This is a genomic window from Rugamonas sp. FW305-51, from assembly GCF_058786935.1.
On record NZ_JBYSZG010000050.1, the window covers coordinates 1 to 42,192 of the forward strand.

Genomic DNA, 42,192 nt, shown 5'->3' on the forward strand with positions numbered 1-42,192 from the left:
GCGCGGGGGCAGGACGGGGGGGCGCGCACGATTGCCGGCGCGCGCTGGCGCCGTTGCGGCGACCGGTGTCATAATCTTGCCTCACGAAAATAAGCGGGCGCCGGCCCGCGCCCCGCTACCGAGAAGAAGTCCGCTTGAGAACACCTAGTCTTTTGCTGCCGCTGGCGGCGTGCGTCCTGCTGTCCTGCCGCGTCCAGGCCGCGCCCGACAGGCCGGCCCCACCCATCGTACCGGCCAGAGGCGCCGTGCCCGCCGCGGCGCCCGGCAGGGCCATGCCGCCGGCCGCCGTTGCGCCGGCGCGCCCGTCCGGCGCGGCGGCGCTCGACCCGGCCGCCATCAACCAGCTGCCCGCCACCGCCACGGTCGGCCCCCGCACCCGGGGCGCCAACGTGCTGCGGGCCCAGGTGCTGCTGGACCGCGCCCATTTCTCGTCCGGCGAGATCGATGGCGTCTACAGCCGCAACCTGCGGCTGGCCATCGCCGGCTACCAGAAGCTGCACCAGCTGAAGGTGACAGGCGCCATCGACGCGGCCACCTGGGCGCTGCTGGCGCAGGACCGGGCGCCCGTGCTGGGCGGCTACACCGTCACGGCGCAGGACGCGGCCGGACCCTACACGGCCGCGCCGGCCAGCATGGCGGCCAAGGCCAGGCTGCCGGCGATGGGCTACGCCAGCGCCGCCGAAGCGCTGGGCGAACGTTTCCATTGCAGCCCCGCGCTGCTCAAGCGGCTCAACCCCGGCAAGCACCTGGACCGCGCGGGTGAACAGGTGGTGGTGCCCAATGTGCTGGCGGGCAGCCCGCTGCCCAAGGCCACGGCCCTGATGGTGGGGCGGGGCGACGGCACCCTCACGCTGCTCGACGCCAGCGGCACGCCGTTTGCCCAGTTCCCGGCCAGTACCGGCAGCGAGCACGATCCGCTGCCCTACGGCCAGTGGAAGGTGACGGCCGTGGTGCGCAACCCCGTCTACCGCTACGACCCCAAGCTGTTCTGGGACGCCAGGCACGACGAGGCCAAGGCCATGATCGCGGCCGGCCCCAACAACCCGGTGGGCGCCGTGTGGATAGAGCTGAGCAAGAAGCACTACGGCATCCACGGCACGCCGGAACCGGGCAAGATCGGCAAGACCCAGTCGCACGGCTGCATCCGCCTGACCAACTGGGATGCGCTGGCCGTGGCGGGCGCGCTGGCGCGCGGGGCCTCGGTGCTGCTGCAGGAATGAGGGCCGGGGCCACGCGGCGCGCCGTCCCGTCGTAAAATGGCGGCTGCACCGCCCGCCGGCCTCACCATCAGAAAGCGCATCACCCATGAATTTTGACCCGATCGACGACGACCACGAAGAATCCCAACATAGTGCGGAGGAGCGCTCGGCCGCCGCCGCCCGCAGCACCTGGGTCAGTGTCGCCATCAACCTGGTGCTGAGCTGCACGCAGGTGGGCGTAGGCCTGTTTGCCCGGTCCCAGGGCCTGGTGGCGGACGGTATCCACTCGCTGTCGGACCTGGTGGCGGACTTCGTGGTGCTGTTCGCCAGCCACCACAGCAAGAAGGACGCGGACGAGGACCATCCCTACGGCCACCAGCGGTTCGAGACGGCCGCCTCGCTGGTCCTGGGCCTGCTGCTGCTGGCCGTGGGCGTGGGCATGTTGTGGTCGGCCGTGGCCAAGCTGCAAAAGCCGGACGCCATCCCCCAGGTGCATGTGGCTGCGCTGTGGGTGGCCGCCGTGGCCCTGGTGGCCAAGGAGACGCTGTTTCGCTACATGCTGGCCGTGGCCACGCGCGTCAAGTCCAGCATGCTGGTGGCCAATGCCTGGCATGCGCGCTCGGATGCGGCGTCGTCGCTGGTGGTGGGCATCGGTATCGCCGGCAACCTGATGGGCTACCCCATCCTGGACCCGATCGCCGCGCTGATCGTCGGCTTCCTGATTTCGAAAATGGGCTGGGAGTTCGGCTGGAACGCGCTGCACGACCTGATGGACCGTGCCGTCGATGAACTGGAAGTGGAGGCGATCCGCCTCACTTTAATGGAAACGCCGGGCGTGAGCGGCGTGCACGACGTGCGCACCCGCAAGATGGGCGACCTGATCGTGGTCGATGCCCACCTGGAAGTCGATGCCCTGCTGACCGTGGAGCAGGGCCACGACATCGCGGTGGCGGCGCGTCAGCGCGTGCTGCAGCGCCACCGCGTGCTCAACCTGATGACCCACGTCGACCCGTGGCGCCGGCCCGATCTCGATCACGTGCCGGCCGCCGAGGCGGCCGGCCACGTCCACTGATCACAGGCCGTACAGGGCCCGGGCGTCGCGCTTGAAGGCCTGCGCCGAGGCGTCGCGGCTGTAGAACATGTGGCCGCCCGGGTAGACCGACAGCCGCACCGGCGTGCTGCCCATCTTCGGCATCTGGTCGATGATCAGGCGCGAGGCGAAGTAGGGGCAGGCCAGGTCGTTATAGCCATGCACGATCAGCACGCCCATGTTGGGATCGTTGGCGATGGCCATGCGCAGGTCGGAAACCGGCTTGTCCTTGCGGGTGGCCGAACGGTCCCACGCGTGGTTCACGTCATACGACAGGGCGTTGTAGCGCGCCTCCGTCTTCCAGCCCACCTCGCGCGTGATGAAGTCCACCATGGCGCTGGTGGTGGGCGCGATCAGCGCGTCCAGGATAGGGTCGCCCGACTTGCGGTCGGCCGATTCCGGGAACGGGTCCCAGGCCGTCACGTTGGCGTCGTAGATGGAGCCGATCTTCTTGTCGGCGCGGTGCACCTCGCGCAGGAAGGTCTGGATGTCGAGCCGGCCGTCGAGGCGGCCCACCAGCTGCGCGTCGACCCCGGTCAGGCCCGACACCTTGCCCACCAGGCGCGCGATGGCGGCCGGATCGGCGCGGCCCGCGAACAGGTCCAGCGCGTACTGCTGGCGCACATACGTTTCCACTTCCTGCATGGCGGCCGGCGTCAGGCGGCGCTGGGTTTCCAGCTGCACGGCGGCCATCGACGGCAGGTTGATCATCCATGGCAGCGGCGACAGGGCCGAGTCGTCGCCGATGGCGGCCGGATCGAGATACGGCGACACCATGATCAGGCCCTTGACGCCCACGCCCAGCTGCGTCTGCAGGTGGTAGGCGATGCGCGGCGCGCGGTAGCCGCCGTAGGATTCGCCCATCACGAACTTGGGCGAGCGCAGGCGGCCGTTCTTGACCAGCCAGTCGTACACCACGCGCGACAGGTATTTGATGTCCGGTTCGGTGGCGTAGAAATCGGCCTTGGTCTTGTCGGCGTCTTCCAGCGAGCGACTGAAGCCCGTGCCCACCGGGTCGATGAACACCAGGTCGCTCATGTCGAGCCAGGTGGCCGCGTTGTCCTTCAGTTCAGACGAATCGGACGGCACGTTGCCGGCGTCGCCGAACTGCACCCGCTTGGGGCCGATGGCGCCCAGGTTCAGGTAGACGGAGGCGGCGCCGGGCCCGCCGTTGAAGGCGAAGGTGACGGGGCGCTTGGCGTCCGCGCCCGGCACCACGTAGGCCGTGTACACCACTTCGGCCGTGACCTTGCCCTTGGCGTCGCGCACCTTGATGGCGCCCACGGTGGCGTCGTAATTGAGTACCTTGCCGTTCAGGGTGATGGATTGATGGACCTTCTTGTCTTCCGACAGGGGCGGCAGCTCGATATCGCTTTTGGCTTCGGCCTTCGCTTCCGGTTTGGCGTCCGCCGCGCTGGCGGCGGTGTGCAATCCCAGGCTCAACAGACCAGTCAGGATAAGACCGGCGAGCATATGGGGACGTGCGGGGGTAGTGGGCATGGACCGTCCTTTGCTGATGAATTGGAAAAATAAAGCGGAGTAAGTCTTGCCTAAAAATGACTGGAGGGCAAGTTTATTCTGGAAAGCCAGCGCGCGGGCGCTGGCCGTGGCGGACTTAGAAGGTGTGGCGTAGGCCCAGGTTATACGCCTTGTCGCCAGTGCCGGCATCGGTATTGTTGGCCACGGTGTAGCCGGCGCCGTTCTTGTTGTCGATGGCGCCGTAGGCCGCGTACAGGTTGGTGCGCTTGGACAGCGGATACAGGTAGCCTATGCCCCACGCATGGGCGTCCTGGTTGAAGTTCGTCCTGTCGTCCTTGCGCATCACCGACGCCAGCAGCGTGCCGGTGCCGAGCGGCGCGGAGAGACCAAGCAGGATCTCGTTGCCGTCGGTGGAGGCGGTCGGGCGTACCCCGCCGAAGGGGTTGTTCGCGTTGCCCAACGGCGCACTGTTGTAGCCCTTGTCGACACCGTAGGCGAAGTACGCCTTCACGACCTTGAAGTCGTAGTTGGCGACCAACAGCTTGTTGATGCCCGCGCTGCGCGTGACCGGCGTGACGCCGGGCGCGGCCGCGACATCCGAGTTCTTGTTGTTGTAGGCGAAGCGTACATTGAGCGGACCGGCCGAGTAGCCGATAGCGGCGCCCATCTGGCGGCCCGCGGTGCTGCTGCCGGCCTGTTCGCCCAAGCTGTAGGCCAGGTCGGCGCTAAAGCCTTGCAGCGCCGGCGCCGAGTAGACGACGGTATTGCTGGTGCGGACGTTGGTGCCCGAATCGGGGAATTGGTTCTTGGACGAGCCGGCATAGCCGGTGCCGAACGGATCGCCCACCTGCGCCAGCGCCTGGTGCCACGGCGTGTACTGGCGGCCCAGCGTCACCGTGCCTGCGCGGCTCTGGAGGCCCACGAACGACTGGCGGTTGAAGATCGTGCCGGCGCTATCGACTTCGCCGGTGTCGATCTTGGTGCCGGTCTCCAGTACGTACAGCGCCGACATGCCGCCGCCCAGGTCTTCGGTGCCGCGAAAGCCGATGCGTGAGGCCGAACCGATGCCGCTGCCGATCTTGGTGACCGCGCCGGCGGCGCCGCCGCTCTCGCGCAGCACGCCTGCGTCGACGATGCCATAAATGGTGACGTTGCTTTGCGCCGCAGCCAGTTGCGCAAAGCCAGCCAGCATAGCGGCTGTGACGAGTTTCTTGTTCATGTGATGCCGTCCTTGTGAGGTGGGGTGTCAGCCCATTGTTGGAATAGGTGTTGTTACTGCCCGGCGTCAGGCTTGCGCCAGTTCGCCGTCACGCACCCGCCACAACTGCAGCGGGTTGTTGTCCTGTAGGGCTTCCGGCAGCAGGTATGCCGGCACGTCCTGGTAGCAAACCGGGCGCAGGAAGCGCTCGATGGCGCCCGTGCCCACCGAGGTGCTGCGGCTGTCCGAGGTCGCGGGGAACGGCCCGCCATGCACCATCGCGTGCGAGACCTCGACACCAGTTGGATAGCCGTTGACGAGGATGCGGCCGGCCTTGCGTTCCAGCGTACGCAGCAAGGTCCGCGCTTCGACCTGGTCATCCTGGTCGAGGAACAGCGTCGCGGTCAGTTGGCCGTCGAGGTGCGCGGCGATCTGGTGCAGCTGGCTGATGTCGGCGCACCGCACGACCAGGGCTGCGGCGCCGAAAATCTCCTGTTCCAGATCGGGATTGGACAGGAAATGGGCGGCATCGGTCATGAACAGTGCCGGCTGGCCGGCGCAGGCGCCGTCGCCGCGCTTGCCGCGCGCCAGCCCGGTCACGCCAGGTATGGCTGCCAGGCGCTCGACGCCTTCATTGAATGCGGCATGGATGCCGCTGGTAAGCATGGTGGCGCCGGTCCTGGCCTGCAAGGCGTCCGCGGCGGCGGCGCAAAAGCTATCGAGCGCGCTGCCTTCAAGGGCGACGACCAGGCCAGGGTTGGTGCAGAATTGGCCGGCGCCCAGGGTCAGCGAGTCGACAAAGCCCGTGGCGATGGCCGCGGCGCGCCGGGAAAAAGCGCCTGGCAGCATGAACATCGGATTGATGCTGCTCATTTCGGCATACACGGGTATCGGCTCGTCGCGCTGCGCGGCGGCGCGCACCAATGCCATGCCGCCCTGGCGCGACCCGGTGAATCCGACGGCCTTGATGGCGGGGTTGGAGACCAGGGCGGTGCCGATCGTGCGGCCATCGCCATGCAGCACGGAGAACACGCCTTCCGGCAGGCCGCAGCTGAACACTGCCGCCTGGATCGCCTTGCCCACCAGCTCAGACGTGCCGGGATGGGCGCCGTGGGCCTTGACGACGACCGGGCAGCCGGCCGCCAGGGCGGATGCGGTATCGCCGCCGCCCACCGAAAACGCCAGCGGGAAGTTACTTGCGCCGAATACGGCCACCGGTCCCAGGGCGATCTTGCGCAGGCGCAGGTCGGAACGGGGAGGGCTGCGTTCCGGCAGCGCCGAGTCGAGCGTGGCGCCCTGCCAGCGGCCGGCGCGCACCACTTGCGCAAACAGGCGCAGCTGGCCGACGGTTCGCCCGCGCTCGCCTTCCAGGCGTGCCTGCGGCAGCCCCGATTCGAGCATGGCCCGTTCGATCAGCGCCGGGCCCAGGTCCAGGATGTTCTGCGCCGCCTGCTCCAGGAAGCGCGCCCGCTGTTCCGGCGTCGTTTCGCGGTATTGGTCGAAGGCGCGCGCGGCCAGCGCGCAAGCCAGTTCCACATCCTGCACTGTCGCGGTGCCGAACGGCGGTTCGATTTCAAGGCCTGTGGCCGGATTGTATGCCCGGAATGAAGAGGCCAGGCCCGGCAGCGCGCGCGCGCCGATCAGCAGTTTGCCGTCGATGAATTGGTTCACGTTGATTCCTTTGACTGCGCTTACTGTGGGCCGAGCGATTTGATCAGCGCATCGAGCTGTTCGCACTCTTGCGCATCGAGATCGGTCAGCGGCGTGCGGACCGGACCTGCGGTGCGGCCGACCAGGGTGGCGCCGGCCTTGACGATGCTGACCGCGTAGCCGGCCTTGCGGTTGCGGATGTCGAGGTAGGGCAGGAAGAAATCGTCGATCAGGCGCTCCGTCGTGGCGAAGTCGTCGGTGCGTACGGCTTCGTAGAACTCGATCGCCGTCCGGGGAATGAAATTGAACACGGCCGACGAATAGACCGGCACGCCGAGCGCCTTGTAGGCCGACGCGTAGACTTCGGCCGTGGGCAGGCCGCCCAGGTAGGTGAAGCGGTCGCCCAGCTTGCGCCGTATGGTTACCATGGTTTCGATGTCGCCCACGCCGTCCTTGAAGCCGATCAGGTTGGGGCAGCGCGCGGCCAGGCGCAGCAGCGACTGCGCGTTCAGCTTGCAGACGTTGCGGTTGTAGATCACCACGCCGATGTCGACCGCATTGCACACAGCGGCGACGTGTTCGACCAGGCCGTCCTGGCTCGCTTCGGTCAGGTAATGGGGCATCAGCAGGATGCCGTGGGCGCCCAGGCGTTGCGCTTCCTGGGCATAGGCGATCGCGGTGCGGGTCGGGCCGCCGGCGCCGGCCAGGATGGGAACCTTGCCGCGGCAGGTTTCCACGGCCACCTTGACCACCCGGGTGTAATCGTCCGGCGTGAGAGAGAAGAACTCGCCGGTGCCGCCGGCGACAAACAGGGCGGTCGCGCCGTACGGCGCCAGCCATTCCAGCCGTTCGGCGTAGGTGCGCGAGACGAAGTCGCCGTTGGCGTCGAAATCAGTGATGGGGAAGGAGAGCAATCCGGACGACAGGATCTGTTTCAGGTCTTGAGCAGTGAACATGGTGGGCACCGATGAAAGGTTGAGAAGGACAACTGGATCAGTTGTTATCAGTCATCGTACAACACAACATGGGCTGTCGCAAGAAATATTCACCGGCCGCGCAAATAAAAACAGCGCCGGGCTCACGCGCGGCGCTGTGGTGACGGGGCGGGCTGGGGCGTCAGGCGCTCGCCTCGAACTGCTCCTGGGCGCGGCGCAACCGTTCGCGGCTGTTGCTCAGGTGGGTGCGCATGGCCGCCCGCGCCGATTCGGGGTCCTGGCGCGCGATGGCGTTGAAGATGTCTTCGTGCTCGTTGATCACCCGTTCCATATAGACAGCCGGATCGTCCTTGCCCAGCTTGGCCGAATTGAGGCGCGCGCGGGGGATGATATTGGTGCCCAGGTGGCTGAGGATGTCGTGGAAATAGCGGTTCGCCGACGCCTGCGCAATCAGCAGGTGGAACTGGACGTCGGAGGCGACGGTGGGCTTGCCTTCGCGCGCGCAGCTTTGGAAGTTGTCGAGCGCCGCCCGCAGCTGCTGCAACTGGCTGTCGGTGCGGCGGCCCGCGGCCAGGCCGGCCGCTTCCGTCTCCAGGCTGATGCGCAGTTCCAGCACGGCCAGCACGTCGCGCATGGTGACGATGGTGTTGGGATCGATGCCCAGCATATCGGCAGGGGCGGGGGCCAGGACGAACGTCCCCACGCCGTGCCGCGTTTCGACCAGGCCGCCGGCTTGCAGGTGGGAAATGGCTTCCCGCACCACCGTCCGGCTGACGCCCAGGATGCGCATGATTTCCGATTCAGTGGGCAGCTTGTCGCCGGGATTGAGGTTGCCGTCCCGGATGCTGTCCGTGATATGGGCGACCACGCCCTGGGCCAGGTTGCGGTGTTTCTTGGGTGGTGCCGAGGGAAAGGGTGTGCTGTTCATGCGTGTGCGCCGGGACGAAAAGTGTGGTGTCGAAAATTCGATTGCTATTTCCAGATGTGCTGATTATACTACGACATCGGTTGTCTGATGACTGATAACTAACTTCGTCTTATGACGTTCTGAACTGCAAAAAGAAAAAACATGGACGCACGCCACGGCGCTCGTCGAAGTTCTTGCGGTGCCATCTGCGCTATCCTAGGAGACAGTATGAAAGCCCAAACACTCACGCAGCCAGGCGGCGGCGCCAAGGCGACCCGCGTCCGCTGGTCCATCCTGGCCGTCTTGTTCCTGGTCACGACGATTAACTATGCCGACCGCGCGACGATCTCCATCGCCGGCCCGGAGCTCAAGAAGCTGCTTGGCCTGTCGCCGGTGGAAATGGGCTTCATCTTTTCCGCCTTCGCCTGGTCGTATGTCCTGGCGCAGCTGCCCGGCGGCTGGCTGCTCGACCGTTTCGGTTCGAAAGTTACTTATTTCTTCAGCATCTTCCTGTGGTCCGTGTTCACCCTGATGATGGGGTGGGTCGGCTTCTTTACCGGTGCCAGTGCCGTGGCCGTGCTGTTCGCCCTGCGGCTGCTGGTGGGCGCGGCCGAGTCCCCCTCGTTTCCCGGCAACAGCCGCATCACGTCGGCCTGGTTTCCCACCGATGAACGGGGCACCGCGGCGGCCATCTTCAATTCCGCCCAATATTTCGCCACCGTCGCCTTTGCACCGCTGATGGGATGGCTGGTCCACAGCCATGGCTGGGAAAGCGTGTTCTACGTGATGGGCGGACTGGGGCTCGTCATGGCGCTGGTCTGGCGCAAGACGATTTATGCGCCCAAGGACCACCCGCGCATCAACGGCGCCGAACTGGCCTATATCGAAGCGGGCGGCGCACTGGTGGACCTGGACGGGGCCGCGCGCGCAGACCGTCCCAAGCTCGACACCGTCGCCATCATCAAGCAGCTGCTGGGCAACCGCATGCTGGTTGGTATCTACATCGGCCAGTACTGCATCACGACCTTGACCTATTTCTTCCTCACCTGGTTCCCCGTGTACCTGGTCACGGAACGTCACATGACGATCCTGAAGGCCGGCTTCGTCGCGGCCCTGCCGGCCATTGCCGGTTTCCTCGGCGGCATCCTGGGCGGTGTGGTGTCGGATCGCATGATCAAGGCCGGCTATTCGCTGTCGGCGGCGCGCAAGACCCCCATCGTGGCCGGCATGCTGCTGGCAATGAGCATGATCGCCTGTAACTACGTGGCGGCCGACTGGGCAGTCGTGGCCTTCATGTCGCTGGCGTTCTTCGGCAAGGGCGTGGGCGCGCTGGGCTGGGCCGTGGTGTCGGACACCTCGCCCAAGGAGGCGGGCGGCCTCAGTGGCGGCCTGTTCAATACCTTCGGCAATACCGCAGGGATTACGACGCCCATCGTGATCGGCTATATCCTGCAGGCCACCGGCTCGTTCGCCGGCGCGCTGGTGTTCGTCGGCGCCAACGCCGCCGTCGCCATCTTCTGCTACCTGGTGATCGTGGGCGACATCAAGCGCGTCGAGTTCACGCAATCTTCCAATGGCGACGAGGCACGGTTGCCTTCCGCCCACCTGAGCGCCACCGGCAAGTAAGGAGTTTTACAATGAATGCACCCGTCACGCTCGCCGCCGCCGGCAAGCCCTTATACATTCGCATGCATGCCAACGACAACGTGGCCATCGTCGTCAACGACGGCGGCCTGCCGGCGGGAACGGAATTTCCGGGCGAGTTCGTCCTGAAAACCCGGGTGCCCCAGGGGCACAAGATCGCGCTGACCGATATCGCCGAAGGTGAAGCGATCCGCCGTTACGACGTGGTGATCGGTTATGCCGCCGCCGCCATCGTCCAGGGCAGCTGGATCGAGGAATCGCTGGTGCGCATGCCGCCGCCGCGCGCCTTGAGCGGCTTGCCCGTTTCCACCCGCATCATGGCGGCGGGCGAACCGCTGCAAGGCTATACCTTCGAAGGTTACCGCAACGCCGATGGCACGGTGGCGACCCGCAACATCCTCGCCATTACCACCACCGTCCAGTGTGTGGCCGGCGTGGTCGAGCATGCGGTCAAACGTATCAAGGCCGAGCTGCTGCCCGATTACCCCAATGTCGACGATGTGGTCGGGCTTGAACATACCTACGGTTGCGGCGTGGCCATCGATGCCCCCAATGCCGACATCCCGATACGCACGCTGCGCAACATCAGCCTCAATCCGAATTTCGGCGGGCAGGCCATGGTCGTCAGCCTGGGCTGCGAAAAGCTGCAGCCGGCCCGCCTGCTGCCGGAAGGCGCGATTCCGATCCAGAACGGGCCCTACATCGTGGTGCTGCAGGACGAGGCGCATGTCGGTTTCGAATCGATGATCAGTTCGATCATGGCCATGGCGCGGGTGCGGCTGGCCGCGCTCAACCAGCGCCGGCGCGTCACCTGCAGCGCGGCGGAACTGATCGTCGGCGTCCAGTGCGGCGGCAGCGATGCCTTCTCCGGCGTGACGGCCAACCCGGCCGTCGGTTACGCGACCGACCTGCTGGTGCGCGCCGGCGCCACCGTGATGTTCTCGGAAACGACCGAGGTGCGCGACGGAATCGACCAGCTCACCGCGCGCGCCGTCAACCCCGATGTCGCCAACGCCATGATCCGCGAAATGGCGTGGTACGACGACTACCTGAAGCAGGGCGGGGTGGACCGCAGTGCCAATACCACGCCCGGCAACAAGAAGGGCGGCCTGGCCAACATCGTGGAAAAGGCCATGGGCTCGATCGTGAAGTCCGGCAGCAGCCCCATTTCGGGCGTGCTGGCGCCGGGCGACAAGGTCCAGCAAAAGGGGCTGATCTATGCGGCCACGCCAGCCAGCGATTTCATTTGCGGCACGTTGCAACTGGCGGCGGGGATGAATCTGCACATCTTTACCACGGGACGCGGCACGCCCTACGGCCTGGCGGCAGTGCCGGTGATCAAGGTCGCCACCCGCTCCGACCTGGCGCGCCGCTGGCATGACCTGATGGATATCGACGCGGGCCGCATCGCAACGGGCGAGGCGACCATCGAACAGCTGGGCTGGGAACTGTTCCGGCTGATGCTGGACGTGGCCAGCGGCAAGGAAACCTGGGCCGAGCACTGGGGACTGCACAACGCGTTGACGCTGTTCAATCCCGCGCCGGTGACCTGATACGTTCAGTCGCGTGTCGTTGTCTGGCGGTCGCCGTCGTCAAAGAATTGATGGCCGACCCGCCAGTCCAGCACCAGCCCGCCGTCTTTTGGGGGCAGACCTAACTGGTCCAGCTGTTGTACAGTCAGTGGCTGTATCCTGGCGCCATCGCGGCGCCTGCTGAAGACTTGATTGCGCCATTGATACACTTCATCCAGCTTTTGCCAGTAGCTGTATGCGTGCCGGTTATCGTTGTAATAGTCGTCGAACTTGTTACGTCCGAGGTAAATGGCATTGGAGCCTTCATACCCCGTTTTACTGGCGGAACGCGGGTCGGGATTCAGAATGTAGGACCAGTCGCCCGGGACGAAATTCTTAGGCATTACGCCGAACTGGGCCGACAACAGCTTCCCCGGCCGCACCTGTTTCCTGGCGTCGAAGTCGGCTTCAAAATTCCAGATGCGACCGGGTTCCACATCCACCAGCGGCTCGCCATCGACCAGCAGTTGCGTTTCGATGAGTTTGAGCATGTTCGGGTCCTTCTTGACGCGGGCATAGTAGTCCAGCACGCCTTGTATCATGACCATTTTGGTGGCGGTATAACAGCCGATCTGGTAGCGCGACTGATTCAGGAACATATCCGCCATGGCCGTATGCAAGGGGACGCCAGGCCTTGGGGTGCCGAGGTGCCAGTATCTGGGGTTCCAGTGCGCCCGCCCGCCATTTGGCCAGCGGAATTCCAGTCGCTCGGCCCAGGCCACGGTGTTCTGGCGGATGCCCACGTGGTCGATGAGCGCTGCAATATGGCAGGACGTTCCGGCAAATTCAGTCAGCCGGCCCCGCTGCAGCATGGCCAGTACGATTTCCTTTTGCGAGACCGTGGCGACAGAGCGCAGGCCGCCATTTTTCTGGGGGAGCAAGACAGTTGCGTCGTGCAGATCAAAAGCGGGCCGTTCGACGAAATCGAGGGTATTGAAGTCATCCTTGGGCGTGGCCAGGGTATAGGTTAGCGTTTCCAGCTTCTTGTTGTGTTGCACCACAAAGAGCGAGGCGGGGATGTCCAATTCGTGGAGATAGGCCCCCATCTCGCTTTCCAGTTGCCGCAGGCGGTCTTCCCGGCAATGGAACTGTATGCCTTCCATGTTTGCGGCAGGTGTGAGGTCGGCGCCGATGGCCGCTCTGGAGACCGATTCAGCGACGGCAAGCCCATACGGCACCGGGGCCAGCAGACAAAATGCCAATGCCAGGATCTGGTGGCGTGGCGTGATCGGAATGGAAAAAGTCATGGGGGACGCGTTTCTGGACGTTGAGGGGGGCACATCCCATTTTACGCACTGTGCCGGCTTGGGCGGATTCTTCTGGACAGGAGCCCATGCGTTGGCGCAGTGCGGCCTCCGGCGGCGGCCGACAGCGGATTGAAAGGTTGGAGCGGTATAGTCGTCATTGCCCCCGGGAACCATGCCCGAGCCGGGCACAAGAATTTAATACGAAGAGACGACAGCAAGCCTATGCATACCTCCCCATCCTGCCATTCCGACGGCTCCGCACCGTCCCAACTTTCCCCATCCCGCGCCTCGCTCGAGGACAGCGCCGGCCAGCCGCGTGGCAACACGCCATGGCATATCTATGCGTGGCGCGTGATGGACATGCGGGTCGGCCTGGTGTCCTTGCCGATCTATCTGCTGCTGTTGGCACTGATCGGGGGCTTCGTCGCGATGGGCAAGCTGCCCACCGACATCTCGGTGTCGATTGCCGTATTGGCCGTGGGCGGCTTCACCTGCGCCGAGTTCGGCAAACGGATTCCGTTGTTGCGCAACATAGGCGCGGCCGCCATTTTCGCCACCTTCGTGCCATCGCTGCTGGTCTACCTGCACGCGATTCCGCCCGTGCTGCTGAAGAACGTGGTGGAATTTACCAAGGTAAGCAATTTCCTGTACCTGTTCATCGCCTCGATCATCGTCGGCAGCATCTTCAGCATGGACCGCACGGTGCTGGTGCAGGGTTTCCTGAAGATCTTCGCGCCGTTGGCGGCCGGCACCGTGGTCGCCGCCGTGGTAGGCACGCTGGTCGGCACCGCACTCGGTCTGGGCTGGCAGCACACACTGTTCTTCATCGTGGTGCCCATCATGGCCGGCGGCGTGGGCGAGGGCGCCATCCCGCTGTCGATTGGTTACGCGGCCATCCTCGGCCAGGCGCAAGGCGACATGTTCGCCCAGGTGCTGCCGCCCGTGATGCTGGGCAGCCTGTGCGCCATCCTGATGGCGGGCACGCTCAATTTTGTCGGCAAGCGCTACCCGCACCTGACCGGCGAGGGACGCCTGCAGCCGGGCGTAGAGAACGAAGCGCGGGTCGTCGAGCTGCCCGCCGGGACGGTGGATGTGGCCCAGGTGGCGTCCGCCGGCCTGACTGCGATCTGCTTGTACATGGTGGGCCTGATGTCGGCCAAGCTGTTCGATTTTCCGGCGCCGGTGGTGATGCTGTTTGTCGCCGTGATGTTCAAGCTGGGGCGGCTGGTATCGCCGCAACTGCAGCAGGCTTCGCTGGTGGTGTATAAATTCTTCTCCACGGCAGTGACCTATCCGCTGCTGTTTGCCATCGGCGCCGCCATGACGCCGTGGGAAAAACTGATCGCCGCCTTCACCCTGGTCAACCTGGCCACCATTGTGGCGACGGTCGCGACCCTGATGGCGACCGGCTTTGTGGTGGCGCGCCGCATGCATATGTATCCGATCGAGGCGGCCATCGTCAATGCCTGCCACAGCGGGCAGGGCGGGACGGGCGACGTGGCCATCCTGACGGCCGCCAACCGCATGCAACTGATGCCGTTCGCGCAGATCGCGACCCGCATCGGCGGCGCCATCGTCGTGACGCTGGCGCTGTTTGCGCTGTCCAGGCTGGCGGGATAGATAAGCCGCAAAGCCGCGCATGGCCCGATTGCCGAATGAGGGCATGCGGCCCGAGAAGATGATATTTCCGATGGTATTGCAGGGCGCCCTATGCGGGAGCATAATTTGATACCACTTTCTGCTACCATTATCTTATGAGGCGCAAGCACCAGCGTACTTTGGAGCAAGTCTTCGCGCGGCCAACATCGGCGAATGTCCGTTGGGCCGATATCGAAGCTTTGTTCATCGAATTGGGTGCAAGTGTCGAGGAGCGCGAAGGTTCGCGTGTGCTGGTCCGCTTGTTCGGTGAACGGCGGGTTTTTCACCGGCCACATCCGGAACCGGCGACGGATAAGGGCGCGCTGGCGTCTGTCCGAAAATGGTGGAGGATCACGGAGTTAAGCCATGAGTATGCAAAATACGATGAGCATTGACGGCCACCTGGCCGTGATTACTTTCGATCCTGAAATTCAAATGTTCCGGGGCGAATTTCTTGGGCTCAATGGAGGGGCAGACTTCTACGCCAAGGATGTGGAAGGATTGCAAAGGGAAGGCCGGATTTCGCTGAAGATTTTTCTCGAAGCATGCGCTGAAGATGGTGTTGAACCGCGCAAGCAATTTTCCGGCAAGTTCTCTCTGCGGGTTGATCCTTCTGTACATGAAGCAGCGGCAATCGCTGCCGCCGCCCATGGAAAGAGCTTGAATCAATGGGCTGAGGACGTGTTGCGGCAAGCGGTTCTGGCGTAGGCGGTGCCAGGGGGGCATACCGGATGGCATGGCCCCCTTCAATCGGGCGTGCAACCCGGTGGCCTAAGGCACGATCATCCGCCGCCCGCAGTCAGGAAAGCCTTGCTGACGGGGATGGTGATGGCCGCCAGCAGCGTCTGCAAGGTGATCAGCGAGGCCATCAGGCGGGCATCGCCGCCCATCTGGCGCGCCATGATATAGGCGTTGGGCGCGGTCGGCAGGGCACAGTAGAAGCAGGCGGCCAGCGCCACCGGCGTGGAGATGGCGAACACCAGGCAGACCTGGGCCGCCACCAGCGGCAGCGCCAGCAGCTTTAACACCGTGGGGAAGGCCAGCGCCACGGGGCGCAGGCCATCGCGGGCAAATACCAGTCCGCTACCGACGCACACCAGGCCCAATGCGAGGGCCGATTTGCCCAGGATATCGAGGGTGTTCATCAGCGGCGTCGGCAGGGCTAGCCCGCTCACGCTGGCGATGGCGCCCGCCATGGTCGACAGGATGATGGGATTGGTGGCCAGCGTCCTGGCGACCTTGGCCGGTTCGACCTTGCCGCCGCTCCACCACGACAGCGCCAGGATGGAGATCACGTTGACGGCCGGCAGGCACAGGGCCAGGGCCAGCATCACCAGCGAGGCCGTTTGCGGCGGAAAGAACAGCGTCGAGACGGCAATGCCGAAATAGCTGTTGGGCCGCATGGCGCCCTGCATGATGGACGAGCGGCTGGCGTCGGGCAGGTCGCGCGCGAAGAGCATGGCCAGCAGTGCCAGGCCGACCACGATCAGGGTCGGCAGCAGCGTGGCCAGCGCCAGCTCGCCCACCAGGCGCCCGTGGAAATCGAGGCGCGCCGTGCCGGCGAACAGCAGGGCGGGGAAGGCGATGTAGTAGGAAAATTTTTCCACCGACGGGAAAAATGCGTCGGGCAGCCAGCGGCATTGGCGGATCGCCACCCCCAGCAGGATGACGAGGAAAACGGGGAGGATGGAAGCGAGCATGTCAGTCTGCCGAAGTGCCGGACGGGCCGATACGGCGCGCGTTGGGCGTGTTGGAAATGCGGATGCGGATCAGATGCCGCGCCGGGTCGGTGTAATCCGCGCGGCCGTGCAGGGTGTGGTGGTTGTCGGCCCAGAGCAGGGTATCGTCCGGCAGTTGGCGCCGAAAGCGCGGGGCGCGCCGTTCCACGATGTCGTTCACCAGTTCCACCGCCTCCACCAGTTCCGGACTGCCCAGGTCGGGACGCAGCGCCAGGCCTTTCATGATGGAATCGTAGCGCCAGCGTATCGCCAGGCCGCCGTCATGGCGGAATACCGGGGCCAGATAGTACTCCGCGTTGCCGTCCTCGGCAGCGTACACGGCCGGCACGCGGAACGGCACTTCGCGCGTCGTCAGCAGGCTGTAGGCGATGCGCCCCTCGCGGTTCTTCTGCAATTCGCGGTAGATATCGTCGACGTCGATCAGCAGCGACTCGCCGCCGTTGCAGCGCGCCGCCGTGACCACGTACAGCATGAACTGCTCTTCGGGCATCGGGTAGAACGATGAATCCGTGTGCATTTCCGCGCCGCCCACCCGTTCGGAGAATGTGGTGAAACGGGCGCCCGGCTGGTCGAGCTCCCTGGCCCGTACGTCCCAGGCCACGCGTCCGGTGCGCTGGTCGGTGGAGGTGGGAAAGCCGCACGTGAGGGCGATGGCATACAGCACCGCGTTGCGATGGGATGCGCTCAAGTGGCCCAGGCCCAGCCCGGTGATGGCCACGCCGCGTGCGTTGGTGCGCGCGATGGCCGCGCCGAGACGGTTCAGCGTCGGGATCGCCAGCAGTTCGCGCTGCAGCAATTCCTCCTGCGGGTGGGGGTAGAAGCCGTTGCCGTTGAAGTCGTCGAAGTGACTTTCGACGGTGTGGATGATGCGCGTCAAATCCTCGCCCCAGGAAAAATTGCGTTTGACGATGGAAATATTGCCGGATTTCTCAATGGCGGAAAGCATGGGGCGATACCTTTCATTGTGTTGGTTGCAAATATATGAGGCCTGGCACCGGTGCCAACTTGCCGGGTCCAGTCATTTTTGTTGCAATGCACCAAAAATGACTTACAGCAAGTAGTTGCATCGTAAACATTTTAATCGTGAATAAAAGCGGGAACAGGGCGGTAAAAACGGCCTAATTCAGTTGTACTGTCTTGCAATGTTTTTCGTCATTGCCGCAAGAAATTTCGGAATAAGGAGCGCTTCTACGTATAACTACCTATAAATTACATAGCCGGCCGTTTTTTGATTTTTTGGCATTGAAAATGGCGCATCGGCAGCCCCGGCGCCGTTGGGCGGCGGCAAACGTGGGCGGTGGACCGTTGTAATTTCCACAGAAAAATGTTTTTCACATTGCATAGGTTGGTATATTGCAGTGCGGTATAAGTTTCTTTGTGGGAATTTGTGATAATCTTGCCGACTTTGACTAAAAAGGAACAACATGAACTGGCTACGTGAATTCAGGCTCGCCACCAAGCTGGCATTGGCGTTTGCCGTGGTGCTGGTGCTGACGGTCGGCGTCGGCATCTTCTCGATCGTGCAACTGGCGACCGTGCGCACCACGGCCGCCGAGTTGTCGTCGCGTTGGATGCCGAGCATGCGCGTAGTGCAGGACCTGAAGTCGCAGATAGCCCGCGTGCGTACCCGCGAGTTCCAGTACATCATCTCCAGCAAACCGGAAGAGATGGACAAGTACGATAAAGTTATCGCCGCCGACCTGGTCGATCTGCGCCGGATGCAGGACGATTTCGAGAAGCTGATCCGCACCCCGGAAGAAAAGGCGCTGTACGACGGCTTCGTGCACATGTGGGCGCGCTACATGGAGGAAGATGGCAAGATCCGCGCGGCGGCCCGCGCCAACGACGATGCGCTGGCCAAGGAATTGATCCGCGGCGAATCGAACAAGCTGATCGTGGCCCTGCGCGGCCAGGTGGACAAATTGGTCAAGCTGTATCAGGAAGGCGGGGAGCGGGAAGCGCAACAGGGCGAGGCCATTTACGCTTCGTCGCGCATCTGGATCATCGCCCTCCTGGCCGCCAGCGCCGCCCTGGGCGCGGTCGGCGCCACGACGCTGACGATGTGGCTGGCCAAGCGCCTCGGTGGCGAGCCGGACTATGCGGCCGCCATCGCCAGCCAGATCGCCGCCGGCGACCTGTCGGTGCCAGTGGCGATCCGGCCGGGCGACAACGACAGTTTGCTGTTTGCCATGAAGCGCATGCGTGACGGCCTGGCCGGCATCGTGGGCGAAGTGCGCCTGGCGACCGATACCATCGCCACCGGCTCCAGCCAGATCGTGGCGGGCAATCTGGATTTATCCTCGCGCACCGAGCAGCAAGCGAGCTCGCTGGAGGAGACGGCCGCCTCGATGGAACAGCTGACATCGGCCGTCAAGCAGAACTCGGACAGCGCGCGCCAGGCCAATGCGCTGGCGCTGGACGCGTCCTCCATCGCGCAGCAGGGCGGCATGGTGGTGTCGCAGGTGATCGATACCATGGGATCGATCAATGACTCGGCGAAGAAAATTGTCGACATCATCGGCGTCATCGACGGCATCGCCTTCCAGACCAATATCCTGGCGCTGAACGCTGCCGTGGAGGCGGCCCGGGCCGGCGAGCAGGGTCGCGGCTTCGCGGTGGTGGCATCCGAAGTGCGCAGCCTGGCGCAGCGTTCGGCATCGGCGGCGAAGGAGATCAAGGAGTTGATCGGCAATTCCGTCGAGCAGGTCGAGCTGGGCACGCGGCTGGTGGGCCAGGCTGGCACCACCATGGAAAACGTGGTGGTCAGTGTGCGCCGCGTGACCGACATCATGAGCGAGATCACGTCGGCCGGCCGCGAGCAAAGCGCGGGCATCGAGCAGGTCAACGAAGCGATGGCCCAGATGGATGCGGTGACTCAGCAGAACGCCTCGCTGGTGGAGGAGGCCACGGCCGCCTCGCAAAGCATGCAGGGCCAGGCCGCCAGCCTGGCGCAGATGGTGAGCGTGTTCAAGCTGGACGACGGCAGGGCGCCGGCGCGCATGGGCGTGCGCGCCGGCCCCGCCTCGGCACCGGCGGCCATCCCTAAACGACTGGCCGCCTGACGCCATCGCTTCCCACGGCGGCATCCGGAGCACCGGGCCGCCGTCCCCATCTTCCTCTCCGTTGCGTTTGCGCGGTTCCATGTCAGGCCGTCGCCTTGCCCTGGTGCGCGACAAACGCCAAACCTTCCTCGAACGAGCGCAAGACCATATCGACATGCGGCTGCACGGCCGTATGGTGCACCGCGAAGTCGTCCGGCGGCGGCCGGGTGGTGACCAGCAGCGCCCGTGGCAGCAGCGCGCGCAGCGCCACCACCGCGCTGGTCCACAGGGCCAGCTCCTCCTCCAGCGGGTAGGGGATGAACACGGTGGAAATCAGGTCGGCCTTGTCGGGCCCATGTTCCTCATGGGGCAGCGGCAGCGATACGCTGCGCGCGTCGATGCCCGTTTCGCGCAGGGCGCGCACCAGCAGTTCGCTCACCAGGTCGTCGCGCTCGGAAGGCAGGCCGGCGCACAGCACGATCGACTGCACCGGCACGTCGAGCGATCCCTGCCAGCGCCCCAGGCGCGCCTCGCGCAGCTGGCGCAGGTGGGCGCCCACGTTGGCGTCGAGCAGCGAGACGCGGTGGCGCCGCCTGGCGGCCGGTGCGGCGACGGCCGGCGCCAGCGTCTCGGCGACGTCGGCGATGGTGCTGCGGATGCGGCCCTGCTGGGCGGCGTCGATCTGGCCGCCGCGCGGTCCTGCAGCGACTCGCTCTCCCACAGGATGAACACCAGCAGCACCAGCACCATGCCCGCTTCGCCGACGGCAGTGCGGGCGACGCCCAGCAGGCGCGCCAGCCTGTCGCCGGAGACGGGATGGGGCGCGACTTCGTCGGCGGCGGGCGCCGGGGCGGCCCGCTCTGCCAGTAAGGGCTGCGGACGCGCGGCGCTTGCGGGCCCCACGTTCAGTTCAGCTTCCAGCCGGGCGAAGGGGCGGCTGGCCAGCGCGCGCAGCGTGTCAGCTTTGTGATGGATGGCGGCCCGGTAGCGCGGCAATTCCAGCGTGACGCTGGCCAGCTGCGATGCCAGGACGGCACCGATGCCGATCATGCAGGCGCCGGCCAGCAGTAGTGCCGCCAGCGTGGCCGGCGCGCGCCCCAGTCCGATGCGCCCGAGACGGCGCACCAGCGGGGCGACGATCAGGCTGAGGATGGTAGCCAGTGCGATCGGCTGCAGTACGTCGCGGCCGTAGTAGAGCAAGGCCAGGCTGCATGTGGCGCAGGTGATCGAGGTGGGTGTCAGGTGGAGGTGAGAGGCGGTTTTGTGCATGAGAGTAAAGGCCCGTGTTCGGGCTTATTTTGGCGGCAATATCTCATACTGACATATGTGTCATTACATGTCACCAATTTCGCGCCTGTGATCTGGCAGGAACGCCGGCCTATCCATCGACGAGCCACCTGCGCCGCGGCTTCAAGGCGCCGCTGCGCAGGTGAAGCGGCCCGTCAGAACAGCTTGATCAGGCGGATTTGCGTGAACTTGCCGTCCTTGGCGTTGCGCGACTGCGTGGTGCCGATGTACTGGATGGTCACGATGGCGTCGATGGGCGCGATCTTGGTGGTGAAGAAGGCGCCCGCGTTGGTCGAGCGGAAGCGGCTGGCGCCAAGCGGATTGTTGTCGTCATCCTGGTACTGGCGCAGATGGAGCGCGTGCAGGCCGACGATGCCGATCGGCGTCTTGTAGCCGGCCGCCAGTTCCAGTCCGGCCCAGTTGCCGCTGCGCAGATGGTTGTCCCGGTTGCGCGTGTTCAGGCCCAACGATAGTTTGGCGCCCAGGGCCACGTCGGGCGTGGGCAGGTAGCCGATCTGCATGGCGGGGCGCAGCGTGGTGAAGTTGCCGGCACCGATGTCCGGTGCCGGACCCGCATCGTATTTCCCCGTCGGCAGGATCAGCGAGGCGCCCGCCAGCACGTTCACCTGCGCCCCCACGTACTGCCAGCCGAACTGCATTTCCACATCGCCGATGCCGGTGACGTCGCCGCTGGCACTGGCGCCCTGGGCCCCGAGTCCGGCCTGGTACTGGGTGCTGAACTGTTCCTGGACGGCCGTCTGCATGGCGCCCGGCACGCCCGGCGCCCAGTTCAGGACCGGGCTTTGCGCGCCGGCCACGATGGATTGCCGCTTGCGCGCGAATGGCACGTCGAGCACGAACACAAGACGGCCGCCGCCGATGCGCTCCGGCGTCAGGTAGGCCAGTCCCAGGTCCCAGCGGTCGAATGTACCGGTGCCGTCGATGACGGCGTTGCCGGCGCCGTACGACGGATAGAGCGCGGCCGGCGCGCCCGGCAGCGGCACGGCGCCGCCCGGGACAGTCTGGGTGAGCTTCTTGCCATCGTCACCCGTCACCTTGTCGATGCGGATGTGGGTGGCGGCCACGCCGGCCGCCCAGCCGGTCTGGTCGGGCGGGGCGAACAGTTCGCCGCCCAGGCTGCCGGCCAGGTTGTAGCGCGGTTCAAAGCCTTCGGCTGCGTTGGCGTGGCCGGCGCCGGCCAGGGCGGCGCACGCCGCCAGTGCCGCGGTGGCGGGGATGATGGATCGGGTCATGCTTGTCTCCTTGGTGGTTTAAATACTTTTTGCGCACATCCGGGATTGCTGCGATCGATGATGTGTTTGGCCCTGCGTTTCTTATTATGACATTCTAGTCAGAATGACTGATGAGTCAATATAAAAAATGTCAGAGACCAGCGATTACTGCGCCGGGCGGCAAAAAAAATCCCGCCGCGTTGCTGCGGCGGGACAAAATTCCCGGCGAGGAGATTGGAAAGCGGTGCCGGGAATGGGAACGCGTGTGCCATTGCGGCGCGGCCAGGCCGGCGCTGCGCACGAGGAAATGGAAAGCCGGCCTGGTGCGCAAACTGCGCTCCAGCTCCGGCTGGTAAACGTCATGGTTGGCCTGGGTCGGCGTCGGCTTGTGCTGTTTCAGTCCACTTGCAGGATGTCGATGGCGTAGCTGAAGCCGGCCAGTGCGGCGCGGGCGCGCTCCGCTTGCGCCGTCGTCACCTGGATCGTGGCGACCGCGCCGCGGCGGGCGTCGGCCGCCACATGGACAGTGGCGTCCACGCCGTTCTCGGTCAGCCGTTGGCGGAACACGTGGGCGGCGGCGCGCATCCGCAGCTCACCCTTGGCGACCTTGCCGACGGCCGTCAGCGCCATCTGGTCCAGGACTTCGATCCGCACCGGGACGGCGGCCCGCTCGGGCACCAGTTCGCGCGCGGCGGCCAGCAACTCTTCCGGCGTCATGGCGGCGCCGGGCTTGAGCGTCACATAGGCCACCGCCAGCTCGCCGGCATGTTCGTCGGGCTGGCCGACGGCCGCCACCAGCGTGACGGCCCGGTGCCGCAGCAGGGCGTCCTCGATCATGGCCGGATCGATGTTGTGGCCGCCGCGGATGATGAGATCCTTGGCGCGGCCGGTCAGGTGCAGGAAGCCGTCATCGTCCAGGTAGCCCAGGTCGCCCGTGTTGAGCCAGCCCGGCGCCAGCCAGATGCCGCGGTTGTCCTGTTCATTGAGGTAGCCGGGGAAGACGTTGGGGCCGCAGATGCCGATCACGCCCGTCTCGCCGGCCAGGCAGGCACGCACGGCCCGGCCGGCGCTGTCGACCTGCCAGATTTGCAGCGCCTGGTGGGGCAGGCGCAGGCCCACGCTGCCGGCGCGGTGGCTGCCGTCGGTCGGGTTGAGCGTCGACACGCAGGCGCCCTCGGTCAGGCCATAGCCTTCGCACAGGGGAATGCCGGCCGTTTCCTCGAAGCGGCGTGCCACGTCGGCCGGCAGCGGGGCCGCGCCGCAGAAGGCATGGCGCAGCGTGGACAGGTCGGCGCCGTCGCGCGGCAGGGCGGCCAGCGTGGCGAAGATGGTGGGTACGCCACTGAAGGTGGTGGCGCCGAAGCGCTGCACCAGGCGCCAGAAGTTGGCCATCACGTCCTTGCCGCGGTAGCCCTGCGGGGTGAGCATGACCACGCCCCAGCCGCTGTGGAACGCCGCCAGGCCCGTCACCATGGCGCCATTGACATGGAACAGGGGCAGTCCGCACAGCACGACGTGCGGCCGCGATTCCAGCACCCCCAGCATGCAGGCGACAAAGGTTTCGTTCAGGTGGGTATGGACGGCGATCTTGGGCAGGCCGGTGGTGCCGCCGGTATGGAAATAGGCGCAGCGGTCGCCGCCTTCGATGACGCGTCCCGATACCAGGTGGTCGGCCGGTTCCTTGCGCAGCGCGGCGTCGAACGGCAGCAGCTTCAGGCCGGTGCGCTGCGGCTTGGGCGCACCCAGGTACAGCGCGCGCAGCGCTTCGGCGCTGGCCTGGTCGACATACGCGTCCAGGCTCACCACGAACATGGTGCGCAGCGACGGGCAGCGCTCGGCCACGGCCACCGCCTTGTCCCAGCCGTCGCTGCCGGGCACCGGCGCCATCGCCACCAGGGCGGTGGCGCCGGTGGCGTTGACGATGCTGACGATGTGTTCCACGTCCAGCAAGGGATTGATCGGGCTGGCGATGCCGGCCGCCTGCGCGCCCAGCAGCGCGTAATGGGTTTCCGGCAGGTTGGGCAACAGCAGCGCCACCGCCTGCTGCGCGGTGACGCCGGCGCGGTGGAAGGCGTTGGCGGCACGCGTTACCTGTTCCATCAGCGTGGCGTAGCGGATCGCGAATTGTGGCGCGTCCGTGGCGCCGGTCAGCACGAAGCGCAGCGCGGTGCGGTCGGGATGGCGCTGGCACGCCAGCCGCAGCAGATCATAGGTGTTTTCGGCCGGCAGCTGCTGCTGCCAGGGTGTGATTTCGAAATTGCGCAGCTCTTGCAGCGAACGGATGGCGGCAGCCGGTGCCGTCGCAATGGGGGTCAAGTCAGACATGGTGGCTCCGTAGTGGGGCAAGTCAGTAGGTGGTGGGCAGCAGCACGGCGCGGCCGGGGCGGCGCTGTTCGACGTGGTGATGGGCGGCGGCCACGTCGACCAGGCGGTAGCCCTGCGGTGACGGCACGACCGGCAATGCGGCGGCGTATGCGGCCAGGCGGATCAGCGCATCGGGGTCCGGCCGGAACACGGTCCAGGCGTAGCACGCCCCGCGCGGCACCCCGGCGGCGCTGCGCCGCTTGCGGTACAGCGCGGCCAGCGCACCGCCCACCAGGCCGTGGCGGTCGAACAATCCAAGCAGCGGATGGACCGTGGTGGCATGGCCCGCTGCGTCCGGCGCCAGCAACGCCACCAGCCGGGCGTCGTCGTCCCAGTTGGCGAAATTGAGGGTGGCGGCGAAGTGCCGGGGCAGCGATTCCAGCGCCTGGCTGTGCCGGTTCAGTACCAGATCGGCGCCGGCGGCGCCGCAGGCGGCCGAACCCTGGCTGCCGGCAATCGCCGTGACGTGGGCGCCCATCTGCTTCAACAGGGGCAGGGCGATCATGCCCAGGCCGCCCGAAGCGCCATGCACCAGCACCTTGCGGCCTTGCACGCTGGCGCGCGTGATGCCGGCGCCGTCCAGGGCGCGGCACACGGTCAGGAAGTTGTAGGGCAGGGTGGCCAGCAGCGCGGCGCCGACGCCGGCCGGCTGCGCCAGCGCGTGGCTGGCGTCGAGCGCCACATGGGTGGCGTGCGTGCCCTGGCGCGACGGTGGCTTGGCGCCGAACACGGCGTCGCCCTCGCGCCAGCCGGCCACGCCGGGGCCGACCGCGCACACGGTGCCGGCGAAGTCGCTGCCCAGCACCAGTGGCAGGCGGGCCGCGCCCATCAATCCCAGCAGCTTGCGGCCGTAGCCGGCGCGGCGCCGCACGTCGATCGGATTGACGGCGGCGGCGGCCACCTGCACCACGATCTGGCCGGCGCGCGGCTGCGGCAGCGGCACGGCATGCACTTGCAGGCGCCGGGTGTCGCCGAACTGCTCGACGGCGGCAGCCAGGCAGGGGCCGCTCATGCCGCCACCACCCGGTTGCGCTGTTCGCCCAGGTCGAGCCGGCCGTCGTCGCTGCGGATGGCGGCCGTGATGATGTCGCCCGGCTGCAGGTAGGCCGGGTTGCCCAGCCCCTTCTGGATGAACAAACGCCATTTGGTGGCGTCCGACAGCACATGGCGCATCAGCCACATGGCCAGCTTGCCCGGCGCGCGCGCGGCGCAGCCGGCCGGGGTGCCGGTGGCGATCAGGTCGCCCGGTTCCAGGTCGTGCAGGGCCGACAGCTCGGTGAGGGTCTGGTGCGGCTTGTAGATCATGTCGCCGCAGTAGCTGTCCTGGCGCGGCTGGCCATTGACGGCCAGCTGCATGCGCAGCTCCGGCCAGCGCAGCCATTCCTCGGCGTCCAGCAGCAGCAGGTAGGGGCCGGCCGGACCGAAGGTGCGGTAGCTCTTGCCCTTGTAGAACTGGCCCTGCGGCAGCTGCACGTCGCGCGCCGAGATGTCGTTGACGATGGTGACGCCGGCCAGCCAGTGGTGCAGTTCGCCGGCGCCGATGGTGGCGGCCCCGCGCAACGGACGCCGCATGACCAGGCCCAGTTCGATCTCGTAGTCGAGCAGGCGCACGTGGGCCGGTCGCACCACGTTGTCGTAGGCCGACGTCAGCGACGAGGGCGCCTTGGTGAACATGGTGTTGAAACCGATGCGCGCCGGGTCCATGCCCGATTCGCGCACATGGCTGGCGTAATTGATACCCTGGCACAGGAACTGGCGGTCGCGCGTGATGGGCGACAGCAGCGTCACCTGGGCCAGCGGCAACGTGGCTCGGGCCGGCGTGCTGGCGCGCGCCAGCTCCATGCCTTCGTTGACGAAACCGGCGGTGCTGGCGTGGCGGCACGGCAGCGGCGCGATGCGCTGCCCATGCACCACACCCCAGCCCGGAACTCCCTCGTGCAGATAGTGTACGACCGTAATTGCCATGATGTTCTCCTGTTGCTCTGTTGTTGGAATGGATGGGGGACGGCTGCCTTACAGCCAGGGACGGGGACGGCCCATGGCGCGGCCCAGCAGCTTGAGGCGCGCGGCCGACAGCCGGCCCCGCCACAGCAGGCGCAGCACCTTGAACACGGTGCCCAGGTCGCGCTGCACGCCCATCGAGGCCGGCACGTCGTCGCCCCAGGCCCAGATGCCTGACAGCTCCAGCGGCACGTAGTGGGTGGGATAGTCGGCCGTGAAGACGTCGCCGTCCGTGTAGTGCTCGAACTCCATGCCGTCCGGGTCGTACCAGTAGTCGAACAGCTGGCTGCCCAGCACGTGGCGGCCGATGCCCCACATGTGGCGGTGGCCATTGGCGCGCAGCACGTTGTGGCCCTGGCCCAGCGCGTCCAGGTCGACCACTTCGTAGGCGCTGTGCTCATATTTCTCCTCGATGCCGCCGGCCAGCACGAAGCTGTGGTGGTCGGCCGGCGTGGCGCCCAGGTCGAGCCGGAAGAAGCACAGGTTGGGCGAGCCGTCCTCCAGGTACTGCACGTCGGTGGGGATCAGGCCCAGGTGGCGCATATACCACTGCGCCATGGTGGGGAAGTCGGCGGTTTGCATCACCACGTGGCCCAGGCGGGCGATGGCGGCCGGCTCCAGCGGCGGGCGCACCGTGGCGTTAATGCGCGGCAGGTGGCCGACGCTGTTGGTGTGCGGGTGCAGCGGCGCGCGCAGCGGCAGCGGCGCCACCGTCTGTTGGCCGCAGACGAGCCACAGCAGGTTGCCGGCCGGGTCGACCAGTTCGACGCCGCTGCCGCCGCCAGGGACGGCGCCGGGCGGCAGGCGGCGCGCGCCGGCCTGCCGTTCCAGCGTGGCCAGTTCGGCCTCGCCGGCCACGCTGAAGGCGGCGCCCAGGTAGCGCGAGGCGGCGCCGCGGCGCGCCAGGTAGAGGCAGGGGGCCGGGCCGTTGCCGCGCATTTGCAACTGGTCTGCGCTGCGCGTCACCGTGCTCATGCCGAAGTCGGTGAGGAAGTTCTCTGTTGCGTCGAAGTTACACTTCTCGAACATGAGGAAGGCCAGGGCGTCGGCCTTGACCAGGGCGGCCGGCCGTTCCAGCTTTTGTACCACCGGCGGCAGGGCGTGTTCCGGGTAGGCGGGCGGTGTGCGCAGCGTGGCGCGCGAAGATGCGGTCATGGTGTCTCCTGGTGGGCAGGTTCGCCGGGAAGGCGATCAATTATCGTTTAAAAGTGACATTATCGTCAGAATGACTTTGATGTCAACTGGAATTTTCGTATAATCTAGCCCATGGAGCCGCATCGGCGGCGCCGCACAAGGCAGATTATGAAACCAGAGAACACACCGAATCACCGCACGCGGGTCGCGGCCGAACGTCGGGAGAGAACCCGCGGCCGGCTGCTGGAGAGCGCGCTGTTCGTGTTTTCCCGCAAGGGGCCGCAGGCCGTCATCGAGGATGTCATCGCGCAGGCCGGCATGGCGCGCGGCTCCTTCTATAACTACTTCCGCACCAACGAGGAATTGCTGGCCGCGCTGGCCGCCGAGATCAACAACGAACTGATACGCGCCATCGATCCGCTGGTGCAGCGGCTGGCCAGTCCAGTCGAGCGGGTGGCCTGCGGGGCGCGCCTGCAGCTGCACGCGATCACCCAGTTCCCCCACTTCGGCGCCTTTTTGTCGCGCCTGCCGTTCCCGACTGCCAACAGCAGCCTGCTGGGACTGCGCTTCCTGACGCGCGACATCGCCACCGGCATAGGTGCCCAGCTGTTTCGTCATGTCGAGCAGCGGGTGGCCGTGGATCTGGTGGCGGGGGTGGTGCTGAGCGCGGCCTACGCGCTGGCCAGCGAAACGCTGCAGCACGACTATCCCGAGCAGAGCGTATGCCAGATGCTGCAGGGGCTGGGCGTGGACAGCGCCGAGGCGCAGCGCATCGTCGCCTTGCCGCTGCCGGCCCTGGCGCTGCCCGACAGTGCCTTGCTGCTGCGGGCGCAAGTCGAGCGGAGATAATGTCCGGTGTCAGGCTGACGGTTCGGCGAATCTGGTATCATCGCAGCCGAACTCACTGCCTGGACCACCACGATGCCCGTTGCCGCCCCACCGCCCGACCACCGCACCCGCGTAGCCGCCGAACGCCGCGAACGCATGCGCAAGCGCCTGATCGAAAGCGCGCTGATCGTCTTTGCGCAAAAAGGCGTGGGCGCCAGCGTGATTCCCGACGTCGTGGCGGCGGCCGAAGTGTCGCAAGGCTCGTTCTATAACTATTTCCGCACCAATGACGATCTGCTGATCGCCGTCAGCGACGAGATCAACAACGAAATGCTGCTGCTGATCGAAGCCGTGGTGGGCACCGTCGAAGAGCCGGCGCTGCGGGTGGCCACGGCGATCCGCTGCTATCTGCACCTGGCCCGCTCCTGCCGGCTGGTGGCGCGCTTCGTTTCCAGCGCCGGCCTGCGGGTGGCAGGCGCCAAGAGCGTGTTGTACGACGTGCTGCCGCCCGACCTGGAGGAGGGCGTCAAGAGCGGGCGGTTCGACGCCGTTGCGTTGCCGGTCGCCGTTGACGTCATCAAAGGGACGGTATTGGTGGCGTTGGCGCGCATGGCCCAGGGCCGCATCGCCAAGGATTATCCGGAACAGATCGTGCAAGCGATCTTGCGCTCGCTGGGCATGAGCAGCGCCGAGGCGGCACAGCTGACGGCCGTGCCATTGCCCCGCCTGAGCGTGCCGGACGAGTCGCTGCTGGCCAGGGCCCAGGCACGCTTCACGGCGGCCAGCGCCGAGAGCTGACCCTGGCGGCCGAATGGGCCGCCTCCGCACCAGGGCGGCCACCGGGTTGCCCCTTTCCTTCGCCTTTCCTTCGCCTGGCCTGCCGGGCCGCGCGCTCCGCGCACTTCGCCTCTTCCATTTCCCATTTTCTTGCATTCCTGTCATGCCGGCGCGGCATCCGTACGCCTGCGCGGCCCGCGTCCATCCGTCATTCTGAATAATTTTCTAAAATGTACGGAACGTCATAATGACAAATGCGTCGTTATGGTATATATTGCCGTTATTAAATACCTTTGCCGGCCCTGATGGGCGGCGTCAGACCCCGACAGGAGGATGGAAATTGAAAAAGTATTATCAAACGGCAACCCTCGCCGTCATCGCGGCCCAGCTGCTGGCAGGATGCACCCAGGCGCCGGCGCCTGCCCATGAAGAAGTGCGTCCCGTGCGCACCGTGGTGGCCGGTCATTCGACGGGCGCGCTGGGCGCGGCCTACTCGGGCGAAGTCCGGGCCCGCTACGAAAGCCAGCTGGGCTTCCGCACCGCCGGCAAGATCGTGACGCGCCTGGTGGAGGTGGGCAGCCACGTGCGGGCCGGCCAGCCGCTGCTGCAGCTCGATACGGCCCAGGAGCAGTTGCAGGTCACGGCCGCGGGCGCCGATACCGATGCGGCCCGCAGCCGGGTGGCCCAGGCGCGCGTCGACCTGCAGCGCCTGCAGCAGCTGCAAGGCCGCAATTTCGCCGCCCAGGCCGAAGTGGACCAGCAACGCCTGGTGCTCGACCAGGCCGTGGCGCAGTTGCGCGCGGCCCAGGCGCGCGAGCAGCTCAACACCAACCTGCGCGGCTACACGACGCTGGTGGCCGACCGCGACGGCGTGGTCAGCGCCATCAACGCCGAAGCGGGCCAGGTGGTGGCCGCCGGTCAGCCGGTGGTATCGCTGGCGGCCGACGGCGAGCGTGAAGTGGCCATCAGCGTGCCCGAGTCGCGCGTGGACGAATTGCGCAACGCGCGCACCCTGCAGGTGACGGTGTGGGCCCATCCGGGCCAGTCGTGGCGCGGCACCTTGCGCCAGCTGGCGCCCGATACCGACAGCGTGACGCGCACCTATTCGGCCCGCGTCACGATAGAACAGCCCGACCCGGCCCTGCTGCGGCTGGGCATGACGGCCAGCGTGGCCACGCCGGAAGCGGACGGCCGCACGGCCATCCGCCTGCCGCTGACGGCCATCGTCGACCAGGGCAAGCAAAGCCAGGTGTGGCTGGTGGACGCCAAGTCGCACCGGGTGGCGGCGCGCACCGTGCAGCTGGGCGGCGCCCAGAGCGACAGCGTGCTGGTGACCAGCGGCCTGGCCGGCGGCGAGACCGTGGTCAGCGCCGGCGTCCACATGCTGCAGCCGGGCCAGCTGGTCCAGCCGGAAGCGGCGGCGGCCACGGGAGGTGGCAAATGAAAGGCCTCAACCTGTCCGAATGGGCGCTCAAGCACCAGCAAATGGTGGCTTTCCTGCTGCTGCTACTGAGCGTGGCCGGCATCCTGGCCTACAACAGCCTGGGTCAGAAGGAAGACCCGGAATTCACCATCAAGACCATGGTGGTGCAAACCTACTGGCCCGGCAGCTCGGCCCAGCAGATGGCCGACCAGGTGACCGACCTGATGGAGCGCAAGCTGCAGGGCGTGGCCGAGATCGACTACATGTCGACCTACGTCAAGCCGGGCGAAACCCAGATCAAGATCAACCTGCGCGAAGCGGTGCCGCCCTCGCGCGTGCCGGACGTGTGGTACCAGGTGCGCAAGAAGCTGGGCGACATCCGGCAAAGCCTGCCGCAAGGCGTGCAAGGCCCGTTCTATAACGATGAATTCGGCGACACCTTCGGCAATATGTACGCCGTCACGGGCGACGGCTTCAACTACGCCGACCTGCGCAAGATGGCCGACGCGGCCCGCAACGAATTCCTGCGGGTGGCCGACGTCAACAAGGTCGAACTGCTGGGCAAGCAGGAGGAAAAGATCTACGTCGAAACCTCGACCGCCAAGCTGGCGTCGCTGGGACTGGATCCGGCCCTGATCGCCGCCACCCTGGCCCAGACCAACGCGGTGGCCGCCGCCGGCGCCGTGCAGACCACCAACGAACAGGTGCGCCTGACCGTCAGCGGCGAGTTCGACTCGGTCGAGAACATCCGCGCCATCGGCATCCGCGCCGGCCAGCGCACCTTTCGCCTGGGCGATATCGCCGACGTGCGGCGCGGTTTCGCCGAGCCGGCCGTGGCGCGCATGCGCTTCAACGGCCAGCAGGCCCTGGGCCTGGCCGTCAGCATGCGCAAGGGCGGCGATGTGATCCACCTGGGACAGCAGCTCGACGCGACCGTCAAGCGCATCCAGGCCAGCCTGCCGGTGGGCGTGCAGCTGCACGCCGTGAGCGACCAGCCGCACGTGGTGGCGCATTCCGTGCATGAATTCAAGAAGAGCCTGGCCGAGGCGGTGCTGATCGTGCTGGCCGTGAGCTTCTTCTCGCTGGGCGTGCGCACCGGCCTGGTGGTGGCGCTGTGCATTCCGCTGGTGCTGGGCATGACCTTCCTCGTGATGTATATGCTCGGTATCGACCTGCAGCGCATTTCGCTGGGCGCGCTGATCATCGCCCTGGGCCTGCTGGTGGACGACGCCATCATCGCGGTGGAAATGATGGCGCTCAAGCTCGAGCAGGGCTGGGACAAGTTCCGCGCTGCCACCTATGCCTACACGGCGACCGCCTTCCCCATGCTGACCGGTACCCTGATCACGGCGGCCGGCTTCCTGCCGGTGGGTTTCGCCAAGTCGGGCACGGGTGAATACGTCTATTCGCTGTTCCAGGTGGTGGGCATCGCGCTGATCCTGTCATGGGTGGTGGCAGTGGTGTTTACGCCCTACATCGGCTTCAAGCTGCTCAAGGAAGAGCCGCACGCCCACCATGACGAGGACGCGGTCTACCAGCGCGGCTTCTACCTCAAGTTCCGCCACGTGGTCGACTTCTGCCTGCGCCACCGCGGCCTGGTGATCGGCTTCACGCTGCTGCTGTTCGCCGGTTCGCTGATGCTGTTCAAGGCCGTGCCGCAGCAGTTCTTCCCCGCGTCGGACCGCGGCGAACTGATGGTCGATATGTGGATGCCCAAGGCCTCCACCTTCGAGGCCAGCGAACGCGAAGTGCGCCAGCTGGAGACGCTGCTCAAGGGCGATCCCGACATCGAGGCCGTGACCAGCTTCGTGGGCGACGGCGCACCGCGCTTCTACCTGCCGCTGGACGTGCAGACGCCCAACCTGAACCTGGGCGAGATGATGGTCATGACCAAGGGCGGCGAGGCGCGCGAACGCGTGGTCGTCAAGCTGCGCCAGCTGTTCGAGAAGCGCTTTGCCAACGTGCGTGGCCGCGTCAACCGGCTCGAGAACGGGCCGCCGGTCGGCTATCCCGTGCAGTTCCGCGTATTCGGCAACGATCCGGCCAAGGTGCGCGAGATCGCCGCCAGGGCAGGCGCCATCGTGCGCGCCAATCCCCACGTGCGGGCCGTGAACGAGGACTGGGGCGAGCGCGTCAAGCGGGTGCGGGTGGACGTCGACCAGGACAAGGCACGCGCACTGGGCGTGAGCTCGATCCAGATCAAGACGGCGCTGGAAGCGTCGCTGTCGGGCACCCCGATCACCCAGTACCGCGAGGACGACCAGTCGATTGCCGTGATGGCGCGCCTGGTGGCCGCCGAGCGCACCGACCTGAACAACCTGAAGGACGCCAAGATCTATCTGCGTGACGGCAAGTTCGTGCCCGTATCGCAAGTGGCCCGCCTGTCGCTCGACAGCGAGGAAAGCGAATTGTGGCGCCGTAACCGCATCCCGACCCTGACGGTGCGGGCCGACATCGAAGGCGCGCAGGCGCCGGACGTGACGGGCGCGCTGTGGCCCAAGCTGGAGGCGATGAACAAGGATCTGCCGCTCGGCTACGGCATCGAAGTGGGCGGCGCCGCCGAATCGAGCGCCAAGGCGCAGCACTCCGTGTTCGCCGTGATGCCGGTCACCCTGATCGCCGTGCTGGTGCTGCTGATGATACAGCTGCAGGACATGAAGAAGATGGTGCTGGTGCTGCTGACGGCGCCGCTGGGCCTGATCGGCGTGGCCGCGATCATGGCCGCGTTCCGTATCCCGTTCGGCTTCGTCGCCATGCTGGGCGTGATCGCACTGGCCGGGATGATCATCCGCAACTCGGTGATCCTGGTGGTGCAGATCGACCAGGACGTGGAGCAGGGCGTGCCCCTGTGGACGGCGATCGTGGAGGCAGCCGTGCGCCGCCTGCGCCCCATCGTGCTGACGGCGCTGGCCGCCATCCTGGCCATGGTGCCGCTGACGGAATCGGTGTTCTGGGGCCCGATGGCCTGGGCCATCATGGGCGGCCTGGCGGTGGCGACGCTGTTGACGCTGCTGTTCCTGCCGGCGCTGTACGCGGCGTGCTACCGGGCCGTGCGCCCCGACGCGGCCTGAGAGGCTGAGAGCCACCACCTGATAGGAGATAGAAATGAAACAGTTGAATCATTGGACCGGCAGCCTGCTGCTGGCCGCGTCCGCGGTGCTGACCCTGGCGCCGCAGGCGGCCGGGGCCCAGGTGCTGGACCTGGTGGGCGCCTACCGCCAGGCCCTGCACAACGACCCCACCAGCCTGGCGGCCGACGCCGCGCTGGAGGCCGGACGCGAGCTGGCGGTGCAGGGCGACGCCTTGCTCAAGCCGCGCCTGAACCTGCTGGCCGGCGTGAACCGCATGCACGAGCATATGAACAGCGACCTGCCGGCCGAGGCGGCGACCCTGCTGCCGACCGACAGCAGCGGCACCGCTCGCCAGGCCACGCTGCAGCTGGTGCAGCCGCTGTACCAGCAGGGCGCGCGCGCCAGCCGGCGCCAGTTGCACGAGCAGAGCGTGCTGGCCGCGACCCGCTTCGACGCCGAGCGCGAGGCGCTGGCCTTGCGGGTGGCCGAAGTCTACCTGGGCGTGGTGGTGGCGCAGGAGGCGCTGCGGGTGGAGCAGGCTGAACACGCGGCGGTGCTGCAGCAGCGCGACCGCGCCCAGGCCCGTTTCGAAGTCGGCCACGGCAAGATCACCGAAGTGCACGAAGCGCAGGCGCGGCTGGACGGCGTCCAGGCCCGCTTGCTGACGGCCCAGTCCCTGCTGGAACTGCGCCAGGCGCAGTTCCGCGAAACGGTGGGGGCCGCGCCGCAGCAACTGGCGCCGCTGGCGCCCGGCTTTGCACCGCGCCAGCCGGAACCGGCCAACCTGGCGGCCTGGCAGGTCCGTGGCGAGGCGGCCAACACCCAGGTCCGCAGCCAGCGCTCGGCGCTGGAAATCGCGGGAGCGGAGCTCGACAAGAACCGGCTGATGGCCCGGCCCACGGTGGACCTGGTGGCCAGCTACGGCAGCAAGAACCAGAGCGGCGGCCTGTCGGCGCTGGTGGCGCCCAACGGCGAGCGCAGCGCCTCCATCGGGCTGCAATTGAACGTGCCGCTGTACGCGGGCGGCGGGCTCGATTCGCGCCAGCGCGAGGCGGCGGCCCGCCGCACGCAGGCGGAGCGGGAGCTGGACGCGGCCCGGCGCGACGTGCGCCTGAAGGTACAGGAGGGTTATCTGGCCGTCACCACGGGCGTGGCGCGGGTGGCGGCGCTGGAGCAGGCGCTGGTGTCGGCGCGCAGCGCGCTGCAGGCCACCAGCCTGGGGCGCGACGTGGGCACCCGCACCGTGCTCGACGTGCTCGATGCCGAGCAGCGCGTGGCGGTGGCGGAACGGGAGCTGCTGCAGGCCCGTGCCGACTACCTGCTGGGACGCTTGCGGCTGGCCGCGGCGGCCGGCGAGTTGAGCGAAGAGAGCCTGCGCGCGCTGGGCCCCTGGTTCGCTTCTTGATTATTGCGCGACGAGGAGACTGACATGCTGCTGTTAATGACTGACATAAATGGCCGGAAGAAGCCGGCGACGCTCCCCGTGCGCTCGCGCGAGGAGTTGGCGAAGGAACGGGAGCGCTTGGCCACGGCGCCGTTCCGCGCCGTCATCGATTACTTCCGGCTGGATGTGGACCGTCATTCGACGGCAGCCGATACCGGGACGGACGGGCCGGCATCGCAGCCCGCACGCAAGCGCGACTGACAGCGCCGCCTGGCCTGCAACTTCGCGCGGCCAGGCGGCGTAAGTTCGGATTCGATCAGAATCCGGTGTGCGGCGCCGCCCGGACGGCCTGGCGGCGCGCATCGACGCTGGCAGCGCCTGCCCCGGCCACGGCCAGCGCCAGGAAGCCGCCGGCCATCGCCAGGTTTTTCATGAACATGGCCGCCTGCAGCGCATCTCCGAAATTGTGGTGGAACAGGGCGGCTGAAACGATGCAGAACACGGCCAGGCCCAGCGCCGCCGGACGTGTCCGGGCGCCCAGCAGGATGGCCAGGCCGCCGCCCAGTTCCAGCACGATCACTGCCGGCAGCAGCGCGCCGGAGACCCCCGCCGCCTGCATCATCGTCACCGTGGCGGCATAACGGCCCATCTTGTCGGCGCCGGCCGCGATGAAGATCAGCGCCATCAGGATGCGCGCCATGAGCAGGACGGCGTTGCGGTGCTTGTCCATGGGGTGCGACGCCGTCGCCAGATGGCGCATGGTTGGTCTGGACTTGTTCATCGGGCCACCTCCACTGGCGAGCCGGCGTCGCGCGCCTTGAGCAGGTCCAGGGCGACATCGACGATCATGTCTTCCTGTCCGCCCACCATGCGGCGGCGGCCCAGTTCGACCAGGATGTCCATCGTCGCCAGGCCGTATTTGGCGGCCGCCGCCTCCGAGTGGCGCAGGAAGCTGCTGTAGACGCCGGCATAGCCCAGGGCCAGCGTTTCGCGGTCGACCCGCACCGGCCGGTCCTGCAGCGGCCGCACGATATCGTCGGCCGCGTTCATCAGTGCGAACAGGTCGCAGCCGTGGTCCCAGCCCAGGCGGGCGGCGGCGGCGATGAACACTTCCAGCGGCGCATTGCCGGCCCCGGCGCCCATGCCGGCCAGGCTGGCGTCGATGCGGTCGCAGCCTTCCTCCACGGCGACGATGCTGTTGGCCACGCCGAGACTGAGGTTGTGGTGGGCGTGGATGCCGGTCTGCGTTTCCGGCCGCAGCGTGTCCTTGAAGGCGCGGAAGCGGTCGCGCACGTCGGCCATGCCCAGCGCGCCGCCGGAATCGACCACGTAGCAGCAGGTGGCGCCGTAGCTTTCCATCAGCTTGGCCTGGTCGGCCAGGCCTTGCGGGCTTTGCATATGGCTCATCATCAGGAAGCCGACGGCGTCCATGCCCAGCTCGCGCGCATACTCGATGTGCTGGCGCGCGATATCGGCCTCGGTGCAGTGGGTGGCCACGCGCACCACGCGCGCGCCCGCATCGTACGCGGCGCGCAGGTCGTGCAGGGTGGCGATGCCGGGCAACATCAGGGTGGCGATCCGCGCGTGCTGCACGACTTCGGCCACGGCCGCGATCCATTCCACGTCCGTATGGGCGCCGAAACCGTAATTGAAGCTGCCGCCCTGCAGGCCGTCGCCATGGGCCACTTCGATCGAATCGACGCCGGCGGCGTCGAGCGCGCGGGCGATCTGCTGCATCTGCGCCAGGCTGTACTGGTGCCGTATGGCGTGGCTGCCATCGCGCAGGGTGACGTCGGAAATATACAGTTTCTTGTTCATTGCTGGCTCCAGGGAGTGGCGGTGGTGGCGGCGTTGCGCCGGCGCTGCGCCATGTGTTCGGCGGCGCGCAGGGCGGCGCTGGTCATGATGTCGAGGTTGCCGGCGTAGGCCGGCAGGTAATGGGCGGCGCCTTCCACCTCGAGGAAGATCGAGGTTTTCAGGCCGCTCATGCGCGGGCCGATGCCGGGAATGTTGATCGCCTGGCCGGGGCCGATGCGGTCGAACTGGACTTGCTGCTTGAGCCGGTAGCCCGGCACATAGGCCTGCACGGCGGCGGCCATGGTGGCCACCGAATCGGCGATGGCCGCTTCGTCGGCCAGCTCGCTCAGGGTGTAGACGGTGTCGCGCATGATCATGGGCGGTTCGGCCGGGTTAAGGATGATGATGGCCTTGCCCTTGCGCGCGCCGCCCACCGTTTCGATGGCGCGCGACGTGGTTTCCGTGAACTCGTCGATATTGGCGCGGGTGCCCGGGCCGGCCGAGCGGCTCGCGATCGAGGCGATGATCTCCGCATAATGGACCGTGGCCACCCGCGCCACCGCCGCCACCATGGGGATGGTGGCCTGGCCGCCGCAGGTGACCATGTTGACGTTGAGCGCCTCGTTGCACACATAGCCATTGACCACCGGTACGCAGTACGGGCCGATGGCCGCCGGCGTCAGGTCGATGCAGATGATGTCCGGGCGTACCGTCCGCAGCAGCGCGTCGTTGTGGTGGTGGGCGCTGGCCGAGGTGGCGTCGAACACGATGCCGATGTCGGCGAACTGCGGCATGCGCAGCAGTCCTTCGACGCCCTCGTGGCAGGTGGCCACGCCGAGACGGGCCGCGCGCGCCAGGCCGTCGGAGCCGGCGTCGATGCCGACCATGACGCTAAGCTCGATGTGGGCCGCGTGGCGCAGGATCTTGAACATCAGGTCGGTGCCGATGTTGCCGCTGCCGATGATGGCAGCCTTGATTTTTTCAGTAGTCATGTGTTCCTCAAATTAGGCGGCAACCAACGTTGCCAAGTCCGCCGACGATGGCGTGCAGCTGGTCGCCGGCCGCGATGGGCACCATGGGGCCGAGCGCCCCGGACAGCACCACCTGGCCGGCCTGCAGGGGCTGGCCCAGGCGGGCCATGGTGCGGGCCAGCCAGTAGGCCGCGCGCAAGGGGTGGCCCAGGCAGGCCGCGCCGGAGCCGATCGAGACCAGCTGGCCGTTGCGGTAGAACTGCATGCCGGCCTCGCCCAGCGACAGCTGTCCCAGCGCGACAGGCTGGTGGCCCAGCACGTAGACGCCGCACGAGGCGTTGTCGGCCACCGTGTCTTCCAGCTTGATCTTCCAGTCCGTGATGGCGCTGTCGACGATTTCGATGGCCGGCAGCGCGTAGGCGAGCGAGTGCAGGAACTCGCCCCAGCTGGGGGCGGGGCCGGCCAGGGTCTGGCCGACGACGAAGGCGATTTCCACTTCCGCCTTGGGCTGCAGCAGCCGGGCTGCCGGAATGGTGTCGCCATCGACATATTCCATGTCGTCGAACAGCACGCCGAAATCGGGCTGGTCGACGCCCAGCTGCTGCTGCACGGCGAGCGAGGTCAGGCCGATCTTGCTGCCCACGATGCGCGCGCCATGCGCCAGCCGGGCGGCCGTGTTGATGGCCGCCACGGCGTAGGCCTGTTCCAGTCCGGCGATGCCGTGGCTGACGGTAATGGGGGCGATGGTGACGCCGCTGGCGCGGGCTTGGGCCAGCGCGGCGGCCGCTTCGGCCAGTATGTTGCGGTCAGGAGCGTTCATGCGGCCTCCCGGACTGCCAGCTGTTCGGGCTGCCCCAGCTGCGTGCGCAAGGCGGCCACCAGTTGGCCGGCCGCCGCCGCGCCGACCATGCCGAAGGCGAATTTGTCCGGCCGGACCAGGGCCACGGCGCCCGCGCCCACGCCGCTGCGTGCAAACCATTCCACGCCATGGCCGCTCAGGTCTTCCAGTTCCACCAGTCCGGCCGGGCCGTTGCGGGCCACCGTGCCCTGTGGACGGCCGCCGTGCGGGTAGAGCGTCACGTAGCTGGTGCCGAGCGCGTCGAGCAGCTGCCGGTCGGCGGGCTTGAGGTGGATGCGCGGATCGACGCCGGCGCCGATCAGGGCGTAGCCGTGGCCCGTCACCTGGTCCAGCAGCAGCTGCTTGCCGTTGCGGGTCAGGACCATGGGCTGCGGCGTCAGGCGGCCCTCCGGCCCGCTGCGCTTGCGGCGCGCCAGGCCGAAATAGCCGCCCTGGGCATAGACCGGTTGCGGCTTGAACTTCGCTTCGCTGAGCAGGGTGCGCAAGCCCGGCGTGTGCTGGATCAGCCGCACCAGGCCGTTGCGCAGCATGGCCTTGACGGGATTGGACATGGACACGAAGTCCTTCATCAGGATGGACGTGTCTATCATGGCCTTGGCGTGCGGCAGCCGTTCGCTCTGGTAGGTGTCGAGCAGTTGTTCGCCCGCCGTGCCGGCCAGCACCGCGTCCAGCTTCCAGGCCAGGTTGTAGGCATCGCGTACGCCGGCGTTCATGCCCTGGCCGATGAATTGCGGCGTCATGTGGGCCGCGTCGCCGGCCAGGAACACCCGGCCGCGGCGCCATTCCTGCGCCACCAGGGCGTTGAAGGTGTAGACCAGGCGGCGCAGGATGGTGACCTTGTCCATGTCCACGTAGCGCGACAGGTACTGGCGCACCGTGGCCGGGTCTTCCATGTATTCCCGGCTTTGGCCGGGCATCAGCATGAATTCGAAGCGGTGGTGGCCGTTGGGCTGGCGGCAACTGACGGTGGGGCAGGCCGGGTCGCAATAGAAATTGAAGTAGGGCAGGTGGCGCAGGCAATCCTCGCCGGGGTTTTCCTTGATGTCGACCACCAGCCACGGGTTGGGGAAGCTCTGGCCCGTCATCTGGACGCCGAGCTGGGTGCGGGTGACGCTGCGGCCCCCTTCGCAGGCGACGAAGTACTTACCCCGCACCATTTGCTCGCCCGGTTGCGGAACGGGTGTGGTGCCAGCCGGCGGTGCCGCTTTGCTGTAGTGCTGGCTCAGGCTGGCCAGGTGGAATACCTGCACGCTCTGGCCATCCTGTTCGCTGCGGGTCACTTCGCGTCCGCGCCGCAGGCGCACCGACGGATAGCGCGCCAGCAGGGCCGCCATCTTCTCCTCCAGGAAGGGCTGATAGAACAGGTTGCAGATCGGCCAGCCGTAGGGGCGTGCCAGGTGGCGGTACTGGTTCAGCACCGTGCCGTCGGGCAGCACCCACTGGAACGGCATGTCGAGCAGCATGTCGTCCGCCAGTTCCTGGGCCAGGTTGGCGTGCTGGAAGATGCGCATGCATTCGTCGTCCGTGTAGACGGCGCGGGCGTTGCCGTAGAACTGGGGCTCGCGCTCCAGTATCAGCACGCTGCGGCCCTGCTGGCCCAGCAGGTGGGCCAGCGTCAGGCCGGTCGGCCCCAGGCCGGAAATGACCACGTCGTATTCGAACGCGGCGTCGGATTCGGCATTCATGTTGTTGTCTCCAATTGTCGTGTTGTGTCAAAAACCGTTGGGCATGAATTCCTTGCCCACCAGGGAACGCAGCGCGCGCCCCAGTTCGCCCAGCTTGTCGGCCACCGTCTGGCGCGGCTGGTGGCCCCAGATGCTGATGCCCTGGTGGACGCTGGGCCGCCAGTCGTGTTCATCGACGACGATGGGCTGCCAGCCGAACTCGATCTCGAAGCCCGACGGCGTGCGCACGTAGAACGACAGTTCCTTGTCGTTGGTGTGCTGGCCCATGCCCAGTACGATGGAATAGCCCAGCTGGCGGCAGCGCACATAGGCCGCCGTCAGGTCGTCCAGCGTGGCCGCCTGCACGTTGAAATGCTGGATGCGGGTGCGGATCGGGTCCATGCGCCGCCCGCGGGTGCAGGCCACGGCGATCGAGTGGTGGCGCGGGTTCAGGCGCAGGAAGCGGATGTCGAGCGTCAGCCCGCTGATGTGGGCCTCGATGTCGTCGCTGTGGCGGGCGTCGAAGATGTCGTGCCAGAACGCCAGCATGGCTTCCGGCTGGCGCGACGTGATGGCCACGTGGCCCATGCCGGACTCGCCGGTCACAAAGGCGCTGGTGCGCATGCGCAGCGGCCCATCATGCAGTAGCGCCAGGGTGAACAGCTCGATCTGCAAGCCCTTGGGACCGGTGCACTGCCAGAAGGAGGCCACGCCACGGGTGCGCGCCTGCTCCGCCGTGGCGCGGGTGACGGCGATCCGGCGCGCGCGCAGCCGGGCCAGCACTTCGTCCAGCGCGTCCTGGTCGCGCAGCTGCCAGCCGATGGCGACCACGTCTTCCGCAGCGCCGGCCTGCACGATCAGGCGGCGCTGGTGCTGGTCCATGCGCAAGGCCAGCAGCTGATCGTCGCGATGGGCCAGCTCCATGCCGAGTGCGTCCTGGCCGAACTGGTGCCAGTCGTCCAGCCGGCTCGATTCGACCACCAGGTAGCCGATCCGCACCGCGTTGAACAGCGAGCCGGGGGTGGGGCGGTTGCCGTTCATGGCTGCCCCTGCTGGCCGGCGCCGTGTTCCAGCAGGAAGGCGGTGGTGACGGCGTTGAACTGGGCGGCCCGTTCCCACTGCACCCAGTGGCCCGTTTCGCTGAACAGGTGGACGTCGCAGCGGCGCATGCGCTGTTGCAGCGCGCTGGCGCCGGAAGGCCGGTTGACCTTGTCCTCGGTGCCCCACAGCACCAGTGTGGGCGTGTCGCACTGTTGCAGGCGCGGGTCGCGGGTGAAGTCGAGCTTGCGGAAACTGGGCCAGCCCTTGGGGCGGCGCAGCGGCGGCGCCGCGATCACTTCCGGATCGACGCTGGAGCGGTAGCGCTCGGCGATGACGGCGGCGCTGACCTTGGTGCCGTCGTAGACCAGGTCGCCGCGGATGAAGCGGGTCAGCTTTTCCATGCTGGGACCGTCGCCGTTGTAGTAATCGAACAGGCGGTTCAGGCCCGGGGTGGGCAGGGCGCGCGTGGTGCCCACGCCGCCTGGCCCCATCAGCACCAGCCGCGCGGCGCGGTCGGGATGGTCGAGTGCGAGGCGCAAGGCGCAGGCGCCGCCCAGCGAATTGCCGATCAGGTGGGCGCTGCCGATCTGCAGGGTATCCAGCAGGCCGGCCATGCTGCCGGCCAGGTCGCCGAACGGGTCGCTGCGGTTGATGCCCTTGGTCGACTGGCCGTAGCCGGGCATGTCCGGCACCAGCACGCGGAAATGCCGGGCCAGCGCCGCGATGTTCCTGGTGTAGTTGGACACGCCGGAGGCGCCGGGGCCGCCGCCATGCAGCATCAGCACGGCGGGCCCTTGCCCGGCCTCGGCCAGGTGGATGCTGCGGCCTCCGACCTGGATTTTTCTTGTTGCCAGTGTTGGCATTTCAAGCTCGTTATTCATTATGCGTCGTCTCCTCTGGTGGCGACCGACAGTGCTCGCCTGGATCGAACATTACATGTTTTTCGACATAAATGTCAAGTTGACGTAAATGTCGAGTCGATGTGTTTGTCGAGATGTGGATGTCGCGCCATAGGCGGGAC

36 protein-coding genes and 1 pseudogene are annotated in these 42,192 nt (G+C 66.9%); 15 read left to right on the forward strand and 22 right to left on the reverse strand.

The genetic code is table 11. The features are described 5' to 3' along the window. Nucleotides 1–134 precede the first annotated feature (134 nt). Nucleotides 135–1,220 carry a L,D-transpeptidase family protein gene (locus tag AC3WOS_RS24200; protein WP_492719309.1) on the forward strand — a complete coding sequence of 362 codons (1,086 nt, stop codon included), beginning with the start codon at nucleotides 135–137 and terminating at the stop codon, nucleotides 1,218–1,220. 85 nt (nucleotides 1,221–1,305) lie between these two features. Continuing rightward, nucleotides 1,306–2,271, forward strand: coding sequence for a cation diffusion facilitator family transporter (locus AC3WOS_RS24205; protein ID WP_492719311.1), 966 nt, complete (start codon nucleotides 1,306–1,308; stop codon nucleotides 2,269–2,271). Here AC3WOS_RS24205 and AC3WOS_RS24210 read toward each other — a convergent pair whose 3' ends face one another. The 5 genes from AC3WOS_RS24210 to AC3WOS_RS24230 all read right to left on the reverse strand — a co-directional run bounded on the left by AC3WOS_RS24210 (nucleotide 2,272) and on the right by AC3WOS_RS24230 (nucleotide 8,479). Beyond that, nucleotides 2,272–3,789 (reverse strand): S10 family peptidase, encoded by a 1,518-nt coding sequence (locus AC3WOS_RS24210; protein WP_492719313.1) that lies wholly within the window; start codon nucleotides 3,787–3,789, stop codon nucleotides 2,272–2,274. A gap of 115 nt (nucleotides 3,790–3,904) precedes the next feature. Then, nucleotides 3,905–4,987, reverse strand: coding sequence for a porin (locus tag AC3WOS_RS24215; RefSeq protein WP_492719315.1), 1,083 nt, complete (start codon nucleotides 4,985–4,987; stop codon nucleotides 3,905–3,907). A 66-nt stretch (nucleotides 4,988–5,053) separates the two neighbouring features. Beyond that, nucleotides 5,054–6,637 (reverse strand): aldehyde dehydrogenase (NADP(+)), encoded by a 1,584-nt coding sequence (locus AC3WOS_RS24220; RefSeq protein WP_492719317.1) that lies wholly within the window; start codon nucleotides 6,635–6,637, stop codon nucleotides 5,054–5,056. 20 nt (nucleotides 6,638–6,657) lie between these two features. Further along, nucleotides 6,658–7,572 carry a 5-dehydro-4-deoxyglucarate dehydratase gene (kdgD, locus tag AC3WOS_RS24225; protein WP_492719319.1) on the reverse strand — a complete coding sequence of 305 codons (915 nt, stop codon included), beginning with the start codon at nucleotides 7,570–7,572 and terminating at the stop codon, nucleotides 6,658–6,660. 160 nt (nucleotides 7,573–7,732) lie between these two features. Further along, a complete protein-coding gene (locus AC3WOS_RS24230; protein ID WP_492719321.1) occupies nucleotides 7,733–8,479 on the reverse strand; it encodes a FadR/GntR family transcriptional regulator in 747 nt (248 codons plus the stop codon). Nucleotides 8,480–8,686: 207 nt separating this feature from the next. Between AC3WOS_RS24230 and AC3WOS_RS24235 the strand changes: the two genes are divergently transcribed. Together AC3WOS_RS24235 and garD are read left to right on the forward strand one after the other, a co-directional pair. After that, nucleotides 8,687–10,084: an MFS transporter gene (locus AC3WOS_RS24235; RefSeq protein ID WP_492719323.1), complete on the forward strand. Its 1,398-nt coding sequence runs from the start codon at nucleotides 8,687–8,689 to the stop codon at nucleotides 10,082–10,084. An 11-nt stretch (nucleotides 10,085–10,095) separates the two neighbouring features. After that, complete coding sequence (gene garD, locus AC3WOS_RS24240) at nucleotides 10,096–11,655, forward strand: galactarate dehydratase (protein ID WP_492719324.1); 1,560 nt, start codon at nucleotides 10,096–10,098, stop codon at nucleotides 11,653–11,655. Nucleotides 11,656–11,660: 5 nt separating this feature from the next. Here the strand turns inward: garD and AC3WOS_RS24245 are convergent, their stop codons facing one another. Then, nucleotides 11,661–12,920, reverse strand: a complete 1,260-nt coding sequence (locus AC3WOS_RS24245; protein WP_492719326.1) for a hypothetical protein — start codon at nucleotides 12,918–12,920, stop codon at nucleotides 11,661–11,663. A 222-nt stretch (nucleotides 12,921–13,142) separates the two neighbouring features. Here AC3WOS_RS24245 and AC3WOS_RS24250 point away from each other — a divergent pair, with 222 nt between their 5' ends. From AC3WOS_RS24250 to AC3WOS_RS24260, 3 genes are all read left to right on the forward strand, one after another. Further along, nucleotides 13,143–14,540, forward strand: a complete 1,398-nt coding sequence (locus tag AC3WOS_RS24250; protein WP_492719327.1) for a 2-hydroxycarboxylate transporter family protein — start codon at nucleotides 13,143–13,145, stop codon at nucleotides 14,538–14,540. 134 nt (nucleotides 14,541–14,674) lie between these two features. Beyond that, nucleotides 14,675–14,953, forward strand: coding sequence for a type II toxin-antitoxin system HicA family toxin (locus tag AC3WOS_RS24255; protein WP_492719329.1), 279 nt, complete (start codon nucleotides 14,675–14,677; stop codon nucleotides 14,951–14,953). Further along, nucleotides 14,925–15,266, forward strand: a complete 342-nt coding sequence (locus tag AC3WOS_RS24260) for a type II toxin-antitoxin system HicB family antitoxin (RefSeq protein WP_492719330.1) — start codon at nucleotides 14,925–14,927, stop codon at nucleotides 15,264–15,266. Before AC3WOS_RS24255 ends, AC3WOS_RS24260 begins: the two co-directional genes overlap by 29 nt. 74 nt (nucleotides 15,267–15,340) lie before the next feature. Here the strand turns inward: AC3WOS_RS24260 and AC3WOS_RS24265 are convergent, their stop codons facing one another. Both AC3WOS_RS24265 and AC3WOS_RS24270 read right to left on the reverse strand, forming a co-directional pair. Beyond that, on the reverse strand, nucleotides 15,341–16,258 hold the full coding sequence (locus AC3WOS_RS24265; protein ID WP_492719331.1) for an AEC family transporter: 918 nt from the start codon (nucleotides 16,256–16,258) through the stop codon (nucleotides 15,341–15,343). A gap of 1 nt (nucleotide 16,259) precedes the next feature. After that, nucleotides 16,260–17,243, reverse strand: coding sequence for a TauD/TfdA family dioxygenase (locus AC3WOS_RS24270; RefSeq protein WP_492719332.1), 984 nt, complete (start codon nucleotides 17,241–17,243; stop codon nucleotides 16,260–16,262). Nucleotides 17,244–17,721: 478 nt separating this feature from the next. On the opposite strand from AC3WOS_RS24270, the gene AC3WOS_RS24275 reads away from it, so the two are divergent. Then, a complete protein-coding gene (locus tag AC3WOS_RS24275; protein ID WP_492719334.1) occupies nucleotides 17,722–19,359 on the forward strand; it encodes a methyl-accepting chemotaxis protein in 1,638 nt (545 codons plus the stop codon). Nucleotides 19,360–19,441: 82 nt separating this feature from the next. On the opposite strand, the gene AC3WOS_RS24280 is transcribed toward AC3WOS_RS24275, so the two are convergent. The 3 genes and pseudogenes from AC3WOS_RS24280 to AC3WOS_RS24290 form a co-directional block, all read right to left on the reverse strand. Next, nucleotides 19,442–20,059, reverse strand: a complete 618-nt coding sequence (locus tag AC3WOS_RS24280) for a hypothetical protein (protein WP_492719371.1) — start codon at nucleotides 20,057–20,059, stop codon at nucleotides 19,442–19,444. A 32-nt stretch (nucleotides 20,060–20,091) separates the two neighbouring features. After that, a pseudogene (locus tag AC3WOS_RS24285) lies at nucleotides 20,092–20,607 on the reverse strand (AI-2E family transporter); the annotation flags it as partial. A gap of 173 nt (nucleotides 20,608–20,780) precedes the next feature. After that, nucleotides 20,781–21,878 (reverse strand): transporter, encoded by a 1,098-nt coding sequence (locus AC3WOS_RS24290; RefSeq protein WP_492719336.1) that lies wholly within the window; start codon nucleotides 21,876–21,878, stop codon nucleotides 20,781–20,783. Nucleotides 21,879–21,988: 110 nt separating this feature from the next. Here AC3WOS_RS24290 and AC3WOS_RS24295 point away from each other — a divergent pair, with 110 nt between their 5' ends. After that, nucleotides 21,989–22,213: a hypothetical protein gene (locus AC3WOS_RS24295; RefSeq protein WP_492719337.1), complete on the forward strand. Its 225-nt coding sequence runs from the start codon at nucleotides 21,989–21,991 to the stop codon at nucleotides 22,211–22,213. Nucleotides 22,214–22,253: 40 nt separating this feature from the next. Here the strand turns inward: AC3WOS_RS24295 and AC3WOS_RS24300 are convergent, their stop codons facing one another. From AC3WOS_RS24300 to AC3WOS_RS24315, 4 genes are read right to left on the reverse strand one after another with little or no spacing between them, the layout of a single operon-like run. Next, nucleotides 22,254–24,182, reverse strand: coding sequence for an acyl-CoA synthetase (locus AC3WOS_RS24300; protein WP_492719339.1), 1,929 nt, complete (start codon nucleotides 24,180–24,182; stop codon nucleotides 22,254–22,256). A gap of 22 nt (nucleotides 24,183–24,204) precedes the next feature. Beyond that, nucleotides 24,205–25,233, reverse strand: coding sequence for an alcohol dehydrogenase catalytic domain-containing protein (locus tag AC3WOS_RS24305; RefSeq protein WP_492719341.1), 1,029 nt, complete (start codon nucleotides 25,231–25,233; stop codon nucleotides 24,205–24,207). Continuing rightward, nucleotides 25,230–26,186, reverse strand: coding sequence for a fumarylacetoacetate hydrolase family protein (locus AC3WOS_RS24310; protein WP_492719342.1), 957 nt, complete (start codon nucleotides 26,184–26,186; stop codon nucleotides 25,230–25,232). Before AC3WOS_RS24310 ends, AC3WOS_RS24305 begins: the two co-directional genes overlap by 4 nt. 48 nt (nucleotides 26,187–26,234) lie before the next feature. Continuing rightward, entirely contained in the window at nucleotides 26,235–27,377 is a 1,143-nt protein-coding gene (locus tag AC3WOS_RS24315; RefSeq protein ID WP_492719344.1) for a VOC family protein, read from the reverse strand. A 147-nt stretch (nucleotides 27,378–27,524) separates the two neighbouring features. Between AC3WOS_RS24315 and AC3WOS_RS24320 the strand changes: the two genes are divergently transcribed. The 6 genes from AC3WOS_RS24320 (at nucleotide 27,525) to AC3WOS_RS24345 (ending at nucleotide 35,100) form a co-directional block, all read left to right on the forward strand. Beyond that, nucleotides 27,525–28,205: a TetR/AcrR family transcriptional regulator gene (locus AC3WOS_RS24320; protein WP_492719346.1), complete on the forward strand. Its 681-nt coding sequence runs from the start codon at nucleotides 27,525–27,527 to the stop codon at nucleotides 28,203–28,205. A gap of 72 nt (nucleotides 28,206–28,277) precedes the next feature. Continuing rightward, nucleotides 28,278–28,982, forward strand: a complete 705-nt coding sequence (locus AC3WOS_RS24325; protein ID WP_492719348.1) for a TetR/AcrR family transcriptional regulator — start codon at nucleotides 28,278–28,280, stop codon at nucleotides 28,980–28,982. 319 nt (nucleotides 28,983–29,301) lie between these two features. Continuing rightward, nucleotides 29,302–30,405 (forward strand): efflux RND transporter periplasmic adaptor subunit, encoded by a 1,104-nt coding sequence (locus AC3WOS_RS24330; protein WP_492719350.1) that lies wholly within the window; start codon nucleotides 29,302–29,304, stop codon nucleotides 30,403–30,405. After that, nucleotides 30,402–33,455 carry an efflux RND transporter permease subunit gene (locus AC3WOS_RS24335; protein WP_492719352.1) on the forward strand — a complete coding sequence of 1,018 codons (3,054 nt, stop codon included), beginning with the start codon at nucleotides 30,402–30,404 and terminating at the stop codon, nucleotides 33,453–33,455. The genes AC3WOS_RS24330 and AC3WOS_RS24335 overlap by 4 nt, the downstream gene beginning before the upstream one ends. 34 nt (nucleotides 33,456–33,489) lie before the next feature. Continuing rightward, a complete protein-coding gene (locus AC3WOS_RS24340; RefSeq protein WP_492719354.1) occupies nucleotides 33,490–34,860 on the forward strand; it encodes a TolC family outer membrane protein in 1,371 nt (456 codons plus the stop codon). Between the two features lie 24 nt (nucleotides 34,861–34,884). Continuing rightward, on the forward strand, nucleotides 34,885–35,100 hold the full coding sequence (locus AC3WOS_RS24345; protein ID WP_492719356.1) for a hypothetical protein: 216 nt from the start codon (nucleotides 34,885–34,887) through the stop codon (nucleotides 35,098–35,100). Nucleotides 35,101–35,155: 55 nt separating this feature from the next. Here AC3WOS_RS24345 and AC3WOS_RS24350 read toward each other — a convergent pair whose 3' ends face one another. Genes AC3WOS_RS24350 through AC3WOS_RS24380 form a run of 7 tightly spaced genes read right to left on the reverse strand, consistent with a single transcriptional unit; the run spans nucleotide 35,156 to nucleotide 42,034 of the window. Continuing rightward, complete coding sequence (locus AC3WOS_RS24350; protein WP_492719358.1) at nucleotides 35,156–35,620, reverse strand: DoxX family protein; 465 nt, start codon at nucleotides 35,618–35,620, stop codon at nucleotides 35,156–35,158. Next, a complete protein-coding gene (gene dmpG / locus AC3WOS_RS24355) occupies nucleotides 35,617–36,657 on the reverse strand; it encodes a 4-hydroxy-2-oxovalerate aldolase (RefSeq protein WP_492719360.1) in 1,041 nt (346 codons plus the stop codon). The genes AC3WOS_RS24350 and dmpG overlap by 4 nt, the downstream gene beginning before the upstream one ends. Continuing rightward, nucleotides 36,654–37,628 (reverse strand): acetaldehyde dehydrogenase (acetylating), encoded by a 975-nt coding sequence (locus AC3WOS_RS24360; RefSeq protein ID WP_492719362.1) that lies wholly within the window; start codon nucleotides 37,626–37,628, stop codon nucleotides 36,654–36,656. The genes dmpG and AC3WOS_RS24360 overlap by 4 nt, the downstream gene beginning before the upstream one ends. A gap of 7 nt (nucleotides 37,629–37,635) precedes the next feature. Beyond that, complete coding sequence (locus tag AC3WOS_RS24365; RefSeq protein ID WP_492719364.1) at nucleotides 37,636–38,427, reverse strand: 2-keto-4-pentenoate hydratase; 792 nt, start codon at nucleotides 38,425–38,427, stop codon at nucleotides 37,636–37,638. After that, entirely contained in the window at nucleotides 38,424–40,151 is a 1,728-nt protein-coding gene (gene mhpA / locus AC3WOS_RS24370) for a bifunctional 3-(3-hydroxy-phenyl)propionate/3-hydroxycinnamic acid hydroxylase MhpA (RefSeq protein ID WP_492719366.1), read from the reverse strand. The genes AC3WOS_RS24365 and mhpA overlap by 4 nt, the downstream gene beginning before the upstream one ends. 27 nt (nucleotides 40,152–40,178) lie before the next feature. Next, nucleotides 40,179–41,171, reverse strand: coding sequence for a VOC family protein (locus tag AC3WOS_RS24375; RefSeq protein ID WP_492719368.1), 993 nt, complete (start codon nucleotides 41,169–41,171; stop codon nucleotides 40,179–40,181). After that, complete coding sequence (locus AC3WOS_RS24380; protein ID WP_492719370.1) at nucleotides 41,168–42,034, reverse strand: alpha/beta fold hydrolase; 867 nt, start codon at nucleotides 42,032–42,034, stop codon at nucleotides 41,168–41,170. The genes AC3WOS_RS24375 and AC3WOS_RS24380 overlap by 4 nt, the downstream gene beginning before the upstream one ends. Between the last annotated feature and the right edge of the window lie 158 nt (nucleotides 42,035–42,192).

What these genes read in the sequence shown, in the direction of transcription:
- AC3WOS_RS24360 (WP_492719362.1), bottom strand. Translation starts at nt 37,628, where the DNA reads ATGACTACTGAAAAAATCAAGGCTGCCATCATCGGCAGCGGCAACATC.
- AC3WOS_RS24335 (WP_492719352.1), top strand. Translation starts at nt 30,402, where the DNA reads ATGAAAGGCCTCAACCTGTCCGAATGGGCGCTCAAGCACCAGCAAATG.
- AC3WOS_RS24270 (WP_492719332.1), bottom strand. Translation starts at nt 17,243, where the DNA reads ATGCTTTCCGCCATTGAGAAATCCGGCAATATTTCCATCGTCAAACGC.
- garD (WP_492719324.1), top strand. Translation starts at nt 10,096, where the DNA reads ATGAATGCACCCGTCACGCTCGCCGCCGCCGGCAAGCCCTTATACATT.
- AC3WOS_RS24250 (WP_492719327.1), top strand. Translation starts at nt 13,143, where the DNA reads ATGCATACCTCCCCATCCTGCCATTCCGACGGCTCCGCACCGTCCCAA.
- AC3WOS_RS24215 (WP_492719315.1), bottom strand. Translation starts at nt 4,987, where the DNA reads ATGAACAAGAAACTCGTCACAGCCGCTATGCTGGCTGGCTTTGCGCAA.
- AC3WOS_RS24350 (WP_492719358.1), bottom strand. Translation starts at nt 35,620, where the DNA reads ATGAACAAGTCCAGACCAACCATGCGCCATCTGGCGACGGCGTCGCAC.
- AC3WOS_RS24295 (WP_492719337.1), top strand. Translation starts at nt 21,989, where the DNA reads ATGAGTCAATATAAAAAATGTCAGAGACCAGCGATTACTGCGCCGGGC.
- AC3WOS_RS24325 (WP_492719348.1), top strand. Translation starts at nt 28,278, where the DNA reads ATGCCCGTTGCCGCCCCACCGCCCGACCACCGCACCCGCGTAGCCGCC.
- AC3WOS_RS24375 (WP_492719368.1), bottom strand. Translation starts at nt 41,171, where the DNA reads ATGAACGGCAACCGCCCCACCCCCGGCTCGCTGTTCAACGCGGTGCGG.
- AC3WOS_RS24310 (WP_492719342.1), bottom strand. Translation starts at nt 26,186, where the DNA reads ATGGCAATTACGGTCGTACACTATCTGCACGAGGGAGTTCCGGGCTGG.
- dmpG (WP_492719360.1), bottom strand. Translation starts at nt 36,657, where the DNA reads ATGAACAAGAAACTGTATATTTCCGACGTCACCCTGCGCGATGGCAGC.
- AC3WOS_RS24300 (WP_492719339.1), bottom strand. Translation starts at nt 24,182, where the DNA reads ATGTCTGACTTGACCCCCATTGCGACGGCACCGGCTGCCGCCATCCGT.
- AC3WOS_RS24245 (WP_492719326.1), bottom strand. Translation starts at nt 12,920, where the DNA reads ATGACTTTTTCCATTCCGATCACGCCACGCCACCAGATCCTGGCATTG.
- AC3WOS_RS24305 (WP_492719341.1), bottom strand. Translation starts at nt 25,233, where the DNA reads ATGAGCGGCCCCTGCCTGGCTGCCGCCGTCGAGCAGTTCGGCGACACC.
- AC3WOS_RS24230 (WP_492719321.1), bottom strand. Translation starts at nt 8,479, where the DNA reads ATGAACAGCACACCCTTTCCCTCGGCACCACCCAAGAAACACCGCAAC.
- kdgD (WP_492719319.1), bottom strand. Translation starts at nt 7,572, where the DNA reads ATGTTCACTGCTCAAGACCTGAAACAGATCCTGTCGTCCGGATTGCTC.
- AC3WOS_RS24345 (WP_492719356.1), top strand. Translation starts at nt 34,885, where the DNA reads ATGCTGCTGTTAATGACTGACATAAATGGCCGGAAGAAGCCGGCGACG.
- AC3WOS_RS24210 (WP_492719313.1), bottom strand. Translation starts at nt 3,789, where the DNA reads ATGCCCACTACCCCCGCACGTCCCCATATGCTCGCCGGTCTTATCCTG.
- AC3WOS_RS24290 (WP_492719336.1), bottom strand. Translation starts at nt 21,878, where the DNA reads ATGACCCGATCCATCATCCCCGCCACCGCGGCACTGGCGGCGTGCGCC.
- AC3WOS_RS24365 (WP_492719364.1), bottom strand. Translation starts at nt 38,427, where the DNA reads ATGAACGCTCCTGACCGCAACATACTGGCCGAAGCGGCCGCCGCGCTG.
- AC3WOS_RS24265 (WP_492719331.1), bottom strand. Translation starts at nt 16,258, where the DNA reads ATGCTCGCTTCCATCCTCCCCGTTTTCCTCGTCATCCTGCTGGGGGTG.
- AC3WOS_RS24235 (WP_492719323.1), top strand. Translation starts at nt 8,687, where the DNA reads ATGAAAGCCCAAACACTCACGCAGCCAGGCGGCGGCGCCAAGGCGACC.
- AC3WOS_RS24315 (WP_492719344.1), bottom strand. Translation starts at nt 27,377, where the DNA reads ATGACCGCATCTTCGCGCGCCACGCTGCGCACACCGCCCGCCTACCCG.
- AC3WOS_RS24255 (WP_492719329.1), top strand. Translation starts at nt 14,675, where the DNA reads ATGAGGCGCAAGCACCAGCGTACTTTGGAGCAAGTCTTCGCGCGGCCA.
- AC3WOS_RS24380 (WP_492719370.1), bottom strand. Translation starts at nt 42,034, where the DNA reads ATGCCAACACTGGCAACAAGAAAAATCCAGGTCGGAGGCCGCAGCATC.
- AC3WOS_RS24260 (WP_492719330.1), top strand. Translation starts at nt 14,925, where the DNA reads ATGAGTATGCAAAATACGATGAGCATTGACGGCCACCTGGCCGTGATT.
- mhpA (WP_492719366.1), bottom strand. Translation starts at nt 40,151, where the DNA reads ATGAATGCCGAATCCGACGCCGCGTTCGAATACGACGTGGTCATTTCC.
- AC3WOS_RS24320 (WP_492719346.1), top strand. Translation starts at nt 27,525, where the DNA reads ATGAAACCAGAGAACACACCGAATCACCGCACGCGGGTCGCGGCCGAA.
- AC3WOS_RS24340 (WP_492719354.1), top strand. Translation starts at nt 33,490, where the DNA reads ATGAAACAGTTGAATCATTGGACCGGCAGCCTGCTGCTGGCCGCGTCC.
- AC3WOS_RS24275 (WP_492719334.1), top strand. Translation starts at nt 17,722, where the DNA reads ATGAACTGGCTACGTGAATTCAGGCTCGCCACCAAGCTGGCATTGGCG.
- AC3WOS_RS24205 (WP_492719311.1), top strand. Translation starts at nt 1,306, where the DNA reads ATGAATTTTGACCCGATCGACGACGACCACGAAGAATCCCAACATAGT.